General features: G+C 38.0%; 51 protein-coding genes and 1 pseudogene (1 of these 52 only partly in view). 21 read left to right on the top strand and 31 right to left on the bottom strand.

Annotated elements, in window-relative coordinates; genetic code table 11:
• The first annotated feature begins 225 nt into the window (after positions 1 to 225).
• The 3 genes from BLL40_RS08110 to BLL40_RS08100 are packed head-to-tail and all read left to right on the top strand — an operon-like array spanning position 226 to position 6200.
• Positions 226 to 1731 (top strand): class I SAM-dependent DNA methyltransferase, encoded by a 1506-nt coding sequence (locus BLL40_RS08110; RefSeq protein ID WP_073711418.1) that lies wholly within the window; start codon positions 226 to 228, stop codon positions 1729 to 1731.
• Entirely contained in the window at positions 1713 to 2843 is a 1131-nt protein-coding gene (locus BLL40_RS08105) for a restriction endonuclease subunit S (protein ID WP_073711417.1), read from the top strand. The genes BLL40_RS08110 and BLL40_RS08105 overlap by 19 nt, the downstream gene beginning before the upstream one ends.
• Before the next feature lie 21 nt (positions 2844 to 2864).
• On the top strand, positions 2865 to 6200 hold the full coding sequence (locus BLL40_RS08100; protein WP_073711416.1) for a DEAD/DEAH box helicase family protein: 3336 nt from the start codon (positions 2865 to 2867) through the stop codon (positions 6198 to 6200).
• 129 nt (positions 6201 to 6329) lie between these two features.
• Here BLL40_RS08100 and BLL40_RS08095 read toward each other — a convergent pair whose 3' ends face one another.
• Both BLL40_RS08095 and BLL40_RS08090 read right to left on the bottom strand, forming a co-directional pair.
• On the bottom strand, positions 6330 to 6512 hold the full coding sequence (locus BLL40_RS08095) for a hypothetical protein (RefSeq protein WP_073711415.1): 183 nt from the start codon (positions 6510 to 6512) through the stop codon (positions 6330 to 6332).
• Complete coding sequence (locus tag BLL40_RS08090; protein ID WP_073711414.1) at positions 6502 to 7068, bottom strand: hypothetical protein; 567 nt, start codon at positions 7066 to 7068, stop codon at positions 6502 to 6504. Before BLL40_RS08090 ends, BLL40_RS08095 begins: the two co-directional genes overlap by 11 nt.
• Positions 7069 to 7645: 577 nt before the next feature.
• On the opposite strand from BLL40_RS08090, the gene BLL40_RS17390 reads away from it, so the two are divergent.
• From BLL40_RS17390 to BLL40_RS08080, 3 genes are all read left to right on the top strand, one after another.
• Positions 7646 to 7816, top strand: coding sequence for a hypothetical protein (locus BLL40_RS17390; protein WP_159434209.1), 171 nt, complete (start codon positions 7646 to 7648; stop codon positions 7814 to 7816).
• 73 nt (positions 7817 to 7889) lie between these two features.
• Positions 7890 to 8174, top strand: a complete 285-nt coding sequence (locus BLL40_RS08085; protein WP_073711413.1) for a helix-turn-helix domain-containing protein — start codon at positions 7890 to 7892, stop codon at positions 8172 to 8174.
• Between the two features lie 107 nt (positions 8175 to 8281).
• The gene (locus BLL40_RS08080; protein ID WP_073711412.1) at positions 8282 to 8545 is read left to right on the top strand and encodes a hypothetical protein; all 264 of its coding nucleotides are present in this window, start codon (positions 8282 to 8284) and stop codon (positions 8543 to 8545) included.
• On the opposite strand, the gene BLL40_RS08075 is transcribed toward BLL40_RS08080, so the two are convergent.
• The 3 genes from BLL40_RS08075 to recJ form a co-directional block, all read right to left on the bottom strand.
• A complete protein-coding gene (locus BLL40_RS08075) occupies positions 8542 to 8886 on the bottom strand; it encodes a helix-turn-helix domain-containing protein (protein ID WP_073711411.1) in 345 nt (114 codons plus the stop codon). The genes BLL40_RS08080 and BLL40_RS08075 overlap by 4 nt on opposite strands.
• 4 nt (positions 8887 to 8890) lie before the next feature.
• Positions 8891 to 11062 (bottom strand): hypothetical protein, encoded by a 2172-nt coding sequence (locus BLL40_RS08070; protein ID WP_073711410.1) that lies wholly within the window; start codon positions 11060 to 11062, stop codon positions 8891 to 8893.
• 848 nt (positions 11063 to 11910) lie between these two features.
• The gene (gene recJ, locus BLL40_RS08065; protein ID WP_159434208.1) at positions 11911 to 13560 is read right to left on the bottom strand and encodes a single-stranded-DNA-specific exonuclease RecJ; all 1650 of its coding nucleotides are present in this window, start codon (positions 13558 to 13560) and stop codon (positions 11911 to 11913) included.
• Between the two features lie 575 nt (positions 13561 to 14135).
• On the opposite strand from recJ, the gene BLL40_RS08060 reads away from it, so the two are divergent.
• From BLL40_RS08060 to BLL40_RS08045, 4 genes are all read left to right on the top strand, one after another.
• Positions 14136 to 16127 (top strand): hypothetical protein, encoded by a 1992-nt coding sequence (locus tag BLL40_RS08060; RefSeq protein WP_073711408.1) that lies wholly within the window; start codon positions 14136 to 14138, stop codon positions 16125 to 16127.
• Between the two features lie 2 nt (positions 16128 to 16129).
• Complete coding sequence (locus BLL40_RS08055; RefSeq protein ID WP_073711407.1) at positions 16130 to 17026, top strand: hypothetical protein; 897 nt, start codon at positions 16130 to 16132, stop codon at positions 17024 to 17026.
• Positions 17027 to 17346: 320 nt separating this feature from the next.
• Positions 17347 to 18174: a hypothetical protein gene (locus BLL40_RS08050; RefSeq protein ID WP_073711406.1), complete on the top strand. Its 828-nt coding sequence runs from the start codon at positions 17347 to 17349 to the stop codon at positions 18172 to 18174.
• A gap of 238 nt (positions 18175 to 18412) precedes the next feature.
• On the top strand, positions 18413 to 19555 hold the full coding sequence (locus BLL40_RS08045; RefSeq protein WP_073711405.1) for a tyrosine-type recombinase/integrase: 1143 nt from the start codon (positions 18413 to 18415) through the stop codon (positions 19553 to 19555).
• A 99-nt stretch (positions 19556 to 19654) separates the two neighbouring features.
• Here the strand turns inward: BLL40_RS08045 and BLL40_RS08040 are convergent, their stop codons facing one another.
• Entirely contained in the window at positions 19655 to 20560 is a 906-nt protein-coding gene (locus BLL40_RS08040) for a tyrosine-type recombinase/integrase (RefSeq protein ID WP_073711404.1), read from the bottom strand.
• Positions 20561 to 21277: 717 nt separating this feature from the next.
• A complete protein-coding gene (locus tag BLL40_RS08035) occupies positions 21278 to 24175 on the bottom strand; it encodes a transporter substrate-binding protein (RefSeq protein WP_073711403.1) in 2898 nt (965 codons plus the stop codon).
• 339 nt (positions 24176 to 24514) lie between these two features.
• Between BLL40_RS08035 and BLL40_RS08030 the strand changes: the two are divergent.
• Positions 24515 to 24643: pseudogene (locus BLL40_RS08030) on the top strand (IS3 family transposase); the annotation flags it as partial.
• A gap of 31 nt (positions 24644 to 24674) precedes the next feature.
• On the opposite strand, the gene BLL40_RS08025 reads toward BLL40_RS08030, so the two are convergent.
• The 8 genes from BLL40_RS08025 to BLL40_RS07990 all read right to left on the bottom strand — a co-directional run bounded on the left by BLL40_RS08025 (position 24675) and on the right by BLL40_RS07990 (position 33275).
• On the bottom strand, positions 24675 to 27263 hold the full coding sequence (locus BLL40_RS08025; protein WP_073711402.1) for a LamG-like jellyroll fold domain-containing protein: 2589 nt from the start codon (positions 27261 to 27263) through the stop codon (positions 24675 to 24677).
• A 289-nt stretch (positions 27264 to 27552) separates the two neighbouring features.
• Positions 27553 to 28458, bottom strand: coding sequence for a sulfite exporter TauE/SafE family protein (locus tag BLL40_RS08020; RefSeq protein ID WP_073711401.1), 906 nt, complete (start codon positions 28456 to 28458; stop codon positions 27553 to 27555).
• 18 nt (positions 28459 to 28476) lie between these two features.
• Positions 28477 to 29097, bottom strand: coding sequence for an NAD(P)-dependent oxidoreductase (locus tag BLL40_RS08015; RefSeq protein ID WP_073711400.1), 621 nt, complete (start codon positions 29095 to 29097; stop codon positions 28477 to 28479).
• A complete protein-coding gene (locus BLL40_RS08010; RefSeq protein ID WP_073711399.1) occupies positions 29082 to 29831 on the bottom strand; it encodes a sirohydrochlorin chelatase in 750 nt (249 codons plus the stop codon). Before BLL40_RS08010 ends, BLL40_RS08015 begins: the two co-directional genes overlap by 16 nt.
• Complete coding sequence (gene cobA, locus BLL40_RS08005) at positions 29828 to 30604, bottom strand: uroporphyrinogen-III C-methyltransferase (RefSeq protein ID WP_073711398.1); 777 nt, start codon at positions 30602 to 30604, stop codon at positions 29828 to 29830. The genes BLL40_RS08010 and cobA overlap by 4 nt, the downstream gene beginning before the upstream one ends.
• Positions 30605 to 30748: 144 nt before the next feature.
• Complete coding sequence (cysC, locus tag BLL40_RS08000) at positions 30749 to 31342, bottom strand: adenylyl-sulfate kinase (protein ID WP_073711397.1); 594 nt, start codon at positions 31340 to 31342, stop codon at positions 30749 to 30751.
• 14 nt (positions 31343 to 31356) lie between these two features.
• On the bottom strand, positions 31357 to 32496 hold the full coding sequence (sat, locus tag BLL40_RS07995; RefSeq protein WP_073711396.1) for a sulfate adenylyltransferase: 1140 nt from the start codon (positions 32494 to 32496) through the stop codon (positions 31357 to 31359).
• A gap of 65 nt (positions 32497 to 32561) precedes the next feature.
• Positions 32562 to 33275, bottom strand: coding sequence for a phosphoadenylyl-sulfate reductase (locus BLL40_RS07990; protein WP_073711395.1), 714 nt, complete (start codon positions 33273 to 33275; stop codon positions 32562 to 32564).
• A 204-nt stretch (positions 33276 to 33479) separates the two neighbouring features.
• Here BLL40_RS07990 and BLL40_RS07985 point away from each other — a divergent pair, with 204 nt between their 5' ends.
• Positions 33480 to 35102, top strand: coding sequence for an ABC-F family ATP-binding cassette domain-containing protein (locus BLL40_RS07985; RefSeq protein ID WP_073711394.1), 1623 nt, complete (start codon positions 33480 to 33482; stop codon positions 35100 to 35102).
• A gap of 120 nt (positions 35103 to 35222) precedes the next feature.
• On the opposite strand, the gene BLL40_RS07980 is transcribed toward BLL40_RS07985, so the two are convergent.
• Positions 35223 to 36434 carry a DUF3221 domain-containing protein gene (locus BLL40_RS07980; RefSeq protein ID WP_073711393.1) on the bottom strand — a complete coding sequence of 404 codons (1212 nt, stop codon included), beginning with the start codon at positions 36432 to 36434 and terminating at the stop codon, positions 35223 to 35225.
• Between the two features lie 388 nt (positions 36435 to 36822).
• Between BLL40_RS07980 and BLL40_RS07975 the strand changes: the two genes are divergently transcribed.
• The gene (locus BLL40_RS07975; protein WP_073711392.1) at positions 36823 to 36978 is read left to right on the top strand and encodes a DUF1540 domain-containing protein; all 156 of its coding nucleotides are present in this window, start codon (positions 36823 to 36825) and stop codon (positions 36976 to 36978) included.
• A gap of 104 nt (positions 36979 to 37082) precedes the next feature.
• On the opposite strand, the gene BLL40_RS07970 is transcribed toward BLL40_RS07975, so the two are convergent.
• The 4 genes from BLL40_RS07970 to BLL40_RS07955 form a co-directional block, all read right to left on the bottom strand.
• Complete coding sequence (locus tag BLL40_RS07970; protein WP_073711391.1) at positions 37083 to 37328, bottom strand: hypothetical protein; 246 nt, start codon at positions 37326 to 37328, stop codon at positions 37083 to 37085.
• 330 nt (positions 37329 to 37658) lie between these two features.
• Complete coding sequence (locus BLL40_RS07965; RefSeq protein ID WP_073711390.1) at positions 37659 to 38078, bottom strand: universal stress protein; 420 nt, start codon at positions 38076 to 38078, stop codon at positions 37659 to 37661.
• Between the two features lie 14 nt (positions 38079 to 38092).
• Positions 38093 to 39412, bottom strand: a complete 1320-nt coding sequence (locus tag BLL40_RS07960) for a CoA-disulfide reductase (protein WP_073711389.1) — start codon at positions 39410 to 39412, stop codon at positions 38093 to 38095.
• Positions 39412 to 39690, bottom strand: a complete 279-nt coding sequence (locus BLL40_RS07955) for a GNAT family N-acetyltransferase (RefSeq protein ID WP_073711388.1) — start codon at positions 39688 to 39690, stop codon at positions 39412 to 39414. The genes BLL40_RS07960 and BLL40_RS07955 overlap by 1 nt, the downstream gene beginning before the upstream one ends.
• A gap of 156 nt (positions 39691 to 39846) precedes the next feature.
• Between BLL40_RS07955 and trhA the strand changes: the two genes are divergently transcribed.
• The gene (gene trhA / locus BLL40_RS07950; protein WP_073711387.1) at positions 39847 to 40500 is read left to right on the top strand and encodes a PAQR family membrane homeostasis protein TrhA; all 654 of its coding nucleotides are present in this window, start codon (positions 39847 to 39849) and stop codon (positions 40498 to 40500) included.
• 658 nt (positions 40501 to 41158) lie between these two features.
• On the opposite strand, the gene BLL40_RS07945 is transcribed toward trhA, so the two are convergent.
• From BLL40_RS07945 to BLL40_RS07915, 7 genes are all read right to left on the bottom strand, one after another.
• Positions 41159 to 41878, bottom strand: coding sequence for a YebC/PmpR family DNA-binding transcriptional regulator (locus tag BLL40_RS07945; protein WP_073711386.1), 720 nt, complete (start codon positions 41876 to 41878; stop codon positions 41159 to 41161).
• A 134-nt stretch (positions 41879 to 42012) separates the two neighbouring features.
• Positions 42013 to 42372: a replication termination protein gene (locus tag BLL40_RS07940; protein WP_073711385.1), complete on the bottom strand. Its 360-nt coding sequence runs from the start codon at positions 42370 to 42372 to the stop codon at positions 42013 to 42015.
• A 105-nt stretch (positions 42373 to 42477) separates the two neighbouring features.
• Positions 42478 to 43137 carry a DUF421 domain-containing protein gene (locus tag BLL40_RS07935; protein WP_073711384.1) on the bottom strand — a complete coding sequence of 220 codons (660 nt, stop codon included), beginning with the start codon at positions 43135 to 43137 and terminating at the stop codon, positions 42478 to 42480.
• On the bottom strand, positions 43137 to 44120 hold the full coding sequence (spoVAD, locus tag BLL40_RS07930; RefSeq protein ID WP_073711383.1) for a stage V sporulation protein AD: 984 nt from the start codon (positions 44118 to 44120) through the stop codon (positions 43137 to 43139). Before spoVAD ends, BLL40_RS07935 begins: the two co-directional genes overlap by 1 nt.
• Positions 44121 to 44280: 160 nt before the next feature.
• Positions 44281 to 45345: an acetyl-CoA C-acyltransferase gene (locus BLL40_RS07925; protein ID WP_073711382.1), complete on the bottom strand. Its 1065-nt coding sequence runs from the start codon at positions 45343 to 45345 to the stop codon at positions 44281 to 44283.
• Complete coding sequence (locus BLL40_RS07920) at positions 45342 to 46745, bottom strand: AMP-binding protein (protein ID WP_073711381.1); 1404 nt, start codon at positions 46743 to 46745, stop codon at positions 45342 to 45344. The genes BLL40_RS07925 and BLL40_RS07920 overlap by 4 nt, the downstream gene beginning before the upstream one ends.
• Positions 46746 to 46777: 32 nt before the next feature.
• Positions 46778 to 47332, bottom strand: a complete 555-nt coding sequence (locus tag BLL40_RS07915) for a biotin transporter BioY (RefSeq protein WP_073711380.1) — start codon at positions 47330 to 47332, stop codon at positions 46778 to 46780.
• Between the two features lie 224 nt (positions 47333 to 47556).
• Between BLL40_RS07915 and tatC the strand changes: the two genes are divergently transcribed.
• The 4 genes from tatC (at position 47557) to tatA (ending at position 51384) form a co-directional block, all read left to right on the top strand.
• Positions 47557 to 48411 carry a twin-arginine translocase subunit TatC gene (tatC, locus tag BLL40_RS07910; RefSeq protein WP_073711379.1) on the top strand — a complete coding sequence of 285 codons (855 nt, stop codon included), beginning with the start codon at positions 47557 to 47559 and terminating at the stop codon, positions 48409 to 48411.
• A gap of 220 nt (positions 48412 to 48631) precedes the next feature.
• Entirely contained in the window at positions 48632 to 49390 is a 759-nt protein-coding gene (locus tag BLL40_RS07905) for a gluconate 2-dehydrogenase subunit 3 family protein (protein ID WP_073711378.1), read from the top strand.
• A gap of 66 nt (positions 49391 to 49456) precedes the next feature.
• Entirely contained in the window at positions 49457 to 51169 is a 1713-nt protein-coding gene (locus tag BLL40_RS07900; RefSeq protein ID WP_073711377.1) for a GMC family oxidoreductase, read from the top strand.
• A 17-nt stretch (positions 51170 to 51186) separates the two neighbouring features.
• Positions 51187 to 51384, top strand: coding sequence for a twin-arginine translocase TatA/TatE family subunit (gene tatA / locus BLL40_RS07895; protein WP_073711376.1), 198 nt, complete (start codon positions 51187 to 51189; stop codon positions 51382 to 51384).
• A gap of 108 nt (positions 51385 to 51492) precedes the next feature.
• On the opposite strand, the gene trhO is transcribed toward tatA, so the two are convergent.
• A complete protein-coding gene (trhO, locus tag BLL40_RS07890; RefSeq protein ID WP_073711375.1) occupies positions 51493 to 52449 on the bottom strand; it encodes an oxygen-dependent tRNA uridine(34) hydroxylase TrhO in 957 nt (318 codons plus the stop codon).
• Positions 52450 to 52691: 242 nt separating this feature from the next.
• Between trhO and BLL40_RS07885 the strand changes: the two genes are divergently transcribed.
• Positions 52692 to 53861: an aminotransferase class I/II-fold pyridoxal phosphate-dependent enzyme gene (locus BLL40_RS07885; RefSeq protein WP_073711374.1), complete on the top strand. Its 1170-nt coding sequence runs from the start codon at positions 52692 to 52694 to the stop codon at positions 53859 to 53861.
• Between the two features lie 16 nt (positions 53862 to 53877).
• Positions 53878 to 55236, top strand: a complete 1359-nt coding sequence (locus BLL40_RS07880) for a TrkH family potassium uptake protein (RefSeq protein WP_073711373.1) — start codon at positions 53878 to 53880, stop codon at positions 55234 to 55236.
• Positions 55237 to 55276: 40 nt separating this feature from the next.
• On the opposite strand, the gene BLL40_RS07875 is transcribed toward BLL40_RS07880, so the two are convergent.
• The 3 genes from BLL40_RS07875 to bioB all read right to left on the bottom strand — a co-directional run bounded on the left by BLL40_RS07875 (position 55277) and on the right by bioB (position 57091).
• Entirely contained in the window at positions 55277 to 55627 is a 351-nt protein-coding gene (locus BLL40_RS07875; protein ID WP_073711372.1) for a MaoC family dehydratase, read from the bottom strand.
• Positions 55620 to 56018, bottom strand: a complete 399-nt coding sequence (locus tag BLL40_RS07870) for an FAS1-like dehydratase domain-containing protein (RefSeq protein ID WP_073711371.1) — start codon at positions 56016 to 56018, stop codon at positions 55620 to 55622. Before BLL40_RS07870 ends, BLL40_RS07875 begins: the two co-directional genes overlap by 8 nt.
• A gap of 74 nt (positions 56019 to 56092) precedes the next feature.
• Positions 56093 to 57091, bottom strand: coding sequence for a biotin synthase BioB (gene bioB, locus BLL40_RS07865; RefSeq protein ID WP_073711370.1), 999 nt, complete (start codon positions 57089 to 57091; stop codon positions 56093 to 56095).
• Positions 57092 to 57270: 179 nt separating this feature from the next.
• Here bioB and yidC point away from each other — a divergent pair, with 179 nt between their 5' ends.
• Positions 57271 to 57671, top strand: partial view of a membrane protein insertase YidC gene (gene yidC, locus BLL40_RS07860; protein WP_073711369.1) — the 5' portion only. Its footprint extends 361 nt past the window's final position; only the first 401 of its 762 coding nucleotides appear in the window; its start codon is at positions 57271 to 57273; the stop codon falls past the right edge of the window.

Raw genomic sequence — 57671 nt, 5'->3', positions numbered from 1 at the left:
CTAACCCTTCCTAACTTTTCGAATGATTCAACAGCTCTTCTTTTTTCATATAGACTTTGTTGAAACCCATGCAAAAATATAGTAACTTTGAATTTTTATGTCTTTTATATAAATACTTTGAGTGTGAATTGTGAGTAAATCAGAATTAAAATTCTTAAAATAAGCTAACGTTAAAATGCTACAATAGATACTATGTTGATTCTACATTACTAGGAGTTGTATTAAATGATAACAGGCGAAGTGAAAAATAAAGTTGATAAGATATGGGAGCATTTTTGGACAGGTGGAGTGACTAATCCGCTAACTGTTATTGAACAGTTTACATATTTGCTTTTTATTCAAGGACTAGATGACATTCAAAAGCGAATGGAAAAACAGTCATTGATTACAGGTAAGCCAATTGAGCGACCTATCTATACAAAAGAACAAGAGAATTTACGCTGGTCAAAATTTAAAGAGCAGGATTCAGAAGAAATGTTTCGTGTTGTAAAAGATGAAGTCTTCCCACACATGAAAAAAGTTGGGGAAGATAAATCACGCTTTAGCAAACATTTAGAAAATGCGGTCTTTGTCATTCCAACACCTTTACTATTACAAAGGGTTATAACGGGAATTGATAACTTATTAAATGACTTACCATCGCAAAACAGGGATACTTTAGGTGACTTATATGAATACTTGTTATCAAAATTATTGACATCAGGTACAAATGGACAGTTTCGCACACCACGTCATATTATCGATATGATGGTTGCGCTAATGAAACCATCACCAAAGGATACAATTGTTGATCCTGCATCAGGCACAGCTGGCTTTCTTGTATCAGCAGCTGAGTATATTTATAAGCATCATCATGATGAGATATTTATGTCTAATGATAAAAAGCTTCGTGATCATTATAACTTTACAATGTTTAACGGTTTTGATACCGACTCTACTATGCTGCGAATCGGAGCAATGAATTTAATGCTTCATGGAATAGAAGACCCGAATGTTTCTCAGCTTGATTCGCTATCCAAAACTAATATTCAAGAGGAATCATATACACTCTGTTTAGCTAATCCTCCATTTAAAGGATCATTGGATTATGATGAAGTAAACCCAAATTTATTGAACAAAGTAAAGACTAAGAAAACAGAACTCTTATTTTTAGCACTCATGGTTCGACTTTTAAAAACAGGTGGTCGTTGTGCAGTGATTGTTCCTGACGGTGTTTTATCAGGAGCTTCAAAAGCACATGCAGATATTCGTAAAGATTTAGTAGATAATCAAAAACTAGAAGCGGTTATTTCAATGCCATCTGGCGTTTTTAAGCCATATGCGGGTGTTTCAACTGCTATTCTTATTTTTACGAAAACAAACAATGGTGGCACTGGTAATGTATGGTTCTATAATATGCAAGCAGACGGATATTCCCTTGACGATAAGCGCACACAACTTGATCATGATAAACATGAAGAGAATAATATACCTGATATTATCAAACGGTTCGGCAACCTTGAAAAGGAAAAAAATCGAAAGCGTACGGAACAATCTTTCTTTGTCCATATCGATGAAATTCGCAAAAATCAGTATGAGTTAAGTTTTAACCGTTTTACAGAAACTGTATATGAAGAAGTAAAATATGAAGCACCAGAAAAAATCATCACTGAAATAAAACAGATAGAGACAGAAATTATACAAGGAATGGAAGAGTTGGAGGTGATGCTGAAGTGGAACAAGTTAAATTAATTGATATTTGTCTTCCTAAACAGTGGAAAACTATACCTGCTTCAAAGCTAAAAGAGGAAGGTTACCTAGTTTATGGTGCTAACGGATTGATTGGATATTATGACCAATATACCCATGAGGGTGAAACGTTAATGATAACGTGTCGGGGTGCGACTTGTGGAACATTAAATATAAGTAAACCGTACTCTTATATCAATGGTAATGCTATGGCTCTAGACAATCTAGACATCAGTAGGGTAAACCTTAAATATCTATATTATTTTTTGAAAGCAAGAGGATTTAACGATGTCATATCAGGTTCAGCGCAACCACAGATTACCAGAACTAGTCTAAAGAATGTATCGGTACTGCTTCCAAGTCTCGACGAGCAAGAAAGGATTGCAGATATTTTAGATAAACTAGATTATATAATTAATAAACGAAAAGAATCAATAGAGAAGCTAGATGGATTACCTAAAATATTATTTAGGGACATGTTTGGGGAGACTTTCTCAACTTGTAATAGTATAGAGTTTTATCCACTTGACGAAGTATGTTCTGAAATATATAGATATCCTACTTTTTATGGATTGAAGTACAAAGCAGAGGGTTCAGCTGTAATAAGAATTGGTAACATTCTTTCGAATGGAATTGTGGATCCTGATATGTCAAATTACGTCTATATTGATTCTGATATAAGTGAAAAATATCCAAGGACAATAATTGAATATAATGACATTGTTATGGCTGTTCGAGGGGATGGCTCTACTGCTAAAAGAATTGGGATAATAAACTCTAAAAATTTAATAAATGCAAATATTAGCCCTAACCTTCTTCGAATAAAAGCAAATATAGAAAAAGTAAATCCCAAATATTTATTTTATTTTTTAACTTCTGATATAGGGCAAAAAAAGCTTGAGTCCTATATTAAAAGGACGGCTAAAAAAAACATAACTGCAACTGATGTTAAGAAAATAGAATTATTTGTCCCTTCCAAAGAAGTTCAGGATAAATTTGAGAAAATAGTGTCTAAAATCGAGTATCAAACAGCACTTAAAAAAAGGCAGTTAATTAGAATGGAAGAAATAAATAAAGCTTTCATTCAAGAGGCTTTCAAAAGGCAATTAAATTAATTAAAAAGTGAGGTGACCACCATGCTTTATAATGTAGATATAATTAGAGAAAACTGGTCAAGTGTTTATGAAGCTGCGGTGGAAGCAGAGAAGAATGTTTATTCTGCTCCCCGCACTTCTCTTTTTTATAGCCGTTTAGCATTGGAACGTGCAATTCATTGGTTATTTGCTAATGACGATTATTTAGAAAGGCCTGAACGGGATGATCTATATACGCTTATGTATGAAAGAACATTTCGAGAAAACTTAACACCGAGCCTATTTAAACCAATTGATCTTATACGTCGCCTTGGCAATCTTGCGGTACATAGTGATCAGAAAGTTACAAAGAAGGAGTCATTAACTGTATTTGAAAACCTTTTTCAATTTTTGAATTGGCTCCAACGCTTTTATAGTGAATCACCTCAGAAAAATGTCACCTTAGACCTTCAACTAATACCTACTGAAAAAACAGAATCAGATAAGAGCGCAAAAGAACTTGAGCAGCTTTCGAATCAATTGGAAAATAAAGATCGGCAACTTGAAAAACTCCTACGTGAAAATGAAGAACTACGTAAGCAATATCGACTCAATAAAGAGAAGAATGCTAAGGACATTGCAAAAGATACGAAGCCATACTCTGAAGCGAAAACAAGGCAACTTTTTATTGATCTTATGTTAAAAGAAGTTGGCTGGGACCCACATGGTCAAAATGTAGAAGAATATGAGCTTGAAGGGATGCCAAATCGGTCAGAAGTCGGCTTTGCTGATTATGTCCTTTGGGATGATAATGGGAAGCCTCTTGCTGTTGTTGAAGCGAAACGAACGACAAAAAGTCCTGCAACAGGGAAGAAGCAGGTTGAATTATATGCTGATCTACTTGAAAAACGCTTTAATCAACGCCCTATTATGTTTTATACAAACGGTTATGAAACATGGCTTTGGGATGATGAGATGTATCCACCGAGACATGTACAGGGGTTCTATACGAAGGATCAGCTTCGGCTAATGATTGAAAGGCGTATTCTACGAAAGCCGCTTACAAAGCAAATTATAAATCAGAAAACGGCAGGTCGTTACTATCAGATCGAAGCGATTCGCCGAACGGCAGAAACATTTGAAAAGAAAAAACGGCATGCTTTATTAATTATGGCAACTGGAACAGGTAAAACAAGAACAGCAGTTGCTCTCGTAGAGCTACTTATGAAAGCAGGTTGGGTAAAGAATGTTCTTTTTCTCGCTGATCGAAAAGAGTTAGTTCGCCAAGCGAAAAACGCTTTTAGCGCACACTTACCGCATACTTCCGTCATTAACTTACTTGAGGAGAAAGAGGACGAAACAAGCAGAGTAATCGTATCGACATATCCAACTATGATGAATCTCATTAATCAAACAAAGAAAGCTAATAAGCGATTTAGTGTGGGACATTTTGATTTACTGATTATTGATGAATCTCATCGTTCTATTTATAAAAAGTATGGAGCGATATTTGATTATTTTGATGCGCTAATGGTTGGGCTGACAGCGACACCTAAAACGGATATCGACAAAAATACGTATCAAGTATTTGACTTAGAAGATGATGTACCGACTTTTGCATATGACTATGAGCAAGCAGTAGAAGATGAATATCTGGTGCCAGCTCGACCGATAAAAATAAGTATGAAAATACCTAGTAGAGGAATTAAATATACGGATTTATCGGAGAAAGAAAAAGAAGAATATGATGAAGAATTTACTGATGAAGTAACTGGAGAGAAACCAGAAGAAATTAGTTCAAGTGCTATTAACTCCTGGATTTTCAATCGTAATACGGTAGATAAAGTTTTGAAGATCTTAATGGAAAAAGGAATAAAAGTAAAAGGGGGAGACGAATTAGGGAAAACCATCCTATTCGCCAAAAACCATAAACATGCCGAATTTATCGTAGAACGGTTTAACGTCTTATTTCCTGATAAGAAAGGGAAATTTCTAGTACTTATCGATAATCAAGTATCGTATGCAGAGTCGTTACTTAATGATTTGAAAGTTAAAGATAAACATCCTCAAGTGGCTGTTTCTGTTGATATGCTTGATACGGGTATTGATATCCCTGAAATCGTGAACCTTGTTCTCCTGAAACAAGTTCATTCAAAGGCAAAGTTCTGGCAAATGATAGGGCGTGGAACACGTCTCTCTGAAGATTTATTTGGACCAGGACAAGATAAACAAGAGTTCTACGTGTTTGATTTTTGTGGCAATATTGACTTTTTTGAAGCATTTCCAGAAGGAAAGGAAGCAAAAGCGCAAGATTCATTAAATGAACAGTTGTTTTCAACAAGAGCAAAGTTAATTTACCACTTACAAGATGATAAGGAGCAACAAGAGTTACGTGAAGAACTGGTTGATTATGTTGCAACACAAGTAAATCAGTTAGATGAGCAACACTTTTTAGTACGGCCCCATTATCGTCAAGTTGAACGCTTCCGATTAAAAGATGGTTGGCAACCTATCAGCGAAGATACCTTACGTGAAGCGATTGATCACTTAGGGCGTTTAGTAACAATAGAAGAAGAGGAAGATGTAAAACGGTTTGATTTATTAATGTTAAAATTGCAACTAGCATTAGTTGAACCGAGGGCTGCAAAGAATACAAAACGAATGGTCACTAATGTCAAAAAGACAGGAAAGCAATTAGAAGAAAAAACAGTTATTGATGAGGTTAAGCAAGCACTGCCCATCATCGAAGAAGTACAAACAAATGAGTTTTGGGAGAGTGCTACTGAATATGATCTTGAGCGAGTTCGGCTTGCACTAAGAGATTTAATTCAGTACATCGATAAAAAGGATAGAAAAGTTGTTTATACTAATTTTGAAGATGAAATTGAGGGGATCGATGAAGATTCAGAAATGCCCGTAACAACAGACTGGCGTGATTATAAGATTGAAGTAAATCGTTTTATACGTCAACATCAAGACCATATAACGATTCAAAAAATTCATAATAATAAGCAAATTACAGCACAGGATATTGAAGAACTTGAAAAGATCTTATTTAATGAGGGAAATTTGACAAAAGAAAAGTATGAAAAAGAATTCGGAAGTGAGCGTCCACTTTCCCTTTTTATCCGAGAAGTATTGGGGATGGATCAAGCAGCCGCAAAAGAAGTATTTTCCGAATTTCTTGAAGGAACCACATTAAACGCAAACCAAATCCAGTTTATCAATCAAATTATTGAGTTTTTCACAAAGAATGGAACACTCGATCCATCATTACTATTTGATGAGCCATTTACTACCTTTCATCAAGAAGGGATAACGGGATTGTTTGATGATGGTACTGCAATGAAGCTAGTTGGCTTGATTAAAGAATTGAATGATTCAGTAAGAATATCTTAATTGTTAAGGTATATTTAATGTGTTAACAAAGATAAAAAACAAGGTAAAGAATATCAATATCTTTCTTTACCTTGTTTACTAATTAAACTTATATGTCTTTAACCAACTAACTGCTCTTTTAGCTGCTAATTATTTATTTTTCTCATTACTTTTCTTACCTGGACTTACACTTCTTGTCCCTCTGCTTTGTGATTTGGATTCGTTGAAACGCTCTTTCTTAATTGGAGTTGTTCCCATACTACCAATTCCTTCTTGTTTAATATTACGTCCAAATGGTGCGGAACCATTTGCATTGCCGTTATTATTGGACATATCTAATTACCTCCTCAATCAAAAAATGTATAGCAAAGATCAAAAAACCATATGTAATAAGTTGTAACCCGATTTGATAAAACCTGAGCTTACCTTCAATTCCCTCTTTATTCAAAGTTACAGCTTCATCATAAGTGAAAGCAAGGGACAATTTAGAATTTTTTTCTGATCTTTTACCAAAATCAATTGAAACGATATTATTAAGGTCCACTTGCCGATATTCACCCGTTTTAATTGAGCGGAGAAAGTATATAATGCCTATAACTAATAAAACAAAAATTGCTACTTTAAATAAACTAGTGTAGACCAAATAAGATGGTTCTTTAATTATCGGCTTAAATGTCCCTAGATAAGTTAAATAAGCAGCAAAGAGAACTCCAGCAAATGCTAAAGCTATATTAGTTTTTGCTTCTGCTTGCTTAAATCTTTCTGATTCCTCATTATATACTGTTTTAGCAGTATCTAAGATAGCATCACAGCTCTCTACTACTAAATCAACTTCATCTTCACTTTCTGGATTTAGTGTTGAGGTCACCTCTCCATTATTATTAGACATTGATACACAACCAATCAGATTTTAATTTTTTGACACTTAATAAGTATAAGTTAAAAATTCCTATTAATCCATATTTTCCTTTGTGTTTAAAAGGAAAAACTTACGGAATATTTTTTATTTTGTGAAAACTTAACAACCATTTGGTATAAAAAATGTATTTGGCATTTAACTGATGTACCAAATGGCAGTATATTTATTCATTATTAATTTAATTTATTCATTCTGATTTTGTCGCTTGACATGGAGCCTCTGCGGACAGATTTTATTGAAAAGACCAGAGCAACGAGCTTTTCTGGGCAATTAGCCTAACCCATCCGCCACTCCATGTAAAGCGCAGCGTATTCAAAAAATATACTGCCACGAACAGCATTTTTTTAGTGCCACAAACAATAAAAAATGGGACTTGTTGATTCTTGCCAAAAATAAATCTTTAAAATGGTCTAAAAAAGTATGAAGCAGCATAAGTTGACATTAGTAGGATAATGACTCCTACTTTATTATAAAATTATAAATCTTCCTCCAGTACATACCTTATTTTTTAGGGTATGGAATATTATAATTTGAGGAGGAAGATAATATGAATATTTCAAGCGAGGAGTATCAAATTTTTTTTGAGATGATGGAAGAGGAAATTACGAGTCAGGTAAATTGGTTAAAGACCAAGAGTGAACCACATTATAAGTTATTTAACGCTGGTCAAATTAAGGCATTTAAGCATGTTCTTGATTTGTTAGCTGTACACCGATAGAGAGGGAATGTAATAAGGAAGGGAGACCGCAACTGCGGTCTCCTTGTTATTCTATTGAGGAGGGAACTTATATATGGATCAGGAACAATATAATGAGCAAATTGAAAAAGAGTTAGGGATTGAGCCTGTCATTGCAAGTGTATTTGAACAAATTGAAGATGATTGGATATTAACACCACTAGAGGTAGCTGATTTAATTGGAATTAGTGCGATAAGCGTCAGACGCTGGTGTAGAGAGGGAAAGCTTCCTTCCTATCGATTTAAGAGAAAATATGTTATTACAGGGAAAGAATTTAAACGATTTGTAAAACAATCAAAAGTGAGAACAAAGGCAATTCAGTCTGTGCTAAAATTATGAATGCAGAATATGTCGCATTATCATTCTTTAAAAGCCATAGTATTCATTATCACTTTAAGCGCCCAATTATCACGTTCCCTTGCCCTTCTTGCTGTCAAGAGGCAAAGATGGATGTGAAAAATACAGTTTGGGCTTGTGTTGAATGTGGTGATCAAGGAACCCTTTATACGCTGATTCAACTTATGGAACAAGATAATGTAAGTAAAAGGATTCTACAAAATTCAAAAATATATAATCCGAAAGAGGAAATTGTGTTAATAAGAAGTCGTTTTGAGCATTTGATTTCTAAACATGGAAGCTCTGTCGAAAAATTATACAAAAAAGTTAATCAACTAATTGAATATTACCAAATCGAAAGAAGACCTCATTAATGAGGTCTTCTCTTCGTTGTTTTTTGTACATGAGTGAGTAATGGATGATCTAAATGGTCAAGTAGATTTAAACGCTTGGCGATAGTGGAGTAATGTTCTTGAAAGAGTTTTTCTTTTAGATCTTCTCCTTTTATCATATATGGCCTTTTTTGCTGAAACTTTAATTTACCATTTGTACACCAACGACGAACGCTAGTAACTGATTTATTCGATAAGTCAGCTACATCTTTTAATGTATATAGAAATTCATCCATGATGTCTTCAAATATATCGGGAAGATACTCATAAGGAGGGAGACCAAGGTCTCCCATCAGCTGTAAAAATTGTTGATATTTCATCATGCGATCACTTCCCTTTTTGCAGCTTTAACGCATCTATTTCTTTCTGAATAGACTTTGCTTTTACAAAGAGTTGCTCAGATGTTATTTGATGATCTTTTAGATACGAACGCTTTCCAAGTTGCTTCATTTCTTCTTTGAGAGCAGAAATTTGCTCATCTATTTTCTCTGCTTCTTCATTATTATCATTATCCTGAGCAGTGGTTGCCATTTGATGATGCTTCTGCGGAAGTAAGTTAGAACTGTTATACATATTCTGTTCCCAAACGAGTAAATCATTTTGCTCAAAAGGAAAGTTAAGGGCTCCATTAATTACCTTAGCATAAACATCTAGTGTTAGACTCTCTTGGTAAAACTGTTCATTGGTCGACTTCAATCCTTTGTGTCTTGCATGATATTCAGCTACATCTTTTTTTGATTCATCCAGTATAGGATCTGAAAAAAATGTTTTCTTTACAATAAGGTTATTTCCAGTATGCCGAGTATCATAAGCGCTAAAGTTCTCCAGCTCGTTAAGCGATAAAATGTCAGACAGTAAATGTTTGTATTTAACAACCCAGTCAAACAGTGTTTTTGAACTAGCATACAAAGCGTGCGGATTCCACTCGTCTCCCTTAGGACGAAACAAGTAGCCCTTACCTCTTGTATGTGGATACCTGGTGTACAATTGTGAAAGATATAAGTTAACAATTTTAACAGCTCGTGGAACCAAAAGTATGCCATAAGGTCCAGATGAGGAGAGTCCCATCTTACTCATTTCTTTCGTAATAAATATCTTTCCAAACTGTGTTCCCTCGATAGTTACAGTATCCATAAGCCCTGTTTCTTTGTTAATGAATAGATGCTTATCAATTTCCATTCTCCATATCTCAACGGGGCGGATAATCCCGAAAAATCCAATAGCAAGCATGGCTGCCTTTTTTAAAGGATTGGAAAAACCTAAACCTTCACCTTGAAGAATGCGAGTCATCATTTTGGCGACCGCCTGTCTTTCTAAATAAACAGACTTACCTAAAGAGACCCTCTTTAAAGAGTATTTTTTTACGGAAAGATATTTTAAAAAAGATTCTTCAATAATCTCCGCTTTCCACATTAAAACTGCATAGGCTTGATGCGGGGCCCAGTTTTCAAAGCTGCTTTGCTGTTTATTAATATTCGCCTTTTTCTTCATTAAAGTGTAATAAAAAAGCCCCAGAAAATAACCACGGTCAGTGATCCTTGTATGAGATGAATTTCTCCCAGGTTTTAATGCTTTTATATCTTCTTCATTCAGATCATCAAAATCAAAAACATCTGGATCATATAATTCTTCTTCTAATGGCGTAAGCTGTCGATAAGAGAAAAAACCTTCTTTTTCCCAATAGTGTTTGATGCCACATCTCTGGCAAATAATAAAATAAAACATTCTTACTAAATGTAACTGATGCAATTTATAAGCATCATCCTTTAGAAATTGGGCGAAATAGACTTGTCTGCTGAACACGACGTCAGAATCTCTACGATATTGAAGATATTCTTCGATCAGAGTTTGTTGAGAACGGTTTAGTCGGTTCCACAATTGTTTGGATTGTGAATTTTCATACGGCCTTGTTTTTATTTCCTTCCTTATTCTAGGCAAGTTTTCTTTTAGCCAGTTAATATCAAAAAGTGTGTGTGAAATTCTTCCGTCCTCTAGAAATCCCCTATGGGAATAACCGAGCAATGTATCATGCGGAATGTAAAGTTCTTTTGCAGCAATTGGAAGGCTTTTGAATCTTTTCCTAAACTTAAGGGCTTGGGATGAAATAAATAACTTATTAGGAAGACTGTTACCTTTTTGGAAGGGAACTATATCTACCCCTGTATAAAGAATCAAATCTTGAAGTACACCTTTCGATTCAAGTAAAATTAAAGTTTCTCGGTCCATTTTAATCAAGCGTAGGAATTCATTTTGCAAAAGTAGTTGACCGACTTTTTTCTCGACTTGTTCTTGTCCAAAACCAGCTTTTTCACCAAGTTCCATTGCTTTTTTCCTTATAATAGTGGCCTTACTACTTGAAAAACCCAAGTCTTGGATCGTTGCTTTTTCCGTTGTTAAAATTTTACCCACCGAATCGTAACCATGTTTTTTTAATATTTCCAGCAATTCATTTGGAAGGTCTATTTTATCAATTTTTATATCATATAGGGTCTTTGCCAAGCTAATCACCTCGCTTCATGCATATGCTCATAACGATCATAATAGAAGCCTTTTTGCGACAAACCTTTTAAGGTTAGGGGAGAAAAAGCAGTCATTATGACTGTTATGATCATTTGATGTAAAAATTTGTAGACATACGATCATAACGATTAAACAAATAAATAAATACATATTTATTTGTTTTTCGTACAAAATAGAGGTGCGAAGTTAAAAAAGTATGTTTTTATATATTTTCGAATAACCAACGTGCTAATTGGTTATAAATATGGTTACATACATTTTTAGTGCCGCTCCATAATAATGAATTAATTTAAAGGATTTAATTATTACGATCGTGCGGTAGAACGTGACTAAGACGAGACTGAATGATACAATCATTTGAACTATATCGAGTAGTTTTAAATGGATTACTGTCGAGTAATTATTACATCTAGGAAGAATCTTTTCCTAGTTACCACAATTTCAGCGATGTTCCTGATTGTTGTTTGAATGGCCGAAGCCAGAACAAAGCTGTTTTTAAACTTAGGCAAATTAAATAGATAAACTAAATGGTTAGAACGAGTAACGATAAGGTAGTTAATCAAAATTTGATAATCTTTATCATGTGAAAGTAACAGGTGTAAAAACTGGACTTAATGAGAAACAACAGACAATAAAACAGGAAGCCATATTTTTATGAAAAAGTCATTGAGTCTTCTCCTTTCTTGCTTAGTAAATCGTATTCTTTCCAATTCATTTGAAAATATGCGAAAACCCCTACATAAAAATGCAGAGGTTTTATTTGGTTTTTTAACAAGGTTCATTTAATTGGATTTTCCTAGTGGTAAGGAGGAAAGCAAAACATCTTGTTAAGTTTTTATATCCAATAGTAAAAAATCTCGTTTCTTTGAAGAGTTTACCGTGTATAAAATTTTTCTTAGCTTTTGAGGTTTTATGATTTGTTCATTAAAACGAAAAGCCCAAACTGTTTTACCAAAAGCTTTTAATACGAAATGTTCTCTACTCGGGCCCAAAGGAAAACAAGAATCAAACCATGTCTTTGTATAAAAGATTGGTTTGTTATTTCCCATTCCATACGGCTCCAAGCGATCAAATTGATGAATCATCTCATCGGGAAAAAACATAAGAGGGATTTCGAATTGATATTGTACTTCTGGTATTACTTGGTCCTGCATCTGAGCAGCTAGCTGAATTGCTTTTCTAAAACCATCTACTTTAGAGAGTGTAATGGATAGCCCAGCAGCGGCCTGGTGTCCACCGAAGCTGATTAAATAGCTTGAACAATCAAGAATTACCTTTACAATAGAAAAGTTTGTATTTTGTACACTACGGGCAGAACCTTTGCCTGACTCATTTATCACAATCGCGGGTTTCAAGTACTTTTCTGAGATACGGGATGCCAATAGTCCAATGATCCCCTCATGGAAATCTCCTTGAATCACAATTACATTGTCGTTAGTCAAACCTTGTTCTTCAATTAAGTGCTCAGCTTTCACAAAATGTTCTGCGGTCATAACTTTACGAGTGTTGTTAACGGTAATAAGGTTCTCTAGATCTTCTCTTGATAGATCACCCTCGCATAAAAACCGTGTGGAGATATTCGGATCCGATATCCTTCCGCAAGCATTTAGAACGGGACCAATTCCAAAACCGATGGTAGTCGTATCGACATCTTTGTAGGGTAGTTTTTTTACCAACTTCTTAATAATAGGTTTTGGCTGTTCATTCATCATCCGAATACCTAATGCTACAATCGCTCTGTTTTCTCCTTTTAGAGGCATCATGTCGGTTACGGTCCCGATGGCTGCAAGGTCTAAATAATCCCATATATATTGCTCCCAATCCGTTCCATAAAAGGTTTTGAACAGAGCTTGAACTAATTTCAAAGCAACACCTACACCTGCAAGAAATTTAAATGGATAATCGTTATCATCGCGTTTAGGGTTCACAAAGGCATAACAATTTGGATGGCCTTGTAAAATTTCATGATGATCAGTCACAATCACATCTATTCCCATCTTATGAGCTTTTTTAAGAGCAGCATGAGCCGATGTTCCATTATCTACTGTAATAATTAAGGATACATCCTTCATTGAACAGTTATCTAAAGCAGTTGGTTTTAATCCATAACCTTCTGATCGTAGTGGAATAAGAAATTCAACATTTGCCTCTAATTTTTTTAATGCTCTGTATAAAAGGGAAGTAGCTGTTTGGCCATCGCCATCATAATCCCCGAAAATCATTACTTTTTCTTTTCGATCGAGTGCTTGTTCAATTCGAGTAATGGCTTTATGCATATCCTTCAATAAAAATGGATCATGTAATTGATCCAAAGATGGATACAAAAACTCTACGATTTCTTTTCGTTTAGTATAGCCGAGTGAGAAGAGATATCTTGTAAGCGCCTGATCGAGATGGAAACACTTTGAAAAGTAGGCAATATAAAAATTATACGGATGTTCGTCATATGAGAGATCTTGAGAGCGCCATTCTTTCAATTTGTTTTGCCCCTTTCTATTATATAATCTTCTGCTGCTGCGATAGTTCATCCTTTGCATTCTACAAACAATACATTTCAATTCAGATCAAAAGTTCATTGTAGACAAGGTCGATACTCTAATAAATGCCCAGAACTAAAAATACTATACATTTTAAATCGCATTAAAATTGTAGGGTAATAAAATGTTTGATAAGAATAGTAAATATCTGAAGTAAACAAAACGACTTATTTATGAGTAATCACCACACTTACTTCCTTACACTTATAATTCAATATCTAAAGCAATGAAGCTAAAGAAGGAAAGGTAAGGGGATGTTACTATCGCGCTATTCCTAATGGAGTAGTATTGATATATGCCGATAACTAAAAGTGAAGGAATGCACTGTTAACAGTATCGCATTTTTGTAAAGTACCTTATGATATTCACAAAATGGTTACTCTACGGGCAGGACTGTGAAAGAATGTATTAAACTAACTGGTCAGTTTAGTGGGACAAGTAATACATAGCATTGTAAATATTTATAATGCTATAATGAAATTGTTTGCACCATTTTTTAGGAAGGGGATGGGGAATTGTATAAGAAAATTAGCTCCTTTAATTTTGCTTCGCTTAGATTCAATGAGGATATAGATACTCAATTTAAAATTTTTACAAACAAATTTATTACTGAATTTGAAAATTCAATCCTGGAGAGTTTTGTATTCCATGCTTCCCCGCTTACATATGATGAACGTGAAAGAGATTTTTTAAGAAAGATATTAAAACCATCTAATGTTTTCCCAATTGAACTTGACAGAAAAACTGGTTTGGAGATACTAGACATTCTATTAACAATAAAATTAGAAGATTATTTAAGGGTGCCTTTTAATCATTCGAAAAACGAGGAGCAGAAAGAAAAGGTAACAGATTTAATGTCATTTGAAGAATACGTAGGAAAGAAAGATAAAAATTCTAGAGATTCTCTAGAAAAGCAGATGAAGGAACTGAAGATATTTGAAGATGGTAATTTTGATCGTCCGCCTTATTTTTTATTATACAGGGCAAGAAATATAGTAGCTAGCAGGTTGAAAAATAGATCATATACCATTAAAGCTTTAAATAAATTTGTCTTTAAATTGAAAGAAGGTTTTGAACTTTATCTATATGACAAAATAATGGCAGACAATCTTCATTGTCTGGATGATAATGATAAGAATTCCATTTACCATCGGCTTGAAAATGAGCTCCTTAATGGATTCCTTAATGATTTTAGGCTAGGAAAAACGGAAGAAGAAGGGAATAAGCTTGTATTTGAGATTAAACGTAAACTGGAAGAAGCATCAATCAGTGAACGAATTAAGGAACTCATGTGGAGCTCTTATATTAAAGAACTAGAAAGAGGAAAAGTAGATAATCTTCTTGTTGGATGGACTAGAACGTTTAAAGAGGAGTTAGAGAAGAACTTTTTAACATTAAAGGTTGGCAATGACGTTGAAGATTTAGAATTTCATCATTTTCCGTTGCCTGTCGATTCAATTAAGAAGATCCTTCTGGCTTTTATTTTCAAAGAGGATAACTTTACTGAATTAATACAGTCTGCTTTTCAAGGGATTGAAAATGTAGAGAAGACGAAATTGATAAATCAACTTCATGAGGAATACCTTCAAAAGAATAATTTTAGTGTTGCCTTATGTGTAAAAAATATTAAAACCGACGAAAATTTTCTTAATTCTAAATTAAATCCGTTTATTACCGTCATGTCTAATGAGATGTTTAAAAGTTGGCAATATGAGTTGTATCCAAACGAGGGTGCAAAAAGATTATTTTTGGACAATGGTGGTCTTGAAAATACAACCTGGTTTATAGTGGACGATGTTCAATGTGCAGTGTCAGATACCGATCAAGCTTATCACGTTGCAAGGGAAAAGTTAAAAAACCTTTTAAATTTTCTTTTTCATTTCATATCGAGGGAAGACCAGATAAATTATGAAATTGTTGATCCATACTTGATTTTTAACCATGATACTAAAAGCTGGACCATGGGACGCATGTTGTCCCCAGGGATAGCAGATCCTAAAAACATAGACGACCTTGAGATTGATCTTTTAAAATTTACCAATAATTTCTTTGAAGTTCACAGTCTTGAAAGGGATTTAGTTATAAAGGCTATTAACTGTTATATAAAGATATGTAAGACTGATGATGTGGAAGAGAAAATGCAGTACCAATCAGAAATTTTTAAAATTCTATTTCAGACTCATGACATCCAGGAGCTTTCGACTAGTTGTGCAATCATTGTCGCAGGAACGAATTATGATAAGAATGATGTCACTTATGGAGAAATGAGGCGTTGGCTTATAGAGGACTTTCATGAATTCTTCTATATTGCCGATAGAAAAGGTTTTATACCTCTAAAAATGCAAATAAATGAGCGCTTTATGGTTTTTTGTAAAATTATAATAAGAACTATTTTATTTAATCTTATTCCCATTAATAAAGATTCACAATATAGCGTGAAAGATGTTATAGAGTGGATACTAACAATCAATCCGAATAAAGATCCTATTGTTCGGGGGAATATGTGACCATGACCAAGTTAAATAATGACCATTTGCTAGGGAATATCCAAAAATTTAGCGGTGAACCATGTAAGCTTTACAACGAAAAGGGTGAGTTTGTATCAAAAGGACAAATAAAAATATCGATGCCTTTCCTTGATACAATGCGTAGATATCAAATACACTCTCCTGTTAAAGATGATAACCAAATAGATTTAATAATTAAGAACTTATCATATAAGCAAATCAATCGAGGCAATTATACCATTAGGTCAATTGTTGGAGACGATGATTCCTATTTGAAAGTTGAGATAAAGAATTTAGAACTTGAGAAGGTTTCAGATAAACTGACTCAAAGAATAGACCCATCCGTTTCAGTAATCACTAAAGTTGATAAGACTGCCTATGACGATTTTCATAAAAAGCTTGAAGCATTAGATTGGCCGAACATTTTAATCCCTCCTGGATGCAAGGGTGGGGATAAGGCTACTCAGGCTGATGCATTTGAAAGCATGTGCCAAGAAATTGTTCTTAAATGGGGAGCCAAGAACTTTGGAGCTATTGGCAAAGGTACTGACAGGGGGAGAGATGCTACATTCTTAATTGAAGCGCATAGTTGGATACCTATTTCTACAAATTACTCTAACTCATGGGTTCTTCAGTGTAAATATTCAAACAATTATAGTAATCTATCAACCAAGGATATCTACGAGGAATTAGTAAAAGTTCTGATGCACAAACCTGATTACTTTTTGCTTATGACAAACAGAAAAGTAACAAATGATTTTAATGACTGGTTAGAGTCGTTAAACGGTTTGGATTATTATATACCTTTCAAAGTGGTCTTTATAGGTAAGGAAGAACTTGAAGAAATTTTATCCATGCCGACGATGTTAAGTATAAGGGAGAAATATTTCAACTCATAAGAGTTTGTTAAAAAAATTTTCCTAATCGTGGCTGCTTAGTGTTATAGGTATTTCGTAATAACTTTTATTTACTGTACATCTAATGTTGACGAAATTCATTAAAGCAAAGATCTAACCTTAGTCAACACAGGTTATTCATCAAAAATAACTAAGTCTTTGTAGCGTCAATTATAATAAGTTTGTGAATAATTGTATTTAAAGCAACGGATACGTTAGTGAAAAAAGGATCGTCAAAAAGACGGTCCTTTTTAGTGAGATTAACAATACCGATGTTTAAAATTTCAAGTTTTTACCTAGCATAATATACAAAGAGGTGAAACATGAAGAAAAACAACGGTATGGTACATATAGATAAATCTTTACTGGAAACCTTAGAAAAACTGAGAGTGAAACTTTATATTGAAAAAGAGCAACTCCATAAAATTTTACATAAAAATGATCTCAAGCCTAAACATTACAAGGTAAATACTGAAAATAATCCTGAAACTAAAGTATATTCAATGAAAAAAAGAGATCCACATAAACACGTAAAAGCCTTCCGCACTATGCAAGATAAAGAACTACAAATGAAACTAAAGAAAAAGTTGAGAAATAATCTGATAAGAATTATGGAAAGGAAGGGTATCAATACAAAAGTATTAAAGACTGCTTTTGATACAAGTGATGCTGCAATATCAAAAGTGCTTAATCCTAAGCCTAATAAATCTACATCTTTAAACCTTGAGGATATTGTAATACTTATGAATGATCCAAGGATAGGGATTGAACCAGGTGATTTACTGGATGGCACCCAAGCTGTCTACAAAGCGCATTTAGAATCAAATAATATTGACTATGAAGAACCAATTGTAATAAATAGAAGTCTGATAAAAATAATCAATGAACTTATTGGGAGTTCTAATGGCATAGAAGAAATTTTAAAATACATATACTTGTTAATAAAAAAAACAGAGGGGCAAACTGTAATAACGATGCTTCGAAAAACCAATTCTTTAATAGAAAACCAAGATGACGGGGAAGATCTGGTTTTATTCTTACGGTCAGTTAATCGCGCCAAGAATTGTGGGTTTACAATGGACGCATTAAAAAACGTGATTAATAAAGAAGTTAATACAAATAAGTCATCCCATACAAAATATAGAAAATAATGTGATTAGGAGTGGTCTATACAGGCGACTCTTTTTATATTTTCTGAGGCTTGCATTTAACCTAAGGTTAACTTGAAATTTAAATAGATCCCTTTCTAGAGGGGTTTTGTATAAATAACAAAATTATGAGTGTTTAGTTCTTTTCATTGCAAATTATATCCCTGATAACATTTAAATCAGAGCATGCTTATATAGTTCTATATAGATTATACCGCCGTGAAAGGAGAAGTAATTTATCATGACATCGAAAATTGATTTACATTCAATCGAAGATATTATTAATGGACGAACGGTATTGTCACAGGCATTGTTATTTATGAAAGAACACCGTTACTGGTCTAGCAGTACTTTTGACAGTTATCAATATGATGTAAAACTGTTCGAGGCTTATCTTATAACACAAGGGTTGGAACCGAATTTGGAAAGTGGTCAACACTTGACCTTGGTTCACAAATGGATTGTGGAACAAACGAATGCTGGTGTTGCATATAAAACAATTATGAGGCGAGTTGCGGCACTCTCATCTCTTTATGCGTTTTACAAAGAATTAGGGACAATACAAACAAATGCTTTTAAAGCATCCAGTGTCCCTGGAGAGCATTCAGAAGCTCATAGCCGAGCAATGGATATGACAGACTTAAAAAAGGTATACAGAGCAATAGAGGGTTTGAAAGAATACGGCATTTATATTGGTGTTCCAATCAAATTACTTTTGTTTACGGGCTTACGTAACCAGGCAATTACCCATTTGAAGGTAAAAAACATTGTATGGGAGGAGGGACTTCTCGTATACGATGTACAAGCTAAAAACTCTAAAAACAAGTACCAGGTGTTGCCGTTGCCATTAAATCTTTTAAATGAGTTACATACTTATGTGGAAAAAAAGAATCTGGTAGAAAATGACCCTCTTTGTTATGGCATAAAAGGATATCCGCTTAAGAACAAGCAGCTGAATGCATTGGTCAACAAGGTAAACGAGTATTTAAAATGGGATGGAGAGAAGAGGGTGACCCCTCATGGTTTTCGCTATACCATTGCAACAATTTTGGATGAAAGAGGACTATCGATTGAGACCATCAAATATTTGCTAGGTCACAGGACAACAGATAATGTACAATTTTACCTCAGACGCAATGAACGAAAAATAAAGGAGTTAAAAGATGCATTAACAATTTTTGAGTCAGAGCTAGAGGATAGTCTTCTTGAAGAGAAAGAAAAACTTCCTGCTCCTGATCTCGAAAAAATATCAAAACAAAAAACGGACACAGTTCAGGTAGGTTTGCCTTATTCCGAAGAGTTTATATTGCAACTTTCTAAGTCAAATCCCAAATTACTAGAAAAGATAATGCTTGAATATTACAGTCCTAATAATAATTATTAGAAGCGGAATGAATCGGCCATATTTATTAGCGATCTATTTTGCAACTACACAAAAGCAAAGTCTTCGGTGGATCCTAGAGGACTTTGCTTTTGTGATTATTTAATCAAATAAAAAACTATTTATCGCTTTTTTCTTTTGTTCAAAGTCGACATGAGTATACATACTAGTTGTAGCGAGACTTTCGTGTCCTAATAATTCTTGTAATGTTCTCAAATCCACTTTATCCTTATTGTTTTGCAGCATTAAGGTAGCAAAAGTATGCCTTAAATGATGCAATGTAAATCGGTGTGACGGTAGACCAGCTCGATCTAATGTTTCCTTAAATATCTTATGAAGGCCACCAGAGCCTAACATTTTATAGTTTTTATTATAAAAAATAGGCTCACTATAATGGTTTTGCTGTTCAGTTAATGTCTGTTTGTATTTTTCAAATACGGGTAAAACAATCGGATGAAGGGGAAGGAGACGCTCTTTTTTTCCTTTACCCCTAACAAGTATCGTTTGATTATCTAAATCAATTTGTTCCCAGGTCAAGTCCACTAATTCTTGCCGTCTCATTCCTGTTGTAGCCAATAATTTAAACATTAACTCGTTTCTTAGAGCAAAAGGCCCTGAATCTTTTTCTAAATAGGTAAATAATTTGGCTAACTCCTGAATGGTCATGTATTTTGGCAACTTTTTATCAGCTTTAGGTGATACAATACCAGCTGTAAAATCTAACTGCATAAGATTTTCCTTTAAACAATATTGGCAAAAAGATTTTAAACATGATATACGTCGTTGCAAGGTTCTTGGCTTGATGTTGTGATTGATGACTTGATCTTGTACAAAACGGCGCACACTTGAAGATGTAATATCGTCTAAATTCAATGAACGATGATTTTCCTCTAAGAATTCGCCGAAAAGTTTTAAATCGAATGCATAGCTATTAAGAGTATTCACGGAGTAATTTTTCTCAATCTCTAAATAAAAGAGAAAATCATCCGAGGCTTGAACGTAATTCATAATTATCAGACCTCCTGGATTTTATACGGTCGATCCCTAAGAATTAAGTTCGATACCATGAATTATGTAATTTAGTCCACTTATGAGGAAGGACCCTGAAGATTATAGTTAACTTAAGCAAAAGAAGGGGACAATATGATATCTTATGGGTACTTGAAGTCTGGATCCCTTGATGCTCTTATGTTTGTTTGAAGTTAACATAATATTTATTATCAATAGTTATAAAGGAATATCTCATTAGTTAAGAAAACTTTTATTATTGAGAAAAAATATTTTTTTAATACACATATTTATCTAGTTTGGCTTTTTTGTTGTCAGTCTGGAATCCATCTATGTGTATTCTTGTTACCTATATAAAATAATATTCTTCCTGGATATTTTTGAAAATAGTAGTATCAGCCTGTTATATACAATTACACACCGCGAGCGAGAAAAAAATTACTTCATTCATCCTCAGCATTAAATCCCGTATCTAGTTGTGGATATTTATCATCCAATAGTTGTTCTTACAAATGATGATAATCCCAGTCATCAAACGCGATTTCCTCTTCATAATTCAACACTAACAACATACAAGAAATCTCCAAATTCCAGGATACACCTTCCTTTTTTTAACAGATCAAGATTGTGAATTAATTATACCGTATGCTATTTTTGGAGATCTAACAAGAAAAACGTACATTTTGTTGTTAGATCTCCATACTTCTTTACGTAAAGTCACTTACCTCTTCCGGTTTGAATACGATACTCTTTAAGTTTATGGTATAAGGTTGTACGAGAAATGCCTAGATGTTGAGCAGTTTTAGAAATATTGCCCTTATGGTTCATTAGCATTCGAATGTAAAACTTCCGTTCGTTTTCATCACTCATATGTTTAATGTCATTAATGCTATTTATAGTAAGGATAGAGTCATGTTCCACACTTTTTACTTTGATAGTTTGGAAATCACGAACAATTACTTGGGGCAAGTGCTCTGGCGTAATAATGGAGGATTTCGCCGATAAGTAAAATGCTCTTTCTATGATATTGCACAGTTCTCTTATGTTTCCGGGCCAATTGTATTTTAGCATCAACGTGAGGGTATCCTCAGTCAGTTCCTTTTTTTGTCCTGTTAGGGTACTAAATTCTTCTAAATAATGGTTGCTCAATTTAGCAATATCTTCCGGTCTCTCGCGTAGTGGAGTTAGTTCGATTGTAAAAACATTCAAGCGGTAATACAAGTCGCTCCGAAAAGAACCATTAAAGGCAATTTCCTGAAATAGATCTTTGTTCGTTGCAGCAATAATACGTACATCCAATGGAATGGGTTTATGACCGCCGACTCGTACGACTTCCTTCTCCTGCAATACTCTCAATAATGTTGTCTGAAGTTCGAGAGGCATCTCCCCTATTTCATCAAGAAAAAGCGTACCTCCATTTGCAATTTCAAATTTGCCTGGGCTGCCTCCTTTTTTAGCTCCTGTGAACGCTCCTTCCACATATCCGAACAACTCCGAATTGATGAGTTCTTTAGATATAGCTCCGCAGTTTACTGCTACGAACGGTTTATCTTTTCGCGAACTTTCGTTATGAATGACACGTGCAAACATCTCTTTACCTGTTCCACTTTCCCCCAGTAAGAGGGTATTGGCTTGTATTTGCGAAGCAGAACGAGCCAGTTCAATTGTTTTCAAAAACAATTCGCTTGAGCCGATTAAATCATTCGTCGTTAAACTACTCCTCACCTTCAAGGAAAAACGGGACAATTGCTGTGGGAGGGCTTTGAAATAAATGAAGTGCATGCAATTTGTATAGCTCACTTTAATCTCATAACTTTCATCTGCATCTTCACGCCTTATAATACGATCACCATTTTCCATATTCTCTTCACGCTCTGACGAAAGTTCCTGCAGAACAGAGTTGACCAGATGACGTTTACGTTTCCATAATTCAATGGCCATTTGGTTTTGAAATCGGATATTCCCTTCTTTTATAATAAACAGGCTCTCTGATGGATGATCAGTTATACCATTAAGCGCATCTGTTATGGTAAGCTGTTCTTCTTTGCTATCGGCTAAATCGGCACATAGATAGACGATACTCTCAATACTTGTAAGTAAAAGTTTAGTAGATACCAAGTCTTCGTTTGGAATAAATACTCCTAAAACACCTTTACGATCCTTCAAATTTCCCTTAATTGGGAAACCAGCCATAACATACGTAATGTTATATTTCCGGTCTCTTTCATCCGTCACTTCATAGGAAAATGAATCCTTCTTGAGCGCGCGACCGATTCCAGTCTTATCTAAAGCCCCCCTATCGACAGTGTCTCCGGGATGCAATTCTCGAAGGAACGAGGGAATCATAATGGAGGAATCATGGTTGAAGATTTCTAGCAAAACACCGTCCTCATCAAAGTAAGCGAATGGGTAAGGTATCCCCGCTAAAGCTTTTTTCAGCCCGGATAGGTGAGATAGATGCCGTGTAATTTTGGACTCTATATACTGGGTGTTACTGCTACCGCCGGAATATTTTATCTCGTCTGATAATGCGTGCTCTAAAAATGGAATAGGTTCAATGAGATCCTCTGATTCCCATAAAATTGTAAACTTTCCGGATTCATTAACCTTTCCAATTCGTGAATTTAGCCATACGTGTTGATTTAAACTATCGACCATGATTTTCCCTTGCGGAGCTTCAAAAGATAGTCCAGACAAAGCGCTACGTATGGAATCAGTAGAAACTGTATTGATTTTCTTCAAGGCTTCTGCTAATAAGAAAACGCTATTATAAGTACACTCCATTACCGAACTGACGGTATCAGTACCATAAATTCGCTTGAATTCTGTAAGGAATCTCTTGTTATTGGCATTTTCAATAGAATTGAAGTAGGAAAAACAGGAATAATATTCAGCTGTATCATTAGGGACAATTGCTTCAATTTCTGTTTCGGCCGTAACATTGCTAGCAATAGCCTGATGGAGTCCTTGCTTATCATGTTGCTGGTAATAGCTGATGGTACTGTCGCCGACTAATGTCGAGAAAATGATATCCGGGTTCATTCTGCGAATTTCACTGATTTGATTATCAAAAATTTGGTTCCCTAATGCTACATATTCTTCTCCACATATTGATCCCCCATGGAATTGAACCAAGAGCCGAACATATCGGTTTATCTCCCGAGGGTAAATATAATCGGATCCAAGAAGGTAAAAGGACTTTCCAACATTTTGGATGAGCCAAGGAATAAAATCCAATAGCTGTTGATTCGGCGACGAATTGGAATAAAAGATATTGGGATGCTGCTCCCCACCTTCATTTATAGTGGGATAGAACAAAAGAATGTTATACCTTTCCAAAATCGGAATGAGCTTTTTTCTACAGGCAGCGGTGTAACAACCGATAATAGCCGTTACTTGGTCGGAAACGATGAGTTTTTCAGCTTTCTGGTAAGCGATATCAGGATCGGAAGCGGCATCTTCCACCATTGGAACAAGAGTTTTTCCATTGATTCCTCCACTATCGTTAATATGGCGAATGGCTAATAGGCTGGCTTGATACTGTCCTCGTTCGGTAATACTTGTTGTACCTGTTAGTGAAAATAGGATTCCAACTTTCAGTTCCTGTTTTTTCATTTAATATCGGCTCCTTTCTAACTAGAATTAAAAAAGGATCGTTGTTTTTCCAATACAAAAACTAAACACTTTAACAATTACTAAATAAAAGTGTAAGGAAATACATATAATTTCAATTATATAAATTTCTTAATAAAGGAAATATAATTATTATTTACAATGTCAGGTAAATATGGATTATTAGAGGAGTAATCAACAGCATAAGTGTAATATTCTTCATAATTATGAAAAAACCTTTGTTCTGCAATCCACTTTCCATTTAGACAGTGGGGATATTAATGAAAGAAGGAAGTGACTTACGGTTGGAGTTTAACTTATTTGGTAAAAACGCCGATAAAGGAGCATTTCATCAGAGAATTAGAAAATTATATTGAGTATTACAACCATAAGGGAATGAAGGGAAAACTAAAGGAATTGAGTCCTGTACAATACAGGACTCAATCCGAGATAAATAAAGTTTGGCTTTAGAGTAATCATTTAGCGATTCATCTCTTGATTCTTATTTTAAGTTTGGCATTACTTCATTTCCTCTGGATGTTGCAATCATCGCTTCGCTAATGGTCAAACTTTCTTTTTGCATATGCTTTTCCGTATGAACTTTCACGATTGCCTGATCTTCTCTAACTCCCCTCTCCGCTTCAATGATAAGATGCAACATACCATCATTCATTTCTTGAGAGAGAATTTTTACTCCTGGTTGAATAGCGTTTACTTTTTTCAATTTAATATTTTTTAAAGGTATTTTTATATCAAGAGCCTTTGTATCTTGCTTTTGATTTTTTAACAATACATCATAATGTACAATATTTTTTGAATTACCTTTTGATTGATCAGCCAATGATAGGGTAGGTGCTTCCGCATCGGCAAGTTCGTTTTGTTCAGCAAACATACCTTCCCAAAGTTTGGAATCACCAATTTTAGTGTCAGCTAAACCTAGTCCTTCTAAAACAGTTATAGCTGCGTCTCTTGTAGATCCTCCATTTAGAATTTTCTCGCCATCTTCAGCTCTTGCTACTGTTCTTCCATTTGCAGCAAAGAATACCGTTCTCGCTAATTTGGAATCTTGACCATGACTACCTTGATTTATATAAGTACCATCAGGTTGTTCTGTTCCGCCACCATGGTCTGTTGATACAACAATCAAAGTGTCATCACGCAAGTTTTGTTTATCAAGGGCATCTACAATCGTTTTTATTTGTTGGTCAATTAAAGTAATTTTATTATAAAATGCTGGTGAATAAAATCCAATATTATGTCCAACGCCATCTAATTCATCTAACTGTAAGTATAAAAGAGCCGTATCTTTCATTTTGTCACTTTCTATATATCCCTTAATCTTTTGAGTTATTTGAGCGTCATTTCCATTCCCTGTTTCCACTCCTAATGAAGGCTCTACATGACCGGCAGTTATATTTTTCCAATTGGAAAAAGCTGCTAGTTTACGTTCTGGCATTTGTTCACGGATTTTTTTAAAGATAGTTGGATACTCCGTATTTTCAGGATAATACCACTTGCCGCTATCACTGTTATCAATATGATGTTTATCATAACCTACTCCTGTTAACATAGCCCCCCAGTTGGGAGAAGATGAGCTAGGAAGAACGGATTGAGCACTATAGGAAACTGCTCCAGATTCAATAATTGAACGCAATGCAGGCACATTTAATCGGTCGCCAACTGGCTCCATTTTCGCATTACTATTACTGAAGTAAGGTGCTTCCTTGTGCACGCCAACACCCGCTCCATCAATACCAATAAATACTACGTGCTTATAAGGCTTCACTTCTGCTTGTTCGGCTATTTGTTTTTTCATTTTTTCAGTTAATTCGTCACCAAGCAAATCACTAATTGTTATAAGACCATCTTTGTTTGTATCAATTTCTTTCTTAGGATGGATCGTAATTGAATGATTTTTTGATTCTAATTGACCAATTTTATATTCTTGGCCATACTCATAAAAATGACTGTTTTGGACTTTGAAAGTTCCCTGGCCTTGATCGACTTTCGTTTTAAAACGAAGTTCCGCAATTTTTGTATTTTGATAATCTATCGTATTTGTATCATTGAAATTTTTGCTACCGGCTACATCTATATGTAATAGACCCGGTTTTTCAGAATCTGAAGTGACTCCACTTGGACCTGATACAAACTCAAATTTATCTTCATCAAATTGAATATCGGTTTTGATTTTTTCTACTCCATCAGACATATTGTTTGTTCTAAGATGAAGATTTACATTAAACTCAGAACCCTTTACGGTATGTTCAGCTCCCACAAAGTCAAGTTTCCCATAAAATTCTTCCTTTAATTGTGGAATAGCAGCATCTTTATGCGCATTGTAAAGGTTTTGAACTTGTTCTGGAGTGATTACTCCCTGTGTAATAGACATTTCATCTAACATGCCGTTTCTTAATCCATATTTACCTTTACCGTCAGCACCAATATTATTATCTAATCCTGTGTTAATATCACCTTTACCGTTAATATCAATCTCATGTTCCAATACCCCGTCTTTATAAAATTTTGCTTTACCATCGCGGTCATGCGTCACCACTATATGATGCCATCTGTTATCAGCAACTTTTATTTTCTTTTGATTTTTCAAGTCTAAACGGCCAGCATTGGAACCTCTCCAATTCCAAAGTAAGTAATCTTTTTCAATTCCAATCAACCAACCTCGATTATTACCGGATGTCCAGTCTTTGTTGGAAATGATTACATCATCATCTGTAAGACTTGCTTTAATCCAAAATGAAACGCTGAAATCTTCGGTTGAACCAAAAGAAAAATCTTCTTTTGGTAGAGAGACATTCCCTCCGTTAAAGCTCGCAGCTTTTCCATTTAAACCATCGATAAAAGAAATGTTTCCCGAGACAGTACCATGATGATTCGAACCAGATAGATCCATAGCATTGCCTTCAAATGAATATTTTCCTATAACATTTTCTAGTTCACTGTTCTGATAAGACACTAGATCCGAAGCGAGTACATTCCTAGCTGAATAATCTTGAAGTCCTAATCCAGGAAGCACAGTTGCCACACATAAAGATGAAAGCACCACTTTTTTAAGAACATTTTTCTTCACCACTTTTTCTCCTCCTCTTACAATGATGTTGATTTACTTTGTTTTTCTGCTTTCATTAAACATTTACTACCATAAACAATATAAAACAACATTATTAACGTGGTATTAATTGGTTGTTAAACTAAAATTAATAAACCAATAATTACGATAAGCTGTAGAAGGCGGAAAGTGATCGACTGGAAAATGTCCGTGTTTTTAAATGCAATGGCTTCCATAAGTATATGGTTCATACAAAAAAGCCTGCAGACATCGACTTCAAAATGAAGACTTTGTCTGCAGGCTAAAACATCCATTAATAGGATGTTTTCTCTTTTGTTTTTATCGTTATTTGTTTACCTATTTTTGTTTTACGTTCTTTTTGAATCATGTAACCAGTAAGTGGAATCCAAATAACGATAAGCACGATAAAAATGAACTTCTCTGCTGAAGCAGAAATGCTTGTGTAATTTAAGATCGCATTTAAATTTGTCATGATTAGCATCCCGCTGACGATAACGGCTAAAACGCGTGTCGGTAAGCTTTTAACGATCCAGGCTGCAAATGGGGCCGCGATAATACCGCCAAGCATGATCGCTCCTGCCCAGAGCCAATTGATCTGTGATGGCCCTAAAGAAATCATAAAGCCAATTGTCGCAGATGCTGCAACAGCAAATTCGCTTGCTGCAACCGTGCCAATCACCATACGCGGCTCCATTCCTTTTTGAGACAAAAGAGCGGGCGTAGCGATCGGTCCCCATCCTCCTCCGCCACTTGCATCGAAAAATCCACCTACAAAGCCGAGTGGAACGTAAAAACGGTTCGTCAGCGGTTTCGGATTTTGTTTACGGGCGTCCTGCAAAAATAAAAACCGCGCCAAAATGTAGAGGCCAAGACAAAGAAGAAAAGAGGAAACGTAAAGCCGTACGTTATTTCCCGTTAAATTGCTTAAAAAAGTGGCACCGGCAAATGCGCCGATTGAGCCAGGGATAATTAATTTTTTCAGCATCGCTTTATCTACGTTGCCAAAACGTCGATGGCTCATGCCGGATGCAGCGGTTGTCACAACTTCTGCCATATGGACAGAAGCAGAGGCAATGGCTGGTGCAATACCTGCTGAGAGCAATAATGTAGTTGATGTGAGGCCATAGCCCATTCCGAGTGACCCGTCAACGAGCTGAGCAGCTAGTCCGACGAGTGCAAGAATTAAAAAACGTTCCATAACTGTTCCTCCTGTTGTCTACAAATCGGGATAAGCAGATGTCAGTTCTGCTATGTACCGATCCCGCTCTTCCGGGTGATCGAGATAATGTAAATCTGCTGCTTTTTTCAGCCATATCCGGCGTTCATGGCGGCTGTCAACATGTTTTTTAATATACTGTCTTGTCTCATATAAAAAATCAAGATACTCCTCATATCGTTCATCAAATTGATCTTCGAGATGATTGCGGATGTTTTTCGATAAAGTGGGACTTGCGCCTCCTGTTGAGACGCTGATCATGAGTTTGCCGCGAATGAGTACGGCTGGAATCTGGGCATTTCCAAGGTCATTGTGTTCTGCGTGTACGACGAGCTTTCCATGTTTTTTGGCAAGGGTCGCCATTCGTTCATTCGCTTCTTTATCATCTGTTACAAGCATGATTAAAAAAGCATCTTTTAAATCGCTCCATTCCACTTTTTTTCGATGTAAAATAACTTTTTCATTAGCGGCAAGCTGTTCAATCGATGGATGAATTTCAGGACTAACAATATGTGCACAAATACCGAAACGAAGCAGGTTTTCGATTTTATGAAGCGCGATCGGTCCGCCTCCTGCAATTACAATCTTTTGATCAGTAAGGTCAATCATGATTGGAAACATAACGGTACCTCATAAAATGCTTCTTCAACACGCTGTGCCAGTATTTGACCAAGCATTGGGTCATAGCCGATATGGCGGCATAAATACACCTCTGCCTCTGTTTGGAGTTTCCTCACTTCACGATCCATTGTTTTTGTTAAAATGCCTGTAAATAGCAAGTATGGGACGATAAAAAGCTGTCTTGACTTCGTTGCAGCTAATTTATACAAAGCATCTTCAAACGTTGGTTCACAGGCCGCTAAATATCCGATATGTACATCGGATAACTTGGTTTTTTCTTTAAAAAGACAACTTATTTGGTCGAAGTCCTGTTTCGTTTCGGGATCACTGCTTCCACGTCCAACGAGTAATACACATGCATCCTCCTGAAAAGGTGCCGCTTCTTTCATTCGATCAATTAGTACATCAACAATATGTTCATGCACACCGAGCGGGCGTCCGTAACGAATCATCAGATTAGGGTAGTGCTGTGCTGCTTGTTTAAGTTCTTCGGGAATGTCTTTTTTTGCATGACCTGCTGTTAAGAGAAGAAACGGCATGGCAATGATTTCTGTGGCCCCTTTTTGTACGCATTTTGCTAAGCCGTCTGCAATCGATGGTTCTGAAAGCTCTAAATAACAAATTTCTTGTATTTGAGCATCAACAAGCGGCATTGTTTCTTCAATAAAGGCTGCTGCTTGTTTAGCTCCTTCTTTTATGCGAGTACCATGACAAATGTAGAGGATTGCTCTCATTGTTCACGGCCTCCTTGTGCCAAAACCCCATTTTTTTCTTCAAACCAGTGTAGTTGATCGCGCATTTTTACGACTTCTCCGACAATGATCATACTTGGATTCGTAATGCCTTCTTTTTGAGCCACATCATAAATGTTTGCGAGTGTGCCTGTGACTGTTTGTTGCTTCGCTGTCGTTCCCCAGTGAATAAGGGCAGCAGGTGTTTCTGTCGGTTTGCCATGCTTGATAAGCTGTTCTTGAATGTAAGGAAGATTTTTAACCCCCATGTAAATGGCTATTGTATCGATTCCTTTAGCAAGTGAAGCCCATTTCATTTCTTCATCCGCACCTGTCTTTCGGTGGCCGGTTACAATAGCAAACGATGCGCCGTGATCGCGGTGCGTAACGGGGATACCGGCATAGGCAGGAGCCGCAATACCAGAAGTAATACCAGGGATTACTTCAAATTCAATGCCGTGATGGGCAGCATACGCTGCTTCTTCACCACCGCGCCCAAAGACGTACGGATCGCCGCCTTTTAAACGGACGACTTGCTTGCCTTCTTTAGCATGTTTAACAAGAAGTTCGTTAATGTTTTCTTGTTGAACAAAATGACGGTCCGGCAGTTTTCCGCAAAAAATGAGCTCGGTTCCTGTTTTTGCATGATCGAGCAGTTCCATGCTGATTAAACGGTCATACAAAATGACGTCAGCTTGCTTAATTGAATTTAAACCTTTTACTGTAATTAGATCCGGATCACCCGGTCCTGCACCGACAAGCCAAATTTTGCCCATCGTGCCACCTCCCCGTTCATTGTGCGTTCGATCTTCTCTATTTCGTATCCGTCGAGCAGGTCATTTGAAGCCTACTCTCCGAACGGATACGTTTTTTCATACAACATAATTTCTTCATAATCAAGAAGAATGGTAAGACTCTCTTTACAACCAGTTATGACTCTTTAAATAATCAACAAGCTGATCTACACACTCATCAATAGTATACTGGTCAGTATTTAACACAAGTTCTGGCTTATCTGGTGCTTCATAAGGAGATGTAATACCTGTAAATTCAGGGATTTCACCTGCTCGTGCTTTTTTATATAATCCTTTTGGATCACGCTCTTCGCATTTTTCAATTGGACATTCAACAAATACTTCAATAAATTCGCCTTCTTCAAGAAGAGCACGAACGGTATCGCGATCTTCACGGAATGGCGAGATGAACGCAGTAAAGACGAGCTGACCGCTGTCTACAAATAACTTGGCTACTTCACCGATACGGCGAATGTTTTCTTTACGTGCTTCATCGGAAAAACCAAGATCTTTATTTAAACCGTGGCGAACATTATCCCCATCGAGGACGTACGTGTTCACACCAAGATCAAACAAGCGGCGTGCCGCTGCATTCGCAACAGTCGATTTGCCGGAACCAGACAGACCAGTAAACCAAAGAACTGAGCTATGGTGCCCGCTTTTTGTGCGGCGTTCTTCTTTTGTCAGTGATTGTTCATGCCAGACGATATTTTCAGCCATTATGATTCTCCCCCTTAGCTATGCGCTGTTTCTTTCATTCCACGAATCAATACTTCAACTACTTCTTTACGGCTGAATTCTGCCGGTGGAATTTGACCGGAACGAAGCATTTCGCGCACCTTAGTACCGGAAAGAATCACATGATCGTCCTTGCCATGCGGACAAGTTTTTGAAGACGCCATGTTTCCGCATTTTTCACAGTAGAAGCTATGTTCAAAGAATAAAAGAGTAATGCCAATTTCTTCTGGTGTAAAGTTCGAGAAAATTTCCTGTGCTTCGTACGTACCGTAATAATCGCCAACACCTGCATGATCACGGCCAACGATGAAGTGAGTACAGCCGTAGTTTTTGCGGACAAGCGCATGAAAAATCGCTTCACGCGGTCCAGCATAGCGCATTGCGGCTGGGAATACAGCAAGCTTCACACGGTCTGCCGGGTAATAGTCACGAAGCAATACTTGATAGCTTTCCATACGAATATCAGCTGGAATATCATCTGATTTTGTTTCGCCAACGAGCGGATTTAATAGAAGCGCATCGACAATTTCAAGCGCTGATTTTTGAATGTATTCATGCGCCCGGTGGACTGGATTACGTGTTTGAAACCCAACAATTTTGTTCCATCCGTTTTCATTAAAAATGCGACGTGTTTCAGATGGATCGAAATAAAACTCTGCAAATTGTTTACGCTCAATGCGTTTGACAAGCGTCACCGGTCCACCGAGATAAATATGGCCTCGGTCATATAACTTTTTCACACCTGGATGCGCTTCTTCAGTCGTCTTGTACACGTTTTGTGCTTCAAATTTTTGATCAGGTTCATAAATGTCGGTAATATTTAAAACGCCGTAAACAATCCCTTTTTGTTTCAATAGAACAGCATCACCTACTGTATAGTCCGATGCATCTTTGACAGGTAGTGTAATTGGCAGGCTCCATACTGTACCATTTGCGAGACGCATGTCTTTAACGACAAGCTCGTAATCTTTTTCTGTTAAAAATCCAGTAAGAGGGCTAAATGCGCCGGTTGCGATTAATTCAAGGTCACTTAATGCTGTAGCGTCAAGCTCTACTTCTTTCGTAATTTCTGATAAATCAAGATCTGGCTGATACTGGTTAATAAGATGGCCTCCATGGGCAGCAATATTTGTCATGTGTGTTAAACCCTCCGATATAAGTAAAATCATATATAGATACTTGGTATTGCAATCAAAAAAAATTACGTTGTATGCAGACCACATTCTGTTTTCCCGGAACCGCTCCAGCGGCCAGAACGAACGTCATCAATTGAAAATGCTGGTTTTGTGCACGGTGCACAGCCAATACTAGGGTATCCTTGGTCGTGAAGAACGTTGTAGTCAAGCTCATGCTTTGTTACGTAGCGCCATACTTCTTTCCATGTCCAATGAATAAGCGGACATACTTTAACTTTTTCAAATCGTTTATCAAGATTTAAGTAATTCGTATTGGCTCTTGATTCCGACTGCTCACGGCGGAGTCCTGAAATCCAGGCTGTCGACGGTGCAAGTGCTTTTTGAAGAGGAATGATTTTACGGATTTCACAGCATTTATTTGGATTTGTTTTAAATAAATCCGGTTCAAATTGTGCTGCTTGCTCTTCAATAGTCAGGTCAGGCTGCTGCATGCGGATATTTAATTTTGGATACCGTGCTTTTACTTTATCAATGATATCATACGTTTCTTTAAAATGATAATTGGTGTCAAGAAAAACAATTTCAGCATCCGGTTTAATTTGTGCAATGAGATCAATAAGGACAATGCCTTCAATGCCGAAGCTACAAGCATAAACAAGTTTTTCATCATATGTTTCATAAGCCCATCGCAGCGTCTCAAGCGCACCTTTCGTTTCTGAATCTGCTGGAAAGTCAGGAATCTGTGCCTGCGCATCGTTCCATGATTCAAACGTAATCATTTGTTTCCCCCCATTCATTATGTCTCTTTATGGATGAATTTAGTTTATCAGAAAATGGTGCAAAGTCAATCCTATTTAGATACTCGGGATTAAAAAACCTCATTTATTTTTATTATAAGTCCATTCCATATTGTATATGTTCTTTTTTCAGTCGGGTGATGATATAATCAGATCTGATGAATTCATTTTGGGAGGATAAAAAATTTGATTACAGTACAAGATGTTAGTCTTCGCTTTGGCGATAAGAAATTGTTTGAAGATATTAACTTGAAATTCACACCGGGTAACTGCTATGGGTTAATCGGTGCGAATGGGGCAGGTAAATCCACATTTGTGAAAATCTTGTCAGGTGATCTTGAGCCGCAGACAGGCCACGTATCGATCCCGAAAGATTCTCGACTTGCTGTTTTGAAACAAAATCACTTTGAATATGAAGAATTTGGCGTACTTGAAACAGTCATGATGGGCCATACTCGTTTATATGAAGTTATGAAAGAAAAAGACGCTATTTATATGAAAGCGGATTTCACAGATGAAGATGGAATGCGTGCTGCAGAACTTGAAGGTGAATTCGCAGATATGAACGGGTGGGAAGCAGAATCTGAAGCGGCCATTTTGCTGTCAGGTCTTGGAATTCCTGAATCCCTTCACGATAAGAAGATGGCAGATGTAGACGGTTCAGAGAAAGTAAAAGTGCTTCTTGCACAAGCTTTGTTCGGTAAACCAGATGTTCTTTTACTCGATGAGCCGACCAACCATCTTGATATTCAAGCGATTCGTTGGCTGGAAGAATTTTTAATTAACTTTGAAAATACGGTCATCGTCGTATCCCATGACCGTCACTTTTTGAATAAAGTGTGTACGCATATAGCCGATCTGGATTTCGCAAAAATTCAAATTTACGCCGGTAACTACGATTTCTGGTATGAATCTAGTCAATTAGCGCAAAAACTGCAATCAGATGCGAATAAGAAAAAAGAAGAGAAAATTAAAGAGCTTCAAGCGTTTATTGCTCGTTTTAGTGCAAACGCATCAAAATCAAAACAGGCAACATCTCGTAAAAAATCACTCGATAAAATTACGCTTGACGATATTCGCCCATCATCACGCCGTTATCCGTACGTTCATTTCCAGATCGAACGGGAAATTGGCAATGATGTCCTTCGTGTAGAAGGTTTGTCGAAAACAATTGACGGTGTTAAAGTACTTGATAACGTTAGCTTTATTATGAACAAAGATGATAAAATAGCCCTTGTTGGCACAAATGAAGCGGCAAAAACAGCCCTCTTTAAAATTTTAGCAGGTGAGATGGAAGCGGACGAAGGCACATACAAATGGGGTATAACAACGACACAAGCCTATTTTCCAAAAGACAACTCCGATTACTTTGACGGATCAGACCTGACGCTTGTTGACTGGCTTCGTCAATATTCTCCAGCAGATGAAAGTGAAAGTTTCCTGCGTGGATTCCTTGGCCGGATGCTTTTCTCAGGCGAAGAAGCATTGAAAAAAGCAAGTGTCCTTTCGGGTGGTGAAAAAGTGCGCTGTATGCTGTCCAAAATGATGCTGTCTAGTTCCAACGTGTTGCTTCTTGATGAGCCAACGAACCATCTTGATCTTGAATCCATTACAGCTCTTAATAACGGATTGATCAATTTTAAAGGATCACTCATTTTCGCCTCGCATGACCATCAGTTCGTACAGTCGACAGCCAATCGTATTATCGACATTACACCAAATGGTGTTGTCGATAAATCAGTCACATATGATGAATATTTAGATGATGATGAGCTTCAGAAAAAAGTAAAAGCAATGTATGCATCATAAGAATTGAAGGTTCTTGTTTGTGTAAGTACTGATTAACGATTAAGTAAAATAATGAAATAACTAATTTAAGCCTACTCTTGATCAAAAGGAGTAGGCTTAAATTTATTGGCTATTCTTAAATTATTTTTGATCGTCCACCTTTATATTAAATACTTTGTCCTCAAAGGTAAATGTTTCTGTGAATGTCACGGTCCACTGGTCATTTTGTTCATTAAACATCACATCGCTGATCGTTGCTGTAAAGCCACCGTCGTCCTGTTTTTTCTCAATCGCCTGCCGGACGGCTTCTGCTTCGGTTAAGTCCGCTCCATTTGGCTGATACGTCGGGAGAACGGTGACAAATTTGGCTCTTCCCTGTCCCGGGTATGATTCCATAATTGGACCTGACGCTTCTACTAAAACCCGCTGGCCGACTTTGAGTTTTTTATTAGCATTGGGAAATGTGTAATTAGTTGCGCCGTAATATTCACCGTGACCCCCCGTTTTTGAAAAGTCAGCGGGCTTGGCTGAAACAATCAGCATTCCTTCTCCGGATACACTCATCACATAAGCGCCTGCTTTAGAGGGCTCGCGGATAACGGCTTTTTTCGGATACTCAACATCCGGCTCGCCCGGCAATGGCAGCATTCGTCCATCTTGCTTGATAACAATGTCATATTTGGCAAATTGCTTTTTAATATCTTTTATTTGTTTGTCCGTTAAAAAATCATGCCCGATTTCAATTGTACGTGTAATCGTATCGACATTGATGCTAAGCGACACACGGTCTGCTTCTTTCATCGGTTTGAGCGCTTTAGATACGTTATACATCAAATTTCGGTTATCTTTCTCACTGTATTCTGTTTTGAAAATATGAATATATTTCGCTAAAATCTTTCCTTCATCAACTTGTTTTTGCAAAAGGCGGACGAGTTCATCTGTATTTTCATCCGGCTCTTTAATACCAATCCAAATGCCAGATTCATTAGCGCCGCCTGTCTGGTTTTTCAAATACATGATGCCCTTGTCATATAAATTGCCGTACACCATATTAACGGCCAGAAATACTGCTTCTGCTTCGATTGACTGAACGCCAATGTCTTCCTGCAGTGCCAGCGTATTCTCGCCAAGATAGCCGCCTGTTAACATATCATTTTCCAATGCTTTTTCATATGCTGTGTCCCGCAAATTTGTATCGTCTGTCGTCTGTTTCAGCTCGACAATGATATTTTGCTCTTGCTTTGATTCTTGAATGGTTTCGGCTTCATCTCTTTTTGGCACTGAAACATTGGAAGCCCCGCAGCCAGCAGAAAACAGTAACATTAAGGTGAAAAGATAAGCGGATTTTTTCATCTGTGCATTTCTCCTTTCTTAATTATAAGAATAACAGGAAAAGATGAGAAAAGAAGGAAAGATAAATGAAGATATGATGAAAAATCGGGGTTCCACTTTTCCAATTAATTCGTTCAATGATTATCAATATTAAAGGTATTGTCAATAAGAAGTAAAAGTAAAGTTTACGAGACTATCTTTTCGCATTTAGCGATTAATTTGATAGCATATTCATGAATAAAGGATAAATTAAAATGTAAAAAAAAAGAAGGATTTTATGGTGTTGAGTAGAACATTTCATTATGATTAAACCTCTATATTGCATTCAATAAAAATAACACTAGAACTAAAAAGAAAGTATCAATTATCTCAGATTTGTTCACGGTAACGAAAGAGGAGGTGTGATACTATGGCGCAAGGTGTTCTGTGTGAAGTAAACAATTGTAAACATTGGGATTATGGAAACAAATGTACGGCAGATGCGATTTATGTAGTCAGTCATAAAGGCAAGCAAGCATCCCAAAGTGAAGAAACGGATTGTAAGACCTTTGAAGTAGAAGCTTAATTACTCTAGGGTAACCATCCCGATGGTTACCCTTTCCTTTATATTTAGTACTGATAATAAATATCATTTTCATTCAAGTTTATTGAATTATTATCTTAATATTTTTAAAAATGAAATTGTATCTTTTTTTTATGTTTAAATAAAAGAGAATGGGCGTTTTCCACTTTTTCCTCTATATAGCTGATCGAATAATCACCTAATGGATCTGATAAATCGCCGATTGCTCGAGATAAGTTATCAATCATACCCCTTAATGGTTCATGTTCTAGCTCTTTTCTTACGTTTACCTCATACATGATTTCATGAGCAAGGTGCTGGATTTTTCGTAAGCGCATTTCTTTTGTTTTCATATACTCATTCCCCCTTGTTTACTGTATCGTTTAAATATATGGCGAACATTAGAAGTTCATGAGTAGATACTTTGATCTGTATAATTTTCTTCTTTTGTATGAGGTACTAATTTTGAAACAGGAATAGGTTTTCCATTTTGATCAACGGCTACCATTGTAAGAAAGGACTCCGTTGTTGTTAAAGAATAATAAATCAGTAGAGTGAACTTTTACATAGACTTCCGTAAAACAATTATACCGCCAAGTTGGTGTAATCCCAAAGGCGGTTTTTAGCTGTTTTGATGAAATGATAGAACAGATACAAGTAGATGTGCAAACACAAGTTCTTTTCTATTTTACAATCATGACCGGACAATTCACACGCTTGACAACTTTATGGCTCACGCTGCCAAGAACAAACTGCTGCAAGTTATTAAGACCTCGGCTACCGAGAATAACAAGGTCCACTTTTTCTTCATTCGCATATTTTACAATCGTCGGACCTGGTTCACCGTGTTTCAACATGACGGAATAGCGGAGCCCTTTTTGTTTAAACAGTAGTTCATGGCGATTCAGCTTGTCGCGCCGTTCTCTTTGCGCAGCGACAAGGCTATCTTGATGAAGCACAGCTTTTTTTGAATCATCATAATTAATAATGTAAATCATCGTAATGATGCAGTCAGACGACATTTTTGCAAGATTCCCGGCTTGTTTTGCAGCCCGATATGAATGATCAGATCCATCTGCGGCCACGAGAATATGTTTATACATAAAAATCCCCCACTTTATTTTGCTTGGCGTGCTGCCTGCTGAATTGGGTCCCATACACCGTTGACAGGAGGAGAATAGCTTAGATCAAGATCCTCTAATTCTTCAATGGTCATGTTGTTAAATAGAGCCGTTGATAGCACGTCAATTCTCTTTTCAGCCCCATTTATACCAATCGCTTGACCGCCGAGAAGCAAGCCTGTATCTGGATGATATAATAGTTTAATGTGAAGCGGCAATGCTCCTGGATAATAGCCCGCTATATCCTTTGTTTGAATGCTTGATGTTTTATATGGAATCCCGAGTTTTTTTGCGTCATTTTCAATTATACCTGTTGACGCGGCGATTAAGTCAAAAAACTTCATTACGGACGTGCCTGTAATGCCGGAAAATAATCGTGTTTTTCCTGACATATTCAAGCCTGCAATCCGCCCCTGCTTGTTTGCTGTTGTACCGAGTGGAATATAGTCTTGTGTTTGTTTGACGATATGAAAATGAGTCGAACAGTCGCCGGCAGCATAAATGTCAGGTATGGATGTTTCCATTTTGTCGTTGACAATAATAGCTCCGTTATCAAGCATATTCATACCAGTGTCTTTTAAGAAGTTTGTATTTGGGCGAATACCGACGGATGCAATAATGAGATCGGCTTTGTACGTATTCTGATTTGTTTTGATCTGTCCATCTTCAATAGCTTGTATTTGTTCATTTAATGTGAGTATAACTCCATGACGTTCTGCTTCTGAGTGAAGATGTTTAGACATATCCGGGTCAAACATTTTCGCAATGTGGTTACTTCGTTGTATAATCCGAATTTGTTTATGCAGCCGATGAATATTTTCAGCAAGTTCAAGACCAATGTAACCAGCCCCGATAATCACCACGTCTTGAACACTATCATCAAGATTTTGAATAAGCTGCTCTGTATCAGGAATCGTCTTTACGACATGTACATTCTCCGCTATTGCGCCTTCCCATTTTGGAACAGCGGGGCTGGCACCGGTCGCAATCAGCAATCGATCGTATGGAACGGTGAACGGTTGCCCGTTTTCATAGTTCGTGCCAGATACGGTTTTTTGTTTAAGGTTGATAGAGGACACTTCATGTAAAATACGAGCATCTATGCCGTATTTTGAGCGGAATGTATCAACACTCCTCGCAATGAGCTTTTCAGTTGATTCAATGAGACCGCCAATGACATATGGCAGGCCACACTGACCATATGAATAAATAGGTCCTTTTTCAAGAACAGTAATCTGGGCTTGTTCATCGTTGCGAACGATTTGCATGGCAGCACTCATGCCTGCTGCGTCCCCTCCAATAATAACGTAGCGCATTATTTTAGTACCGATACATCATTGTATTGGTTGCCATGTGAAAATTTAGCCACAACGTATGAACATGTTGGAATAATTTTCAACTTATTTTCACGCGCATAGGCAACGAGTGAGTCAAGAAGCTGACCTGCTACACCGCCGCCACGCAATTCTTGTGAAACATACGTATGATTCGCATTAATTTTCCCCTCACCTGCAGGAACATAGGTAATTTCAGCTATACGCTTACCTTCTTTTTCTATATAAAATATGCCTTCTTTATGTTGAATCGTTTCCATTTTTATCAAACCCCTTTCAAATAGTCTTCTATTTAGTATACCCATTTACATACAAGTGTTTAAACCCATTTATATATTCCTTACAGCAATAATACAGATAGGATGAATATGATACAATAAAGTCATTATTTGATCACTTAGAAAGGATTTGTCATGATGAAAGATTCTTCGACAACACATGTTTTTTCAAAAGGAGAAGAAATCGCTAATTCAATTACGCATGGCATCGGTGTATTGCTCAGTATCGCAGCGCTCGTCTTGCTCATTGTCTTCTCAGCATTGTATGGGAATGGCTGGCATTTAGCCGGGTTTACGGTGTTTGGCGTCACCATGTTCATGCTGTATACGTCTTCTACCCTTGTTCATAGCTTCCCGCAAGGAAAAGTAAAAGACTTATTCGAGATTTTTGATCATGCGTCTATTTACTTTTTTATTGCCGGTACGTATACCCCATTTTTACTCATTGCGGTGAAGGGTGCACTCGGTTGGTGGTTGTTTGGCATTGTCTGGGGAATCGCTCTAATTGGTACTATATTTAAATGCTTTTTCGTGAAAAAGTTTGTCGTCCTATCCACAGTGCTTTACGTTGTGATGGGCTGGTTGATTGTCTTTGCTTGGGGTCCTCTCGTTGATGCACTGTCGGCAGAAGCATTTGTATTTCTTGTAATAGGGGGTCTTTTATATACTGTCGGTGCCGTTTTTTATGTGTGGCGCGGATTTAAATATCACCATATGATTTGGCATTTGTTTGTTCTTGCTGGCAGCATATTTCACTTTTTTGCTGTCCTCAGTTTACTGCCGGACGCTTAAAATTTTATGCGGAGGTCTTTTACTTTTCTGAAAAATCGGGTATAATGGCAGTATTAGATGATTACATTAAAAAAGACCGTTTCAATGGGCTAACATTGAAACAGCCAAACAATAGTAAGGTTCCTATTAGGAATCGACACCAACATAGCTAAAACCGCCAAGAGGGGACAATCTCAAGGGCGGTTTTAGTCTTTTTTATGAAATGACAAAATGGAAACAACTAGACCTGAAAACGAGATCATAATAATCATTGTCTTCAATATCGTGAGAATAAGCCACCATCAGTGTGATAGAGGGTGAAGTTAAGCCATGTTTTCGCATTCAAAAGCTCCCTTCATCGACCATTTCTTTTAATACAATCAAAATTTCTTTTTCAATATAGTAGTCCCTTAATTTATCGTGTAGATCCCCATATTATACTGCCGCTTCTTATATCCGTCTGAAACGCCAAACATATCCGTTAATTCGGGAATATGCCAAATCGTTTCTTTTACACTATCGTAAGACCAGTACGCTAAAAAACATTTTTAAATATATTCAGCTTGATATGGCACACATGTGAATATTTTTAATTTCAAACAACGAATTAAATTATAATAGCCGAGAACATCTATGATTTCCATCACGATTGTTCTCGGCTAAGGTTTACTTTCACGTATTATTCACTGAACTCTACATTATGATATACTTGTCCGACGTCTTCTAAATCTTCCAAGGCATCAATTAATTTTTCAAATTGCGCCTGATCTTCTTCTGATAATGTCACGTCATTTTGTGCAAGCATCGTTAGCTCTGCCACCGTAAACTCAGTTATCCCTACATTTTTAAATGCTTCTTGCACAGCGTGAAACTGGTCAGGTTCGGCATAAACAATCACCGCTCCCTCTTCTTCTAATATGTCACGAACATCTACATCCGCTTCCATTAATATTTCAAGCACTTCATCTGCTGTTTTACCTTCAAGACCGATGACAGCCGTCTTATCAAACATATAGGCGACAGATCCACTTACACCCATATTACCACCATTTTTACCAAAGGCAGCCCGCACATCTGATGCCGTACGATTTACGTTATTTGTCAGCGCATCTACAATAATCATAGATCCATTTGGTCCGAAGCCTTCATAACGAAGTTCATCAAAGCTTTCTTCTGAACCACCTTTTGCTTTTTCAATTGCACGATCAATAATTGTTTTCGGTACACTGTACGTTTTTGCACGCTCAAGTACGACCCTTAAAGCCTGATTTGATTCTGGGTCTGGCTCCCCTTGCTTAGCCGCTACATAAATTTCACGTCCGAACTTTGCATATATACGACTCGTATTTGCATCTTTTGACGCTTTTTTTTCTTTAATATTGTTCCACTTACGGCCCATAACGAACACTCTCTTTCTCAACTTAGAATCTATACAAATTATTAGCTTATATATTATACATCAATGGCATAGAATCGTGTCAATATAGTAGTAGTAAGTGAAGTACGTTTACATATTTATTTTTATACCGCTCTTTAATACACATCTTCCAACGCTTTTCTAAGGAGAGACATACTTCGGTCGAGATCTGTTTTTACTTGTTTTTTATATAATTTCGCTTTTTCATAATCCGCAAATTGATACACAACAATTTCTTTATATTTAGCTCCTTCTTGAACTTTTTTCGTCCGCATTAAAATGCCATCATCAATCAAATCATGCAGTGAGCGGTAAATTTCAGAATGATTTGGCTCGTATCCTAACGATTTAAATGATGTTTTTAGTTCGTCCATTGCCTGCATGCCATACATTTTATGTTCTTCGACAAATCGAATCATATATAACTTTAAAAAAGCACGCTGCTTAATTAAAAACTTTCCTTCTCCTCTAGGCATTATGATCACGTCCTCGTCTATACTTTTTTTCATTTTACCATATTTTAATATAGACGTGTGTTTAAATAGATAAATTTGATTTTTGCACATAATGTATTATTATTTTTAATATAATTCGATCGTTAAATTTTTTTCCGAATCCGCTTGTGCAATAAAGACTTGCTCGATTTTCACTTTTCGTTTTTGCAGTTCAGTTTGAAGCCATAATGGAGTTTGTTTTGCTTTTGCAAGCGCTTCAAACTGAATGTTCCCTTCTAAAATGACAACATATGATTCTTTTTCACTTTCTTCGCCATCGTATCTAATGGGACGCTTCCCTTTTTTTAACAATGCATTTAATGCCCCATTTGTTTCAATTAATGCATATTCGACATCGCTCAATTGAAAAATCCCCTTCATTCGAAGCAACTCAAGCAGTTCATCAATCGAGTATTTTTCTTTCGCTAAATTTTGTTCAATAATATGACCATTTTGAATAATGACAGTCGGTTTTCCTTCAATCCACTCACGTATTTTCCGACTTTTTAAAGTAGCTATACCAGCTAAAAGTGGAATGATGCCCCATATAAAGATCGCCGTTGCTCCATGCCAGAAGCTTTTTTCGAGCCCCGTCGACATTTCAGCGGCGATACCACCTATTGTAATACCAGTCACGTATTCAAAGAATGACAACTGAGCGATTTGCCGTTTACCGGTTAATTTCGTCACAGCAAACAGCAACAGGACAAGAACGATCGAGCGCCATATGACATGATATATATCCATTAAGCTTCGTCCATCCGCAGTTCAACAGCGTGAGCGATGCATGGTATCGAATCTTTTTGCAGGACTGATAACGGCGACAATAATGCACCTGTTGCAGCGATTAATACGCGTGTCCATTCATTTGTGATCATTTTTTCATATATATATCCGCACGTCACAGCAGCTGAGCAACCGGCACCAGATCCGCCCGAAAAGACTTGCGGTTCTGACCCATATAACAGTTCACCACAGTCCAGCATAGACGTCTGTGACAAGTTCATTCCGCTGTCTTTCAATAATTTCACAAAAATTTGTTTTCCTGTTTTCCCAAGATCGCCCGTAATAATGCAGTCATACTCTTCAGGATTTTTCACATGTCGAATAATCGTATCCGCAGCAGCCGGTGCCATAGCAGCGCCCATATTAAATGGATCGGTTACTCCGTAGTCTAAAACCCGCCCCGGCGTGGCAGAATGAATGTATGGACCTGTACCGCTGCTAGATAAAATTGCTGCACCGCACGCTGTCGCTGTCCACTGAGAGATAGGCGGTTTTTGGCCACCGTATTCTGTCGGGTAGCGGAACTGTTTTTCCACCGCTGCATTATGACTTGCCGCAGCGGTTAACACATTTTTTGCATATCCGCCATCAATCAGTGCGGCACCTGTCATAAAACCCGCCATGGACGTCGCACATGCATTATACAAACCGATAAACGGAATCGATAACGTCCGTGCTGCAAAGTTCGTCGGTGTCATTTGATTAATTAAATCCCCTGCTAAAAAAACGTCGACTTCTTCATTGGTCAGTTCGGCTTTTTTTAGCGCATGAATCGATGCATCTTCCATTAAGCGCCTCTGTGCTTTTTCAAAACTTTTTTCGCCACCGTCCAGTTTTTCAAAAAATTGATCAAATGTAGATGCGAGCGGACCTTTTGCTTCAAACGGACCACCGACAGAAGATGCTGCAATAATGACCGGTTTTGTTTTAAATGTCCATGTCATGATCCAATCATCCTTTTTACTTATTAGAATGAAACAAACAACCATTTTTATGCACAAAAAAACGGCCGAAGCCGCTTTTCATTCAAACGTTGTAAAATGAAAAAAATTTTGAATTATACGTTATACAGTATTGCAACAACGTAAAGGGGCAGTAATTGTTTCAAACTCGTTCAAACAGCATAGCGACGCCAATTCCACCGCCACTGCCGACTGCCGCAACACCATATTTCGCTTTTTGCTCAGGCATTCCATAAAAAAGGCGGAGAGCAAGCATAGCACCGGATGCGCCATACGGATGACCAAGGGCGAGTCCTCCGCCATATATGTTTATTTTATTAATCGGAATGTTCAATTCACGTGCGGTGTATATAATTTTGACGGCAAATGCTTCATTGATTTCCCATAAATCAATGTCCCCTACGGTTAAACCTTGTCGCTTTAAAAGCTTCTGTATCGCTGGTACCGGTGTCGCTGCTGGAAAATTCGGATCCGCTCCAGCGACCGCACTGGCCACCACTTTTAATCCGGGCGCTGCGCTGGAAGTAAGCATGACAGCACATGCGGCATCATTAAAAGCGGAAGAATTGATCGCTGTCACTGTTCCGCCTGACGTGAAGGACGTTTTAGCACGCGATGCCAACTTTTCAACAGGACGCTTTTTCATACTCGCTTCATCTTTATGAATGTCATGTATCGGCACGATTTCTCGATGAAATAACCCACGCTCAAGAGACTCATAATAGCGTCGGTAACTGCGTATCGCGTATTCATCCTGTTCTGCGCGTGAAATATGCTCTTGTTCTGCAAGCCATTCTGCTGCCATCCCCATCTCCGGATCTCCAATATGATCCGGAGAAAAAATAGCTTTCCCAGGGCGTGGTGATGTACTTGAGCTTTCACATCCCCCTGCAATGACGTTTTCTGCTTCGCCTGCTTGAATAAGTGATGCACCGAGACGGATCGCTTCTAAGCCGGAAGAACATTGTCGATCTACTGTTAATCCGGGAACAGTAACAGGCAGACCAGCCATTAAGGAAGAAAGTCTCGCAATATTCCCTCCGGGTCCTGTGACATTGCCTAAAATCACTTCATCCAGCGTTGATGAAAGGCCATTAAAAAGCTTTTGTATAACCGGTGCAGCTAGTTCTGCCGCACCCACATTTTTCATGAGGCCATCTTTAATGCCAACTGGTGTTCTATATGCGTCTATTATATATACACTCACTTAAATACCTCCAGCGCCATTTTTTTCAAATCACTGCGGGCGATTTTCCCATTGGTTGTGTGAGGCAATGAGTCAACGCATGCCCATTTACGCGGTATTTTTTCAATGGACAGGCACGCTTTCGCATGAGATTTCAGCCTAGTTGGATCGACATTCCCGGTGTACATACAGACAATACGTTCCCCTAAATGTATATCTTGGATGGATGTCACGGCTGCTTCCTTCACACCCGTATGTTTCAATAGGACACGTTCCACTTCTTCTGGATAGACATTCACGCCGCCGCTAATGATCATAAACTGTTCACGTCCTACGATATATAAATAGCCGTCTTCATCCATATATCCAGCGTCACTGACTGTATAAAACCCATCTTCTTCGATATTCATTTCATACGAATCATTCTTTGCATATCCACTAAACAGCATCGGGCTCTTCACGTAGACGGTGCCTGTTTCACCTGCTGGAAGCACTTGACTGCCTTGACGAATCTCGATTTCAACACCTGTACTCGGTTTACCTGAAGATGATGGCTTATGACTGTAGTCCTTTGGCGTCATATACGATACAAAACTTAACTCAGATGCGCCATAAAACTCATATAGCACCGCGTTTGGATATTGCGTTACCCATTGCTGCTTCCGTTCTCCGGTCCACCCTGCTCCTGACAGAAAAACGATCCCTTCCCCCTCTACATCATTTGTCTTCATTAATGATTCAAGCATCGTTGGCACAGCATACATAACGAATGATGGCGCTTCTTTCAATGTTTGAGTAATGTGCTGCGGCCAAAATTTTTCATGAAGAATGAGTTTCTGACCCGTATACAGTGCAAAGGCAGCACCGTATAAGAAAAGAGAGTGATGGATTGGCCCTGCTATTACCGCTGTTTCCTGCCCTGTTAATAGAAAATCGCTTAGGCCTGCTTCAAAACTTTTGATCCAGGAACGATGACTGCGGCCAAACTGTTTCGGTACACCGCTTGAACCAGATGTAAAACCTGAATAAAAAATGGTTTCTCCGTCATTACTGCAAAAGTCTGTCGGTTCTGTATTCATAATCAGTTGACCGGTCTTGGCAAGTGAATCTTTTCCGATAAGTAGCCTCGGAGCGGCTATATGAAGCCGCTCTTCTCTTTCCACCTTTGTCATACGCGGATCGAGCGGCATAAATGTCCACCCAGCGCGGGCCGCTCCGCAAAAAATCACTAGCGTCTCCCATCTGTTCAAAGCGGTCACGGCAATCGTTTCACCCGGATGACCAACGGATAAAAGCCAGCTCGCTGCTCTTTTCGTCATGTCTTCCCACTCTTTATATGTAAATGCCTGTTCTTTTGTCTTAACAAAAAACGAATCCGGGCACGTTTGGGCCCGGAGCGGATATGTGGACGTTATATTCATCAACAACCCCTCCCACATAAGTGTATCAGAATTTACGCAGCTCGGCGAAACGATGGCACCGCCTGCAATGCGTTTCTCAGTTTTGGAACAAGGATGGCTGCTGCGGCTGATTTAATCAAATCACCTGGAACGAATGCCATACTTGCAACAATTACTTCACGCAGTCCAACACCTGTGATGAATGACTGTACCGGGATACCAATTGCGTACAATACGAGAACGCCGCCGATCACATTCGCAGCGAATGTGCGGCGAACCGTTAATTTAGCGGCATGTTGTGTCAATAATCCAATGACAAATGCTCCGGCGATCCAGGATATTAAAAATCCTGCACTTGGCCCCACAAATACAGCTAGACCCCCACGCCCTCCTGCAAGAAGCGGTGCACCTGCTGCGACTGTTAACAAGAAAATGATTTGACTGACAGCACCAAGCCTTGCACCAAGCACACCGCCTGCAATCATCACTCCAAGCGTTTGAATCGAAATAGGTACCGGTGTAAATGAAAGTGGAATCGGCGGTAAAAAGCCAAGCACCGCCATGATCGCCGCGAACATGGCAGCTTGAATCCAATGAATCGTTTGCATTTTATAATTCCTCCATTACGTTGTTTTTTTTAGTGTAATCGAGATTTGTTTTTATTGTCAACCAATTTTTATATAAGTTAACTAAAGATCATCTTTATTACTTGTATAAATAATGAGCTTAATGGCAAAAATTGAAAAGAAGATTGTGCCCTTATAGATAGCGATAAAGATCCTAAGATAGTAGAGGTAGAGAAAAAACAGATCAATGATAAGCAGGTGATGATTTGGATCCATATGGAGAGCATAACAAAAAGGTTTTAAGTCCATTGGATAAAGTGTCAACGGAAGAAGCGGAAGCTAGTCAGGTTGAAGAGTCAGTCATTACTGATCGTACAGAAGAACCCGCAGAATTAGGTACATCTTTAGTAGAGCATTTAACCGATTTGCGGAGGCAATTAATCAAAAGCACAGTTGTCTTCTTGTTCTTTTTTATCATCGTCTTCTCTTCGATCAATTTTTGGTTCCCATATGTGACAAGAGGCCATGAGCTTATTATTCTCGGCCCACTTGAAGTCATTAAGTTTTATATGTCTATTTCCCTTGCCTTATCATTGGGACTGTCGCTGCCATTTGTCAGCCATTTTTTATGGCAGTTCGTGAAACCGGGGTTGAACGAAAAAGAAAGCCGTTTTATCGGCTTCTATTCCCCCGCGATGCTTTTACTCTTCATAGCCGGTGTTGCATTTGGCTATTTTGTCGTGAATCCGCTCAGTTATCAATTTTTGATTTCAATGGGCTCGTTGAATTTTAATGTTATGGTGTCGGCGCAAGAATACATCCGTTTTTTGCTGATGTCGACTGTGCCGCTCGGGTTACTTTTCGAAATGCCGATTGTTGCCCTATTTCTTGCGGCCATTGGGATTCTGACTGCTGAAACAATGCGAATTGTTCGGAAATGGTCCTACTTGATTATTGTTGTTTTATCGGCTGTCATTACGCCGCCGGACTTTATTAGTCAGCTTCTTGTACTTATCCCGATGGCGCTGTTGTATGAGGCAAGCATTTATATTGTCACATTTATCGAACGTCGTCAGGCCAAATTAGAACACATACACGTTCTTAATGGGACAAACGAATGATAAAAAAAAGTTCATATCAACAAATAGGCGTCTGCTTATTATTTTTAAGAAATAGACGTTCTTTCCCTAAATATTCTTCCAAAGAATAAACAATGGACTTAATGGAAATATATGAAGGTAGATTATACGGTACTGTTAGTCAACCTAGCCAAACGAATGAAAATATCAGTCTGTGGGGCAATCACGAAAATTAATAATTGAAAATATTAGGAGGGTTATGATGTCAGATAATGAAAAAGGATTGTCGAGACGTGGCTTTCTAAAAACAACAGGAATTGCTGCCGGTGCACTTGTTGGAGGCGGTCTGATCGGCGGGCTTGTCGGCTACAACACGAAAGATAATAAGCAAATAAGCAACGAAATGACAAATGGTGAACAGCACGGCGCTCCAAGCAGCAGAGCCCGTATGTTCTTTACGAACGACAAGGACTTTATGATTTTATCCGCAGCCACGGAACGGATCTTTCCAAAAGATGACCTTGGTCCAGGCGCTATCGAGCTTGACGTGCCTTATTTTATCGATCACCAGCTAGCTGGGAACTACGGTAGTAATGCGAGAGAGTATATGCAAGGGCCATTTAAAGCCGGACAGTCTACTCAAGGTTATCAAAGCCGATTGACTCGTGCGGAAATCTTTCAACAAGGGATCACAAAAATAGAATCAGAATCACAAAGTCGCTTTAAGAAAGGCTTTTCTGACTTAGAGAATGCTCAAATGGATGAAATTTTGACCGTTTTCCAAAAAGATGAAGTGGCGATGACTGCCGTATCCTCTGGATTTTTCTTTAAGCTCCTCAGACAAGCTACTCTCGAAGGCGCTTATTCGGATCCATTGTACAGCGGAAATAATAATATGGGTGGATGGCGCATGAAAGAATTTCCTGGCCATCAAGGTTCATATGCACAAGTGATTGATAAAGAAGGGTTCCAAAAAATCGAACCAAAATCATTGTCTAGTATGCAAAATATGCAGCATTAAAAAATAAATCGCAGCCGTCTTTATATGGATAAACGATGAATACTTACGTTTTTTAGGAGGAGAATAATGGCCAAAACATTGGAGAAAGTCGATGTTGTCACAGTTGGTGTCGGTTGGACAGGTGGTATTATTGCAGCTGAATGTGCAAAAGCAGGTTTGAAAGTTGTCGGATTGGAACGTGGAAAAGAGCGAGGTACTGCCGATTTTCAGCAGGTTCATGATGAATATCGATATGCCATCCGTTATGAACTGATGCAGGATTTATCAAAAGAAACCATTACATTTCGCAACAACCGAAAACAAGAAGCTCTCCCAATGCGGCAAATGGGGTCGTTTTTGCTAGGAGAAAATCTCGGTGGATCCGGCACTCACTGGAATGGACAAACGTGGCGTTTTTTACCTTATGATTTTGAAATTAAATCCATGACAGAGAAAAAATATGGCGCAAACAAGTTATCGGGTGATTATTCGCTGCAGGACTGGGGCATTACGTATGAAGAACTGGAGCCTTATTTTGACAAATTCGAAAAAACGGCCGGTATTTCAGGTGAAGTGAAAAACCCTTTTGAAGGAAAGCGTGCCAACCAATATCCAACGCCTCCGATGATAAAAACACCCCTCCTTCAAAAATTTGAAAAAGCAACGACTAATTTAGGGTACACGCCATTTATGCTCCCATCCGCTAACCTTTCTGAACCGTACAAAAATCCAGATGGCGAACAGATTAATGCGTGCCAATATTGCGGTTTTTGTGAGCGATTCGGCTGCGAATACGGCGCAAAGACTTCTCCAGAAATAACAGTTGTACCAACAGCTAAAAAAACAGGCAATTACGAGATTCGATTTCAAGCCAATGTTGTTGAAATTTTAAAAGATGGCAATAAAGTAACCGGTGTCAAATATGTTGACCGGATATCAGGTGAAGAATTTATTCAGCCGGCAGAAGCTGTCGTTTTGACGAGTTATGTGCTGAACAATGCAAAACTTCTAATGGTATCAAAAATCGGTGAACAGTATGATCCGGCAACCGGGCGCGGCACACTTGGGAAAAACTATTGTTATCAAATCCTTCCGGGCGCAACTGGATTTTTCGATGAACAGATGAATGTTTTCATGGGTGCAGGCTCGCTCGGCATGAGCATAGATGATTGGAATGGCGACAACTTCGATCACAGTAAAGTAGATTTCATTCACGGTGCCAATATTTCACTGACCCAAACGGGTACCCGGCCTATTCTTTCAAATCCCGTTCCACCCGATACACCTGCTTGGGGAGCTGACTTCAAAAAAGCATCAATCCACAACTATACGCGAACGCTCGGAGTAGGCGGACAAGGGGCATCAATGCCACATAAAGAAAACTATATGTCTCTTGACAGTGCTTATAAAGATGCATACGGTGTTCCGTTGCTGAAACTGACGTATAACTTTACTGACCAGGATCGTGCCCTCCATATGTTTATCACGAAAAAAGCAGAAGAAGTTATGAAAGAAATGGGCGCTAAAACAGTCGTACCCGGTAATCCATTAACCGATTATGACATTGTTCCATATCAGACAACACATAATACAGGCGGCACGATTATGGGTGCCAGTCCTGAGAATAGCGTCGTAAACAATTACCTTCAACACTGGAATGCGGAGAACCTTTTTGCTGTCGGAGCGGGAAACTTTGCCCATAACAGCGGTTATAATCCAACAGGCACAGTCGGAGCACTCGCCTACCGCTGTGCAGAAGGCGTTATTAAATACAGTAAAAACGGCGGATCGCTCGTTTAAAAAGGAGGAGATCTACAATGGGACTTGCTCAAATTGGCGTGCCCGGTTTAATTGTCATTCTTGTGATCGTTCTAATCCTTTTTGGACCGAAAAAATTACCGGAAATCGGGGGAGCGGTTGGAAAAACATTGGCTGAATTTAAAAAATCAACAAAAGGCATTATAGATGATGAAGAGGAACCAAAAAAGGAAAAAGTAAAAACAGAACAGCTATAAGTAAATACTGAATGACTAAAAAAAGATTGATCGACAATGAGTAACGTTTACTCATCTTGATCAATCTTTTTAAATTTGTTTTGTAAAACAACTACCTATTTGCTTGTTTTATGAAACAGGTATTTTTAATCTTTCCGCTGCCTCTTCATCTGTCAGCCCATGCTCAGCGATATAACGGTTTCGAGGATGTGTCCGGCATTCATGCGAACAGCTTCTCATATAAAGATGTTCATTTTCTTCTGAGCAAAGAATTTGCTTGTTGCACTCTGGATTCGCACAATTTACATAGCGTTCACAAGGTTCATTTGTAAAGTAATCTCTTCCAACAATCACATGCTCCACACGATTGATCGGCACACCTATTCGCTCATCAAATACGTAGCACTGTCCATCCCACAATTGTCCCTTCACTTCCGGATCTTTTCCGTATGTGACAATCCCGCCGTGAAGCTGTGCGACATCTTCAAACCCTTCTTTTAACAGCCATCCTGAAAATTTTTCGCAGCGAATGCCGCCTGTACAATACGTTAAGATTTTTTTATCCGCAAACTGTTCTTTATTTTGACGGATCCATTCGGGTAGATCACGGAATGTTTCAATATCAGGCTTAATGGCTCCTCTAAAATGACCTAATTCATACTCATAGTCATTTCTGGCATCGATAACGACTGTATCTTCCGACTGCATTTGTTCAAAAAAAGTTTTAGAATCAAGATACTTCCCTGTCGTTTGTCTCGGATTAATGTCATCCTCCAGCCGCAGGGTCACTAATTCTTTGCGGGGACGGACATGCATTTTTTTAAACGCATGTTCATCCGCTTCATCTATTTTAAACTCCATGTCTTCAAAGCGGTAATCGCTCTTCATTGCTTTTATATAGGCATCTGTCTGCTCAATTGTCCCAGAAACCGTTCCATTGATCCCTTCCTTTGCAACTAAAATACGCCCCTTTAAGCCGAGTTCCTTGCAAAAGACTAAATGCTCTTGTGCAAACTCTTCGGGGTTATCAATTGTGACATAGTTATAGTAGAGCAACACTCTGTATTCTTTCTTTTCCAAAACCATTTTCCCACCTTTATTTATTTCATTTGAAAGATCACAATCATCCGTGCTCTTTTTAATTAAGGATATGTGTTTATTTTATCATAACTTTATACGCCGTTAATACGATTTGTTTCGCTTTGCGATAGAAGTTCTTGAGAATTTTGTGTGCAGCCCTTTACCGATTTAGATTGAGCGGTTTTCCTGCTTAATATATGATAAAATAGTGCCTATGCATACATATTGACACATAAGGAGTGCTCCTTTTGATTATTGAACCTTCTATCAAAATGGCTGCGTTTCAGCCATCGATTTTCAGCGATTTGAAGAATTATACAGAAATAAAAAAGCGAGAAGGCGTTGATTTAATTGATCTCAGCTTGGGCAGCCCTGATTTGCCGCCCGATGAAAAAATTAGAAACATTCTTGCAAAAGAAAGTGCAACAATCTCTTCATACGGATACACCCTCAGTGGGACGAAACGCTTTCATGAATCCGTCGCTGATTATTATGACCGCCGATCCGGCGTCAAACTAAACCCAGAAACAGACATTGTACAGACAATGGGGTCTCAGGAGGGACTTGTGCATTTGCCGCTTGCCTTTTGTAATCCCGGTGATATCGTTCTAACGACAAACCCTGCCTATGTTGCCTATGAGGCGGGAATTACACTTGCAGGTGCGGTTCCTTATTATATGCCTTTGTTAGAAGAAAACGGGTTTTTACCTGATATTACAGCCGTTCCAGAAGACATTCTTAAAAAAGCAAAACTTGTAATTATAAATTTACCAGGTAATCCTGTTCCAGCCATGCCGAATCATGCTTTTTTTGAACAGATGATCGCGTTCGCCCGTCGATATCATATTGCTGTGCTGCATGATGCAGCATATTCGGAATTTTATTTTACGGGTACAAAACCATTTAGTTTTTTATCCATTCCAGGTGCAATGGACGTTGGAATAGAAATTAATTCCTTGTCCAAAAGCTTTAGCCTTGCTGGTGCGCGTATTGCCTATATTGTCGGCAATACAGACATGATTGCAGTATTAAAACAGTTAAAATCTAATCTTGATTATGGTGTATTCGCCCCTATTCAAGAAGCGGCCGCAACGGCACTTGATCATGCAGAAGAGATAACAAACCGTCTCCGTGCTGAGTTTACGATGCGCCGTGACGTACTTATCAATGGATTACATGATATCGGCTGGACCGTATCAAAACCTGACGGCGGCATGTTTTTATGGGCAAAAATTCCGAATGGCCACGATGACCGTGATTTTGTGTTTAAGGCTATCGACCGGTCAGGTGTTGTGATGATTCCAGGCAGCGCATTCGGAACAGGCGGTGTTGGATATGTCCGCATTGCGCTTGTTCAGCCAGTATCTGTTTTAGAGAAAGCTATATATCAATTAAAAGAAGTGATCAAACGAACATGATCTGTGGAGAAAAATTATGATAATAAAATGGAAATCAAAAAAAGAGCTCAAGCTTTCTCCGTTTCAATTGATTGTTCTTCTTTATTTAACGGGTGCTGTTTTTTCAAGTATATTGCTATTGCTGCCAGTTGCACATAAATCAGGTGTCGACATTACGTTTATCAATGCCGTTTTCGTTGCCGTCAGCGCACTGAGTGTTACTGGATTATCGCCGGTTAACGTAGCCGATACGTTCAGTACAACTGGTTATTTTTTCATCATGCTCATTTTGCAAGTCGGCGGCGTCGGTATTATGACTTTCAGCTCCATGTTATGGATTTTATTTGGTAAGCGAATCGGAATACGCGAGCGTCAACTCATTATGGCTGACCAAAACCGGATTGACTTAAACGGTCTTGTAAAATTAATGAGAGAGATCGTTTTGCTTATTTTAACCATTGAAGCAATCGGTGCGATCATTCTTGGCATTTACTTCACACAATATTATCCAACATTATCTGAATCCTTTTTACATGGACTATTTGCGTCAATCAGTGCCACAACAAATGGCGGGTTCGATATTACAGGAGCGTCACTCCTTCCATTTTCAAATGATTATTTCGTGCAATTTGTCAATGCCATTTTAATTATTCTTGGAGCAATCGGCTTCCCGGTACTAATTGAAGTGAAAGACTTTATCACATACCGTGGTTCGAAGAAATATCAATTTAGTTTATTTACAAAAATAACGGTAACAATGTACACGATTTTAGTCATCATAGGGACGGCAGGCATCTTTTTCTTTGAACGCCATCATTTTTTTCTCAATAAAATGTGGCATGAATCGCTCTCCTATGCTTCGTTTCAATCGATTGCGGCACGAAGCGGTGGATTAACCACGATGGATTTAACGGACTTTTCATCGCCAACACTCATTTTATTGTCCATTTTAATGTTTATCGGTGCCTCCCCTTCAAGTGTGGGCGGCGGGCTTCGAACGACGACAGTTGCGATTGCCGTACTTAGTGTGTTTACATTTGCACGGGGGAAAAATACGATTAAAATTTTCAATCGTGAAGTTCATCCAATCGATGTTCACCGTTCATTCGTTGTGGTACTCACTGGAACGTTTATATGGGGCCTATCCATTATGTTTATGTCTTACTTAGAACCTGATATTTCACTGCTACCGCTTCTTTATGAAGTGTCATCTGCTTTTGGTACGACCGGATCTTCTCTCGGCATTACCAGCCATTTAGACACACCTGCTAAAATCATTTTAATTGTGCTCATGTTCATCGGCCGTATCGGATTGTTCTCACTTCTTTTCCTTATCCGTGGAAAAGAAATAAAAGAATCCTATCACTATCCGAAAGAACGCATTTTAATTGGATAACAAAAAAGCCGTCGGGTGACGACGGCTTTTCCTCAGTAGTTTAACCTGCAATAAAAGTACCTTTCATTTTCACTTCGCCCGCTTCGTTTTCAACAGTCAGTTTGCCTTTTCCTAATTTCTCATCTATCCATTCCCCTCTAAAAACAAGGGGCTCATCTGGATAAGTCATCGCTAGAAAACGGGCGTCATATGAGGCTAATGAAGACACTCCCCATTCGTTTAAAGTACGACTTCCAAGGGCCATGATCAACATTCCATGAGCAATACACTCTGGTAAACCGGCTTTTTTAGCCGCTTCAGGATCGGTATGAATTGGATTAAAATCACCTGAAGCGACTGCATATTTTTTTATTTGTTCACGTGTAATTGTCATATGTATAGGGTTAAACATGTGTAACCCCTTTCTGCTCGATGACCGTCGATCGGGAAACGAGCACTGTTTCGCCGTCCCGGTTATATTCCGTTTCAAGCTTCGCAAATGTCATGCCCTTTTTCGTCGTTTTCCCGATTAAAAAAACGACCGCTTCAATGTTGTCACCTATGTAAATAGGTTTTCGGTATTCGTATTGCTGACTGCCATGCAGGACGCAGGATGGATCAAATGTAAGCAAATCCGTCAACTTTTCAAATGACATCCCCCCTTGAAAATCGATAACCGTCGCATATGTCGCCGGAATCTCACTATTGGAATCGTTTAGATAAATCGCTTCTTTAAAAGCCTGCACTTTCTCTTCTTCAATTCTATGTGTGTAACGATAAAGCTCGACCTTTTCTTTCGTCATCTTTCTCCCCCATTCTCTTTTCAGGATATTACCACAAAAATGCAGAAATGATCCTAGCAGAGGGATTATTTCTGTTATCTATTCACAGGTGCCTGTTCTTGTGCTGTTTCCACAACAAAGCCCATTTCTTCGATCATTTTATGGTCGGCCGTGGTTGCCTGTCCCTCTGTCGTCAAATAATTGCCAAGAAAAATAGAATTGGCCGCATATAGTCCGAGAGGCTGCAATGAACGCAAATTCACTTCACGCCCGCCAGAAATTCGAATTTCTTTAGATGGATTAATAAAACGGAATAAAGAGAGCACTTTTAAACAGTACGCAGGTGTTAACGGCTCTGCATTTTCAAGTATTGTGCCTGGAATCGCATGCAAAAAATTAACAGGAATTGAATCTGCATCGAGTTCGCGTAAACTTTTTGCCATCATCACGACGTCTTCCTTTGTTTCTCCCATGCCAATGATGACACCGGAACAAGGAGACATGCCACTATCTTTTACGCGTCCGACTGTTTCTGTCCTGTCATCGTATGTATGCGTCGTTGTAATTACTTCGTGGTAACTTTTAGACGTATTAATATTATGATTGTACCGGTCAACACCCGCTGCTTTCAACTGATCCGCCTGCTCCGATTTTAACAGTCCTAGACATGCACAAATGCGCATCGGGTATTTTCCTTTTATTTCTTCCACTGCACTAACAACCGTTTCGATTTCTTTTTTCGACGGTCCCCGTCCGCTTGCAACAATGCAATAGGTACCGGCACCGAGTGAATAAGCCTTTTCAGCGGCTTCGACAATCTGATCTTTTTCCATCATCCGATACTTTTCAATTGGCGCACTTGAACGGACCGATTGCGAACAATAGCCGCAGTCTTCTGGACAAAGCCCTGATTTCGTATTGATGATCATGTTTAATTTCACTTTGTTTCCATAGTAATGACGACGAATTTGATATGCTCCATCCAATAGAAGCAACAATTCTTCATCTGGGCAATTTAAAATGGACATCGCTTCCTCATTTGAACAATCCCCTCCCGTTAACACCTTTTCCGCTAAACTACTCCAATTCGACATCTTCTTCACTCCTTTTCTTCTACTGCCAGATTAGAGGAAAAGAATCTTCTTTGTCAACCTAAATATAAAAAAGTTTACAATAATCGTTTTGCTCGTTCATTGTTTTCATTGATAAAATAGAGTATACTTTTTTTGTCTAAAGCAACTTGCCTGTTTTCAGGCGCAGGAGGAAAATCATTTTGAAAAAACAATTATTATTCGCGCTTACTTTGTTATCTGCTATTGTACTATCTGGCTGTCAAAGTGCGCAGACGGAAGGTCACTTTTTTCATGACTATGTAGTCAGCCCATTCGTCAAACTCATTCACGCCCTCGGCGAAATGCTCGGCAGTTACGGTTTAGCTATTATTGTGATTACAATTATCGTTCGATTGATTTTAATGCCGCTCATGCTAAATTCAATGAAAAAGCAAGCAGTGATGCGTCAAAAAATGGAAGTCGTAAAACCAAAAATGACCGCCATTCAAGACCGCTTGAAAGCAGAAAAAAATCCGGAAGAACAACGTAAAATTCAAATGGAAATGATGGGGCTTTATAAAGAACACGGTATTAACCCGATGGCAATGGGCTGTTTGCCTAT

Origin of the sequence: Domibacillus mangrovi (genome assembly GCF_001906925.1) — a bacterium.
Lineage (GTDB): Bacteria > Bacillota > Bacilli > Bacillales > Domibacillaceae > Domibacillus > Domibacillus mangrovi.
This window is presented reverse-complemented; position numbering and strand designations above follow the sequence as displayed.

What these genes read in the sequence shown, in the direction of transcription:
- spoVAD (WP_073711383.1), bottom strand. Translation starts at nt 44,120, where the DNA reads ATGACATGGACATTTAAAACAAAACCGGTCATTATTGCAGCATCTTCT.
- BLL40_RS07875 (WP_073711372.1), bottom strand. Translation starts at nt 55,627, where the DNA reads ATGTTTAACCCTATACATATGACAATTACACGTGAACAAATAAAAAAA.
- BLL40_RS07980 (WP_073711393.1), bottom strand. Translation starts at nt 36,434, where the DNA reads ATGAAAAAATCCGCTTATCTTTTCACCTTAATGTTACTGTTTTCTGCT.
- BLL40_RS07970 (WP_073711391.1), bottom strand. Translation starts at nt 37,328, where the DNA reads ATGAAAACAAAAGAAATGCGCTTACGAAAAATCCAGCACCTTGCTCAT.
- bioB (WP_073711370.1), bottom strand. Translation starts at nt 57,091, where the DNA reads ATGTCGAATTGGAGTAGTTTAGCGGAAAAGGTGTTAACGGGAGGGGAT.
- BLL40_RS08095 (WP_073711415.1), bottom strand. Translation starts at nt 6,512, where the DNA reads ATGTCCAATAATAACGGCAATGCAAATGGTTCCGCACCATTTGGACGT.
- BLL40_RS08090 (WP_073711414.1), bottom strand. Translation starts at nt 7,068, where the DNA reads ATGTCTAATAATAATGGAGAGGTGACCTCAACACTAAATCCAGAAAGT.
- BLL40_RS08110 (WP_073711418.1), top strand. Translation starts at nt 226, where the DNA reads ATGATAACAGGCGAAGTGAAAAATAAAGTTGATAAGATATGGGAGCAT.
- BLL40_RS08050 (WP_073711406.1), top strand. Translation starts at nt 17,347, where the DNA reads ATGAAGAAAAACAACGGTATGGTACATATAGATAAATCTTTACTGGAA.
- BLL40_RS07880 (WP_073711373.1), top strand. Translation starts at nt 53,878, where the DNA reads ATGATAATAAAATGGAAATCAAAAAAAGAGCTCAAGCTTTCTCCGTTT.
- BLL40_RS07945 (WP_073711386.1), bottom strand. Translation starts at nt 41,878, where the DNA reads ATGGGCCGTAAGTGGAACAATATTAAAGAAAAAAAAGCGTCAAAAGAT.
- BLL40_RS07955 (WP_073711388.1), bottom strand. Translation starts at nt 39,690, where the DNA reads ATGGAAACGATTCAACATAAAGAAGGCATATTTTATATAGAAAAAGAA.
- BLL40_RS08045 (WP_073711405.1), top strand. Translation starts at nt 18,413, where the DNA reads ATGACATCGAAAATTGATTTACATTCAATCGAAGATATTATTAATGGA.
- BLL40_RS08020 (WP_073711401.1), bottom strand. Translation starts at nt 28,458, where the DNA reads ATGGAACGTTTTTTAATTCTTGCACTCGTCGGACTAGCTGCTCAGCTC.
- BLL40_RS08035 (WP_073711403.1), bottom strand. Translation starts at nt 24,175, where the DNA reads ATGAAAAAACAGGAACTGAAAGTTGGAATCCTATTTTCACTAACAGGT.
- BLL40_RS08080 (WP_073711412.1), top strand. Translation starts at nt 8,282, where the DNA reads ATGGATGTGAAAAATACAGTTTGGGCTTGTGTTGAATGTGGTGATCAA.
- BLL40_RS08085 (WP_073711413.1), top strand. Translation starts at nt 7,890, where the DNA reads ATGGATCAGGAACAATATAATGAGCAAATTGAAAAAGAGTTAGGGATT.
- tatA (WP_073711376.1), top strand. Translation starts at nt 51,187, where the DNA reads ATGGGACTTGCTCAAATTGGCGTGCCCGGTTTAATTGTCATTCTTGTG.
- cobA (WP_073711398.1), bottom strand. Translation starts at nt 30,604, where the DNA reads ATGGGCAAAATTTGGCTTGTCGGTGCAGGACCGGGTGATCCGGATCTA.
- BLL40_RS08010 (WP_073711399.1), bottom strand. Translation starts at nt 29,831, where the DNA reads ATGAGAGCAATCCTCTACATTTGTCATGGTACTCGCATAAAAGAAGGA.
- BLL40_RS08100 (WP_073711416.1), top strand. Translation starts at nt 2,865, where the DNA reads ATGCTTTATAATGTAGATATAATTAGAGAAAACTGGTCAAGTGTTTAT.
- BLL40_RS07975 (WP_073711392.1), top strand. Translation starts at nt 36,823, where the DNA reads ATGGCGCAAGGTGTTCTGTGTGAAGTAAACAATTGTAAACATTGGGAT.
- BLL40_RS08075 (WP_073711411.1), bottom strand. Translation starts at nt 8,886, where the DNA reads ATGATGAAATATCAACAATTTTTACAGCTGATGGGAGACCTTGGTCTC.
- BLL40_RS07960 (WP_073711389.1), bottom strand. Translation starts at nt 39,412, where the DNA reads ATGCGCTACGTTATTATTGGAGGGGACGCAGCAGGCATGAGTGCTGCC.
- BLL40_RS07990 (WP_073711395.1), bottom strand. Translation starts at nt 33,275, where the DNA reads ATGATTACGTTTGAATCATGGAACGATGCGCAGGCACAGATTCCTGAC.
- BLL40_RS08015 (WP_073711400.1), bottom strand. Translation starts at nt 29,097, where the DNA reads ATGTTTCCAATCATGATTGACCTTACTGATCAAAAGATTGTAATTGCA.
- BLL40_RS07905 (WP_073711378.1), top strand. Translation starts at nt 48,632, where the DNA reads ATGTCAGATAATGAAAAAGGATTGTCGAGACGTGGCTTTCTAAAAACA.
- BLL40_RS07920 (WP_073711381.1), bottom strand. Translation starts at nt 46,745, where the DNA reads ATGAATATAACGTCCACATATCCGCTCCGGGCCCAAACGTGCCCGGAT.
- BLL40_RS07935 (WP_073711384.1), bottom strand. Translation starts at nt 43,137, where the DNA reads ATGGATATATATCATGTCATATGGCGCTCGATCGTTCTTGTCCTGTTG.
- trhA (WP_073711387.1), top strand. Translation starts at nt 39,847, where the DNA reads ATGAAAGATTCTTCGACAACACATGTTTTTTCAAAAGGAGAAGAAATC.
- BLL40_RS07870 (WP_073711371.1), bottom strand. Translation starts at nt 56,018, where the DNA reads ATGACGAAAGAAAAGGTCGAGCTTTATCGTTACACACATAGAATTGAA.
- cysC (WP_073711397.1), bottom strand. Translation starts at nt 31,342, where the DNA reads ATGGCTGAAAATATCGTCTGGCATGAACAATCACTGACAAAAGAAGAA.
- BLL40_RS08055 (WP_073711407.1), top strand. Translation starts at nt 16,130, where the DNA reads ATGACCAAGTTAAATAATGACCATTTGCTAGGGAATATCCAAAAATTT.
- sat (WP_073711396.1), bottom strand. Translation starts at nt 32,496, where the DNA reads ATGACAAATATTGCTGCCCATGGAGGCCATCTTATTAACCAGTATCAG.
- trhO (WP_073711375.1), bottom strand. Translation starts at nt 52,449, where the DNA reads ATGGTTTTGGAAAAGAAAGAATACAGAGTGTTGCTCTACTATAACTAT.
- BLL40_RS07900 (WP_073711377.1), top strand. Translation starts at nt 49,457, where the DNA reads ATGGCCAAAACATTGGAGAAAGTCGATGTTGTCACAGTTGGTGTCGGT.
- BLL40_RS08040 (WP_073711404.1), bottom strand. Translation starts at nt 20,560, where the DNA reads ATGAATTACGTTCAAGCCTCGGATGATTTTCTCTTTTATTTAGAGATT.
- BLL40_RS07965 (WP_073711390.1), bottom strand. Translation starts at nt 38,078, where the DNA reads ATGTATAAACATATTCTCGTGGCCGCAGATGGATCTGATCATTCATAT.
- BLL40_RS07915 (WP_073711380.1), bottom strand. Translation starts at nt 47,332, where the DNA reads ATGCAAACGATTCATTGGATTCAAGCTGCCATGTTCGCGGCGATCATG.
- BLL40_RS07940 (WP_073711385.1), bottom strand. Translation starts at nt 42,372, where the DNA reads ATGCCTAGAGGAGAAGGAAAGTTTTTAATTAAGCAGCGTGCTTTTTTA.
- BLL40_RS17390 (WP_159434209.1), top strand. Translation starts at nt 7,646, where the DNA reads ATGAATATTTCAAGCGAGGAGTATCAAATTTTTTTTGAGATGATGGAA.